The 57,671-nt window shown below is 44.0% G+C and carries 48 protein-coding genes, 1 other RNA gene and 2 pseudogenes (1 of these 51 running past the window's edge); 1 reads left to right on the forward strand and 50 read right to left on the reverse strand.

Going from position 1 to position 57,671, the window contains the following annotated elements; translation table 11 throughout:
- Window positions 1-58: 58 nt before the first annotated feature.
- The 20 genes from rpoC to ezrA all read right to left on the reverse strand — a co-directional run bounded on the left by rpoC (window position 59) and on the right by ezrA (window position 30,004).
- Window positions 59-3,730 (reverse strand): DNA-directed RNA polymerase subunit beta', encoded by a 3,672-nt coding sequence (gene rpoC, locus ABF487_RS00005; RefSeq protein ID WP_415634140.1) that lies wholly within the window; start codon window positions 3,728-3,730, stop codon window positions 59-61.
- Between the two features lie 11 nt (window positions 3,731-3,741).
- On the reverse strand, window positions 3,742-7,335 hold the full coding sequence (locus ABF487_RS00010; protein ID WP_415634141.1) for a DNA-directed RNA polymerase subunit beta: 3,594 nt from the start codon (window positions 7,333-7,335) through the stop codon (window positions 3,742-3,744).
- Window positions 7,336-7,551: 216 nt separating this feature from the next.
- On the reverse strand, window positions 7,552-7,755 hold the full coding sequence (locus ABF487_RS00015) for a cold-shock protein (RefSeq protein WP_007747105.1): 204 nt from the start codon (window positions 7,753-7,755) through the stop codon (window positions 7,552-7,554).
- Window positions 7,756-7,905: 150 nt separating this feature from the next.
- Complete coding sequence (locus ABF487_RS00020) at window positions 7,906-8,850, reverse strand: DUF4811 domain-containing protein (protein WP_415634142.1); 945 nt, start codon at window positions 8,848-8,850, stop codon at window positions 7,906-7,908.
- A 2-nt stretch (window positions 8,851-8,852) separates the two neighbouring features.
- On the reverse strand, window positions 8,853-10,385 hold the full coding sequence (locus tag ABF487_RS00025) for an MDR family MFS transporter (protein ID WP_007747116.1): 1,533 nt from the start codon (window positions 10,383-10,385) through the stop codon (window positions 8,853-8,855).
- Window positions 10,386-10,448: 63 nt separating this feature from the next.
- Entirely contained in the window at window positions 10,449-12,296 is a 1,848-nt protein-coding gene (locus ABF487_RS00030; protein WP_415625873.1) for an ABC transporter ATP-binding protein, read from the reverse strand.
- Window positions 12,289-14,040: an ABC transporter ATP-binding protein gene (locus ABF487_RS00035; protein ID WP_415634143.1), complete on the reverse strand. Its 1,752-nt coding sequence runs from the start codon at window positions 14,038-14,040 to the stop codon at window positions 12,289-12,291. Before ABF487_RS00035 ends, ABF487_RS00030 begins: the two co-directional genes overlap by 8 nt.
- Before the next feature lie 40 nt (window positions 14,041-14,080).
- On the reverse strand, window positions 14,081-14,746 hold the full coding sequence (gene trhA / locus ABF487_RS00040) for a PAQR family membrane homeostasis protein TrhA (RefSeq protein WP_007747128.1): 666 nt from the start codon (window positions 14,744-14,746) through the stop codon (window positions 14,081-14,083).
- A gap of 51 nt (window positions 14,747-14,797) precedes the next feature.
- Window positions 14,798-15,928 carry a recombinase RecA gene (recA, locus tag ABF487_RS00045; protein ID WP_007747130.1) on the reverse strand — a complete coding sequence of 377 codons (1,131 nt, stop codon included), beginning with the start codon at window positions 15,926-15,928 and terminating at the stop codon, window positions 14,798-14,800.
- A gap of 116 nt (window positions 15,929-16,044) precedes the next feature.
- Window positions 16,045-16,605, reverse strand: a complete 561-nt coding sequence (gene pgsA, locus ABF487_RS00050; protein WP_263779706.1) for a CDP-diacylglycerol--glycerol-3-phosphate 3-phosphatidyltransferase — start codon at window positions 16,603-16,605, stop codon at window positions 16,045-16,047.
- Window positions 16,602-17,576: a helix-turn-helix domain-containing protein gene (locus ABF487_RS00055; protein ID WP_415634144.1), complete on the reverse strand. Its 975-nt coding sequence runs from the start codon at window positions 17,574-17,576 to the stop codon at window positions 16,602-16,604. Before ABF487_RS00055 ends, pgsA begins: the two co-directional genes overlap by 4 nt.
- A 20-nt stretch (window positions 17,577-17,596) precedes the next feature.
- Entirely contained in the window at window positions 17,597-18,874 is a 1,278-nt protein-coding gene (gene yfmH / locus ABF487_RS00060) for an EF-P 5-aminopentanol modification-associated protein YfmH (protein WP_415634145.1), read from the reverse strand.
- Window positions 18,864-20,174: an EF-P 5-aminopentanol modification-associated protein YfmF gene (gene yfmF / locus ABF487_RS00065; protein WP_415634146.1), complete on the reverse strand. Its 1,311-nt coding sequence runs from the start codon at window positions 20,172-20,174 to the stop codon at window positions 18,864-18,866. Before yfmF ends, yfmH begins: the two co-directional genes overlap by 11 nt.
- On the reverse strand, window positions 20,123-21,556 hold the full coding sequence (gene cls, locus ABF487_RS00070; RefSeq protein ID WP_007747153.1) for a cardiolipin synthase: 1,434 nt from the start codon (window positions 21,554-21,556) through the stop codon (window positions 20,123-20,125). Before cls ends, yfmF begins: the two co-directional genes overlap by 52 nt.
- Window positions 21,557-21,560: 4 nt before the next feature.
- The gene (mreD, locus tag ABF487_RS00075; RefSeq protein WP_415634147.1) at window positions 21,561-22,106 is read right to left on the reverse strand and encodes a rod shape-determining protein MreD; all 546 of its coding nucleotides are present in this window, start codon (window positions 22,104-22,106) and stop codon (window positions 21,561-21,563) included.
- Window positions 22,103-22,951 carry a rod shape-determining protein MreC gene (mreC, locus tag ABF487_RS00080; RefSeq protein ID WP_415634148.1) on the reverse strand — a complete coding sequence of 283 codons (849 nt, stop codon included), beginning with the start codon at window positions 22,949-22,951 and terminating at the stop codon, window positions 22,103-22,105. Before mreC ends, mreD begins: the two co-directional genes overlap by 4 nt.
- 30 nt (window positions 22,952-22,981) lie before the next feature.
- Window positions 22,982-23,986: a rod shape-determining protein gene (locus tag ABF487_RS00085; RefSeq protein ID WP_007747164.1), complete on the reverse strand. Its 1,005-nt coding sequence runs from the start codon at window positions 23,984-23,986 to the stop codon at window positions 22,982-22,984.
- Between the two features lie 47 nt (window positions 23,987-24,033).
- Window positions 24,034-25,245 (reverse strand): bifunctional folylpolyglutamate synthase/dihydrofolate synthase, encoded by a 1,212-nt coding sequence (locus tag ABF487_RS00090; protein ID WP_415634149.1) that lies wholly within the window; start codon window positions 25,243-25,245, stop codon window positions 24,034-24,036.
- A complete protein-coding gene (locus ABF487_RS00095) occupies window positions 25,238-27,949 on the reverse strand; it encodes a valine--tRNA ligase (RefSeq protein WP_415634150.1) in 2,712 nt (903 codons plus the stop codon). Before ABF487_RS00095 ends, ABF487_RS00090 begins: the two co-directional genes overlap by 8 nt.
- Before the next feature lie 354 nt (window positions 27,950-28,303).
- Window positions 28,304-30,004, reverse strand: a complete 1,701-nt coding sequence (gene ezrA / locus ABF487_RS00100; RefSeq protein ID WP_415634151.1) for a septation ring formation regulator EzrA — start codon at window positions 30,002-30,004, stop codon at window positions 28,304-28,306.
- A 270-nt stretch (window positions 30,005-30,274) separates the two neighbouring features.
- Between ezrA and rpsD the strand changes: the two genes are divergently transcribed.
- Window positions 30,275-30,889, forward strand: coding sequence for a 30S ribosomal protein S4 (gene rpsD / locus ABF487_RS00105; protein ID WP_007747173.1), 615 nt, complete (start codon window positions 30,275-30,277; stop codon window positions 30,887-30,889).
- A gap of 89 nt (window positions 30,890-30,978) precedes the next feature.
- Here the strand turns inward: rpsD and pnuC are convergent.
- From pnuC to ABF487_RS00255, 30 genes and pseudogenes are all read right to left on the reverse strand, one after another.
- A pseudogene (gene pnuC, locus ABF487_RS00110) lies at window positions 30,979-31,738 on the reverse strand (nicotinamide riboside transporter PnuC).
- Window positions 31,739-31,833: 95 nt separating this feature from the next.
- Window positions 31,834-33,465, reverse strand: a complete 1,632-nt coding sequence (gene groL / locus ABF487_RS00115) for a chaperonin GroEL (RefSeq protein ID WP_263779699.1) — start codon at window positions 33,463-33,465, stop codon at window positions 31,834-31,836.
- A 3-nt stretch (window positions 33,466-33,468) separates the two neighbouring features.
- Window positions 33,469-33,744 (reverse strand): GroES family chaperonin, encoded by a 276-nt coding sequence (locus ABF487_RS00120; protein WP_007747182.1) that lies wholly within the window; start codon window positions 33,742-33,744, stop codon window positions 33,469-33,471.
- 113 nt (window positions 33,745-33,857) lie between these two features.
- The gene (locus ABF487_RS00125) at window positions 33,858-34,523 is read right to left on the reverse strand and encodes a redox-sensing transcriptional repressor Rex (protein WP_007747184.1); all 666 of its coding nucleotides are present in this window, start codon (window positions 34,521-34,523) and stop codon (window positions 33,858-33,860) included.
- 79 nt (window positions 34,524-34,602) lie between these two features.
- Window positions 34,603-35,628 (reverse strand): tRNA (adenosine(37)-N6)-threonylcarbamoyltransferase complex transferase subunit TsaD, encoded by a 1,026-nt coding sequence (tsaD, locus tag ABF487_RS00130; protein WP_415634152.1) that lies wholly within the window; start codon window positions 35,626-35,628, stop codon window positions 34,603-34,605.
- Entirely contained in the window at window positions 35,625-36,140 is a 516-nt protein-coding gene (gene rimI, locus ABF487_RS00135) for a ribosomal protein S18-alanine N-acetyltransferase (protein ID WP_415634153.1), read from the reverse strand. The genes tsaD and rimI overlap by 4 nt, the downstream gene beginning before the upstream one ends.
- Window positions 36,124-36,846, reverse strand: coding sequence for a tRNA (adenosine(37)-N6)-threonylcarbamoyltransferase complex dimerization subunit type 1 TsaB (gene tsaB / locus ABF487_RS00140; RefSeq protein ID WP_415634154.1), 723 nt, complete (start codon window positions 36,844-36,846; stop codon window positions 36,124-36,126). The genes rimI and tsaB overlap by 17 nt, the downstream gene beginning before the upstream one ends.
- Complete coding sequence (gene galE, locus ABF487_RS00145; RefSeq protein ID WP_415634155.1) at window positions 36,846-37,841, reverse strand: UDP-glucose 4-epimerase GalE; 996 nt, start codon at window positions 37,839-37,841, stop codon at window positions 36,846-36,848. The genes tsaB and galE overlap by 1 nt, the downstream gene beginning before the upstream one ends.
- A 52-nt stretch (window positions 37,842-37,893) precedes the next feature.
- A complete protein-coding gene (locus ABF487_RS00150; protein ID WP_415634156.1) occupies window positions 37,894-38,634 on the reverse strand; it encodes an acyl-[acyl-carrier-protein] thioesterase in 741 nt (246 codons plus the stop codon).
- On the reverse strand, window positions 38,634-39,488 hold the full coding sequence (gene rsmI / locus ABF487_RS00155; RefSeq protein WP_263779690.1) for a 16S rRNA (cytidine(1402)-2'-O)-methyltransferase: 855 nt from the start codon (window positions 39,486-39,488) through the stop codon (window positions 38,634-38,636). The genes ABF487_RS00150 and rsmI overlap by 1 nt, the downstream gene beginning before the upstream one ends.
- Window positions 39,460-40,353, reverse strand: coding sequence for a DNA polymerase III subunit delta' (locus ABF487_RS00160; protein ID WP_415634157.1), 894 nt, complete (start codon window positions 40,351-40,353; stop codon window positions 39,460-39,462). The genes rsmI and ABF487_RS00160 overlap by 29 nt, the downstream gene beginning before the upstream one ends.
- Window positions 40,354-40,361: 8 nt before the next feature.
- Window positions 40,362-40,688, reverse strand: a complete 327-nt coding sequence (locus ABF487_RS00165) for a cyclic-di-AMP receptor (protein ID WP_007747206.1) — start codon at window positions 40,686-40,688, stop codon at window positions 40,362-40,364.
- Window positions 40,685-41,326, reverse strand: a complete 642-nt coding sequence (gene tmk, locus ABF487_RS00170) for a dTMP kinase (protein ID WP_007747207.1) — start codon at window positions 41,324-41,326, stop codon at window positions 40,685-40,687. Before tmk ends, ABF487_RS00165 begins: the two co-directional genes overlap by 4 nt.
- Window positions 41,323-41,550 (reverse strand): hypothetical protein, encoded by a 228-nt coding sequence (locus tag ABF487_RS00175; protein WP_007747208.1) that lies wholly within the window; start codon window positions 41,548-41,550, stop codon window positions 41,323-41,325. The genes tmk and ABF487_RS00175 overlap by 4 nt, the downstream gene beginning before the upstream one ends.
- Window positions 41,547-42,152: a recombination mediator RecR gene (recR, locus tag ABF487_RS00180; protein ID WP_007747210.1), complete on the reverse strand. Its 606-nt coding sequence runs from the start codon at window positions 42,150-42,152 to the stop codon at window positions 41,547-41,549. The genes ABF487_RS00175 and recR overlap by 4 nt, the downstream gene beginning before the upstream one ends.
- A gap of 3 nt (window positions 42,153-42,155) precedes the next feature.
- On the reverse strand, window positions 42,156-43,979 hold the full coding sequence (gene dnaX, locus ABF487_RS00185) for a DNA polymerase III subunit gamma/tau (RefSeq protein WP_415634158.1): 1,824 nt from the start codon (window positions 43,977-43,979) through the stop codon (window positions 42,156-42,158).
- A 15-nt stretch (window positions 43,980-43,994) separates the two neighbouring features.
- Window positions 43,995-44,093, reverse strand: an RNA gene (gene ffs, locus ABF487_RS00190) — signal recognition particle sRNA small type.
- 20 nt (window positions 44,094-44,113) lie between these two features.
- Window positions 44,114-46,504, reverse strand: a complete 2,391-nt coding sequence (locus ABF487_RS00195; RefSeq protein ID WP_415634159.1) for a Xaa-Pro dipeptidyl-peptidase — start codon at window positions 46,502-46,504, stop codon at window positions 44,114-44,116.
- A gap of 78 nt (window positions 46,505-46,582) precedes the next feature.
- Window positions 46,583-49,333: a cation-translocating P-type ATPase gene (locus tag ABF487_RS00200; RefSeq protein WP_415634160.1), complete on the reverse strand. Its 2,751-nt coding sequence runs from the start codon at window positions 49,331-49,333 to the stop codon at window positions 46,583-46,585.
- A gap of 134 nt (window positions 49,334-49,467) precedes the next feature.
- Complete coding sequence (locus tag ABF487_RS00205; RefSeq protein ID WP_263779683.1) at window positions 49,468-49,935, reverse strand: nucleoside deaminase; 468 nt, start codon at window positions 49,933-49,935, stop codon at window positions 49,468-49,470.
- Window positions 49,910-50,524: a class I SAM-dependent methyltransferase gene (locus ABF487_RS00210; RefSeq protein WP_415634161.1), complete on the reverse strand. Its 615-nt coding sequence runs from the start codon at window positions 50,522-50,524 to the stop codon at window positions 49,910-49,912. Before ABF487_RS00210 ends, ABF487_RS00205 begins: the two co-directional genes overlap by 26 nt.
- A 184-nt stretch (window positions 50,525-50,708) precedes the next feature.
- On the reverse strand, window positions 50,709-51,074 hold the full coding sequence (rplL, locus tag ABF487_RS00215) for a 50S ribosomal protein L7/L12 (protein WP_007747220.1): 366 nt from the start codon (window positions 51,072-51,074) through the stop codon (window positions 50,709-50,711).
- 103 nt (window positions 51,075-51,177) lie between these two features.
- The gene (gene rplJ / locus ABF487_RS00220; RefSeq protein ID WP_415634162.1) at window positions 51,178-51,687 is read right to left on the reverse strand and encodes a 50S ribosomal protein L10; all 510 of its coding nucleotides are present in this window, start codon (window positions 51,685-51,687) and stop codon (window positions 51,178-51,180) included.
- Window positions 51,688-51,868: 181 nt separating this feature from the next.
- Window positions 51,869-52,561, reverse strand: coding sequence for a 50S ribosomal protein L1 (gene rplA / locus ABF487_RS00225; RefSeq protein ID WP_007747223.1), 693 nt, complete (start codon window positions 52,559-52,561; stop codon window positions 51,869-51,871).
- 170 nt (window positions 52,562-52,731) lie between these two features.
- Window positions 52,732-53,151: pseudogene (gene rplK / locus ABF487_RS00230) on the reverse strand (50S ribosomal protein L11); the annotation flags it as partial.
- A gap of 118 nt (window positions 53,152-53,269) precedes the next feature.
- Window positions 53,270-54,769: a gluconate:H+ symporter gene (locus ABF487_RS00235; protein WP_415634163.1), complete on the reverse strand. Its 1,500-nt coding sequence runs from the start codon at window positions 54,767-54,769 to the stop codon at window positions 53,270-53,272.
- 41 nt (window positions 54,770-54,810) lie between these two features.
- The gene (gene gntK, locus ABF487_RS00240; RefSeq protein ID WP_415634164.1) at window positions 54,811-56,367 is read right to left on the reverse strand and encodes a gluconokinase; all 1,557 of its coding nucleotides are present in this window, start codon (window positions 56,365-56,367) and stop codon (window positions 54,811-54,813) included.
- A 127-nt stretch (window positions 56,368-56,494) separates the two neighbouring features.
- A complete protein-coding gene (gene nusG / locus ABF487_RS00245; RefSeq protein WP_007747240.1) occupies window positions 56,495-57,052 on the reverse strand; it encodes a transcription termination/antitermination protein NusG in 558 nt (185 codons plus the stop codon).
- A gap of 73 nt (window positions 57,053-57,125) precedes the next feature.
- Window positions 57,126-57,302, reverse strand: coding sequence for a preprotein translocase subunit SecE (secE, locus tag ABF487_RS00250; protein ID WP_007747249.1), 177 nt, complete (start codon window positions 57,300-57,302; stop codon window positions 57,126-57,128).
- Between the two features lie 44 nt (window positions 57,303-57,346).
- On the reverse strand, window positions 57,347-57,671 hold the 3' portion of the coding sequence (locus tag ABF487_RS00255; RefSeq protein WP_007747251.1) for a sigma factor. Its footprint extends 239 nt past the window's final position; only the last 325 of its 564 coding nucleotides appear in the window; its start codon lies off the right edge, out of view; it ends in the stop codon at window positions 57,347-57,349.

The raw sequence follows: 57,671 nt of genomic DNA on the forward strand, positions 1-57,671 counted from the left end.
AAAAAAATAAAAAACCCGCTTCTCAGCGAGTCAAAAGGCTGAAAAACGGGGGAAGAAACTATTTTGTAGGGGCTTTTTTATCAAAATTCTTCTGGAGTTCATCAAGAGTCGGGATTTTCTCTAAAGGTTCCACTGGTGCAGCCACCACTTCGTCTTTAATATGACGATATGCGGCAACACCGGTTCCTGCAGGGATAACCTTACCAATGATGACATTTTCCTTCAAACCTACTAGAGGATCATTTTTGCCACGGATAGCAGCATCTGTCAGGACACGTGTAGTCTCCTGGAATGATGCGGCCGACAAGAAGGAATTAGTTTCCAAAGATGCCTTGGTAATACCAAGCAAAACTGGACGAGAAGTTGCGGCCGTTTGGCCAGATAAGATTGCTTTACTATTGGCACGACGGAAATCGGCAATATCAAGCAATTCTCCTGGGAGCAAATCTGTCTGGCCTGGATCCATGACCCGGACCTTTCTGAGCATCTGCCGAACCATAACCTCGACATGTTTGTCAGCAATACCAACACCTTGCATACGATAAACTTTTTGGACTTCGGCTAACATATAGTTTTCAGTCTTCAAAGCACTAGAAACCTTGATTAATTCCTTAGGATCCAAAGGTCCTTCATTGATCGCTTCAGAACGGTGAATTTCATCACCTTCAGCAACGCGCAGACGAGCAGAGATTGGCAGCACATATTGACGTGTATCAGTCTCTCCTTCAATCGTAATCGTCTTGCTGCGATCAGCAGGGTTCTCTTCAATACTAGTGACTTTTCCAGTTACTTCAGAAATTTCAGCACGTCCTTTTGGATTACGGGCCTCAAAAATTTCTTGGACACGAGGAAGACCTTGCGTAATATCTTCAGACATGGCAACACCACCAGTATGGAATGTACGCATAGTCAATTGAGTACCGGGTTCGCCAATAGATTGAGCAGCAACAGTACCCACAGCTTCACCAACTTCGACGATGTCGCCAGTGGCCATGTTGCGGCCGTAACATTTGACACAGACACCATGTTCGGTACGGCAAGTAAAGATGGAACGAATAGTAACTGTTTGAATGCCAGCATCAATGATTTTGTTGGCAACGGCTTCATCAATGATCTCGTTTTTGTCAACAATGATTTCGCCGGTCTTCTCATTAAGCACAGCCTTCATGGCATAACGACCAAGGATTCGGTCGTACAGCGGCTCAATAACTTCATTGCCATCCATGATCGCCGAGACATCCAAACCGCGGTCGGTGCCGCAATCTTCCTCACGAACAATCACTTCTTGAGCAACGTCGACCAAACGGCGTGTCAGATAACCAGAATTGGCAGTCTTCAAAGCTGTATCGGTCATTCCTTTACGAGCACCATGGGTTGAAATAAACATTTCCAAAACAGAGAGGCCTTCACGGAAGTTAGCAGTAACAGGAAGCTCAATAACTTTACCGTTGGGTGCAGCCATTAAGCCACGCATACCGGCAAGCTGTACGAAGTTAGAAATATTACCACGGGCACCAGAATCACTCATCATAAAGATCGGGTTCTTCTTATCGAAAGATGCAATCAGCATAGCTTTGATCTTATCTTGCGCATCTGACCAAGTTTGTGTCACTTGAATATAACGTTCATCATCAGTTAACAAACCGCGACGGAACTGCTTTGTAATAGTAGCCACTTTTTCATGGGCTTCTTTGATAACTTGAGCTTTTTGAGGCAGTTCTGTAACATCTGACATCGCAACCGTCAGACCAGAACGTGTCGAAATATCATAACCCAAGTCTTTCATATCATCTAGCAGAACAGATGTGCGAGTCACCTGGTAACGAGCGTAGATCTGAGCAATGATATCAGACAAGAAACCAGACTTGAACGGATCATTGAGAGCTTCATTCTTCAACCATTCGTGAATATCGGTACCAGGTTCGAGGAAGAAACGATCATCAATAGCATCAAAGTTTGCAGCTTTTGGTTCATTAACAAACGGAAAATCTTTCGGCAGAATTTCATTAAAAAGGACTTTACCAACAGAGGTTACCATGATTCTAGAACGTTGCTGATCAGAGAAAGGTTTGTCCGGGCCAAAACTCGAAGTAGCAATGCCTATACGTGTGTGCAATTCAACTTCGTGATTCTGTAAAGCAATCTTTACTTCATCAGATGAAGTAAAGACCATGCCTTCACCCTTGATACCGGCTTCTTCAGTCGTCAAGTAATAATTACCAATCGTCATATCTTGAGACGGAGCCACAATTGGTTTTCCATCCTTAGGTGCCAAGATATGTGAAGCAGCCAGCATCAGCAAACGTGCTTCAGCTTGTGCTTCATCGGACAAAGGCACATGAATCGCCATTTGATCGCCATCGAAATCGGCGTTATAAGCAGTTGTTACCAAAGGATGCAAACGCATCGCTTTACCAGAAACCAGGACTGGCTCAAAAGCTTGAATGCCAAGACGATGCAAAGTTGGTGCACGGTTCAGCAAAACTGGATGTTCCTTAACAACTTGTTCCAAAACATCTTGAACAACATCTTCGTGCCGCTCAACCAAACGACGTGCAGAACGCAAGTTGTTTGCGCCACCATTGTCAGTGCCTAATTCAATCAAGCGATTATAGATAAAGGGCTTGAATAATTCAACAGCCATCTGGCGAGGAAGACCCATCTGGTTCATCTTCAAGAAGGGACCAACATCGATAACAGAACGGCCGGAATAATCAACACGCTTTCCTAACAAGTTCTGGCGGAAACGTCCCTGCTTGCCCTTCAGCAAATGAGAAAGCGACTTTAGAGGACGGTTTCCGGGACCAGCGACTGGGCGGCCGCGGCGGCCATTATCAATCAAGGCATCAACAGCCTCTTGCAGCATACGTTTTTCGTTTTGCACAATAATACCAGGTGCATTCAAATCGAGCAGCCGCTTCAAACGATTGTTACGGTTAATGACACGACGGTAGAGATCATTCAAGTCAGAAGTGGCAAAGCGGCCGCCTTCCAACTGAACCATTGGGCGCAAATCTGGTGGAATAACTGGAATAACATCCAAAACCATCCATTCAGGTTTGTTGCCAGACTGCAAGAAGGCTTCAACAATGTCCAAACGACGTACTGCACGAGTCCGTTTTTGACCGGTTGCTTCCTTTAGTTCGGCCTTCAATTCTTTAGCCTGTTTGGCCAAATCTACTTCAGCTAACAATTCCTTGATAGCCTCGGCGCCCATCTTAGCATCAAAAGCATCTGCACCGTATTGGTCGACATACTGACGATATTCAGCCTCGGTAATTAGCTGTTTCTTTTCCAACGGCGTACTGCCAGGATTAATGACAACGTAGCTGGCAAAATAGATAATCTCTTCCAGAGAACGCGGGCTCATATCGAGGATCAAGCCCATACGGCTTGGAATACCTTTAAAGTACCAGATATGTGTCACAGGTGCAGCAAGTTCGATATGCCCCATACGCTCACGACGTACTTTGGAACTTGTCACTTCAACACCACAACGATCACAAACGATTCCCTTATAACGGATTCGCTTGTATTTACCACAGGCACATTCATAGTCTTTGATCGGTCCGAAAATTCTTTCGTCAAAAAGACCATCACGTTCAGCTTTTAACGTACGATAGTTAATCGTTTCCGGCTTTTTCACTTCACCATAAGACCATTCACGGATCTTAGCAGGTGAAGCGAGACCGATTTGCATAGATTCAAATTTATTAACGTCTATTGCCAAGTCATTTCTCCTTATATATTTTCTTCATCGAGATTTTTTGCTGCAATGCGAGGTTTGTCATCGTCATCGCCTTTAAACAAGTCAGGTTTTTCTTTAGCGATTTGTTCAAGAGCATCAACCGTGGCAACATTATCGTCCTCGTCCATCTGCGCCATACGAACTTCTTGACCCTTGCCGTCCAGCACTTTGGTATCAAGACCTAAGGCTTGTAATTCTTTAACAAGGACACGGAAAGATTCGGGAACGCCGGGCTTTGGAATAGCTTGTCCTTTAACAATGGACTCAAATACCTTATTACGACCGCGCACATCATCAGACTTATAGGTCATGATTTCCTGCAAAGTATAGGCAGCACCATAAGCTTCAAGTGCCCAAACTTCCATTTCGCCGAAACGCTGGCCGCCAAACTGAGCTTTACCACCCAAAGGCTGTTGTGTAACCAACGAATAAGGTCCGATTGAACGTGCATGGATTTTATCGTCAACCATGTGGGCCAGCTTCATATAGTGCATGACACCGACGGAAATACGATTATCAAAAGCTTCGCCAGTCTGACCGTCATAAAGAACGGTCTTACCGTCTTCATCTAGACCAGCCTCTTTTAAGGCATCAATAATTTCATCATCAGAGGCACCATCAAAGACCGGTGTCATAACTTTAATACCCAATTTTCTGGCTGCCATGCCAAGATGCAGTTCCAAAATTTGTCCAATGTTCATACGAGATGGCACACCCATTGGTGAAAGCAGAATATCAATCGGCGTACCGTCAGGCATGAACGGCATGTCTTCTTCAGGAACAACAACTGAAACAGTTCCCTTATTTCCATGACGTCCGGCCATCTTATCACCAACTTGAATCTTGCGTTTCTGGGCAATAAAGACACGAACCATCATGTTAACACCGGGTGCTAATTCATCACCATTATCACGTGTGAAGATTTCAACATCTTGGACAATTCCGCCGCCGCCATGAGGAACACGCAAAGAAGTATCACGAACTTCGCGGGCTTTTTCACCAAAGATAGCATGCAGCAGGCGCTCTTCAGCCGATAATTCGGTCACACCCTTTGGTGTAATTTTACCAACCAGAATATCGCCGTCTTCGACTTCGGCACCAATACGAATGATTCCGGAATCATCAAGATCTTTAAGCTGATCTTCACCAACGTTAGGAATCTCGCGAGTAATCTCTTCAGGTCCTAACTTTGTATCACGTGCCTCTGATTCATGTTCTTCAATATGGATAGAAGTATAAACATCATCACGAACGAGGCGTTCATTTAAGACGATCGCATCTTCGAAGTTGTAGCCATGCCAAGTCATAAAGGCAATGATAGGGTTCTGGCCAAGAGCTAGTTCGCCGTTTTCCATGGAAGGCCCATCAGCTAAGACATCACCTTTTTCAACAGTCTCGCCGACTTTGACAATAGGCGTCTGGTTATAATTTTTGCCGCCATTAGAGCGCTGGAACTTCATCAATGGATATTCGTGCAGATTGCCATCATCCTCACGAACTTTGATATCACGGCCATCGACATATTCAACAGTTCCTTTGGCTTCATTGATCTGAGCTAATCCTGAATCGACAGCGGCACGGTATTCAATACCAGTACCGACGATTGGCGAATGCGGTGCAACCAACGGAACAGCCTGACGCTGCATATTGGCACCCATCAAAGCACGATTGGAATCATCGTTTTCCAAGAAAGGAATCGCAGCAGTCGAAACGGCCACAACCTGTTTAGGAGAAACATCCATATAATCAACATCTTCGATTGGCGTTTCAATGTTGTTGTCACCATGACGTGCAGTAACGGTCGCATTAACGAAAGAACCATCATCATTTAATTCCGAGTTCGCTTGTGCAATCGTGTAATTATCTTCGACATCGGCCGTCAAATAATCGATCTTGTCTGTGACTTTATGTGTATCCCAGTCAACACGACGGTAAGGTGTCTCAATAAAACCGTATTCATTAATCCGGCCATAGACAGCCAGTGACGTAATCAAACCGATGTTCGGACCTTCTGGCGTTTCAATCGGGTCAATTCGGCCATAGTGTGAATAATGAACATCACGGACTTCATAACCAGCACGATCACGTGTCAATCCACCAGGTCCCAAGGCTGACAAACGACGCTTATGGTTCAACTCACCAAGTGGGTTGGTCTGATCCATAAATTGTGAAAGCTGAGAAGAACCAAAGAATTCTTTGACAGCCGCCACAACAGGGCGGATGTTGATTAACTGCTGAGGTGTTACGGTATCAGAATCCTGGATAGACATACGCTCGCGAACCACACGCTCCATACGTGTCAAGCCAATTCTAAATTGGTTCTCCAATAACTCGCCAACAGAACGGATACGGCGATTGCCCAAATGGTCAATATCATCGGTCGCACCGATACCTTCTTGCAAGTTAAAGAAATAATTCATACCAGCCAAAATATCGGCAGGCAGAATGTGATGAATTGATTCGTCAATATGGCCGTTTCCGATTAATTTAACTGCTTTAGTTGGATCATTCTTACTAAAAATCTTAATAACCTGCAATTTGATCGGATCAGGCAGAACACCTTCTTCGTCAGGCTGCAAAACAGTCATCTTAAAATCGTCTTTATCTAATAACGGCGAAAGCAGTTTCATGGCTTTTTTATCGATCTCTGTATTCTTGGCAACCAAGACATTGCCTTGTTCATCAAGAATATCTTCAGCCAAGGTCTGACCTAAAAGACGAGATTTCAACGAAAGCTTTTTATTAACCTTGTAGCGGCCCACGTTGCCAAGATCATAACGCTTTGGATCAAAGAAACGTGCTGCCAATAGAGAACGAGAGGAATCGATCGTCTTTGGCTCACCAGGACGCAAACGCTCATAAATATCTTCCAAGGCCTCGCCAACACGTGACATCGAAGCATCCTTATGAACATCTTTTTCAATAGCCAAATTCAAAGATTCAACATCATCACCAAAGATATCCTGAATTTCTGAATCAGAACCAAAGCCAAATGAACGGACCAATTCTGTGATTGGCAGTTTACGGGTACGGTCGATACGAATATTGGCAATCCCTTTGGCATCAGTATCCAATTCCAACCAAGCACCACGATTAGGAATCACAGTTGTGCCAAAAACAGTCTTGCCAGTCTTATCGGTATCTTCGTTGTAATAAATCCCGGGGGAACGAACAAGCTGTGAAACAACGACACGCTCAGCGCCGTTAATCACAAAAGAACCATATTCGGTCATCAGCGGAAATTCACCAAAGTAAACATCCTGCGATTTGATTTCGCCAGTCTCTTTGTTCGTCAAACGCAAAGTCACATGAAGCGGTGCAGCGTAATTAACTCCCTGCTCACGCGATTCTTTTAACGTATACTTTGGTTCTCCTAATGAATAGTCAACATATTCAAGTGACAGTTTGCCGGCAAAATCTTCAATCGGCATGATATCGTTAAACATTTCCCGAATGCCCTTATCCAAAAACCACTTGTAAGACGCAGTCTGGACTTCGGTCAATGGCGGGATTTCAAGCACTTCTTTAGCAGAAGAGTAACTGCGTCGAGTGACATGCTTGTTTATCTTCACGTTGTGTGCAACCAATGTAATTCCTCCAATTTTTATCTGTGTTAGTCGACTGCTCAGCTTCAATCATAAAAAGATGCGTTTTATGTGAAATTATGAGCGTAAAAAAGCGCGGATCACATTGGATCTGCGCTTTGAAGCAGTTACGGGACAATATTGCCATAACCGCATTTTAAAAATCGACCTCACTGTGCATAAATTATACACAAGAAGCCGATTAATTACAAGCTTTACTTAGTTAACTTTGTTAACGTTGATAGCTTGTGGTCCACGCTGTCCGTCTTCAACTTCAAATGTAACCTTTTGGCCTTCATCCAATGACTTGAAGCCATCAGTCTGAATAGCAGAGAAATGTACGAAGACATCTCCACCATTATCACGAGTGATAAAACCATAGCCTTTATCGGCATTAAACCATTTAACTGTACCTGTTTCCATGAAAAAATTCTTTCTGCACCTAGTGCATCTTATTTGTAAATAATTGGTGCAGAGCTTTGAAACATTTGATTCTTGGAACCATACCGATTAATACTCCTTTAGTATAACAGATAATTGAAAATATGTTTGGAACTAAGCGCATTGATCTCATTAAGGTGTATTCGTTGTGCCACTACTTGAGTTCCCTGCTGAGCTCGATGCTGATACTTGCGTTTGAGCCGATGCTGCAGAATCAGCTGCAGCCTGAGACTGAGCAGCAGACGCGGCTTGAGCTTGGGCATCCGCAGCCAATGATGCAGAAACTGATGCAGCTTGCGAAGCGGCGATGCTAGAGGACAGCGCTTGAGCTCGGCTTGAGGCAGCGGCAGACGAGGATAGCTGTTTGGCTAATTTTTTATCAGCTGCACTTGGGGCGATTGACAATAATTCTCGAATGGTCGCAACTTGCATGCGCGCAGCTTGATTACTCCGGCCGTTTAGCAATGCTTGAGAGGAGGCCGATAATAGCATCGATACTTTTGCATCAGTTATCTTGGCTGGATTTGCCAACAGATTCTGTAGCCGTCGAAGCTGATCGCTTGTGAGCTGAATCCATTGCTGAGATGGAATTTGGAAAACAACCTCCTGCCGGCTAATAACCCGATCCAAATGACCAATTCCAAACAAAATCCGTGATAGAGCACCGTTATAGTGCCAACGATAAGTATGTGTGACTTTATATGCGCGATTCGAATCAACGCCTTTCATCGAGACTGAACGGTAAGCATTCGGCACGCTTGTTTTGGTCTTTTCAGCTCCCGCTTGATCTTTGTACAAATAAATATCCAGATCGCTCCCAATATTCTTATTTTTCGTCGTAGCTAAGATCCCGGCGGCGAGTCTCCTGCCGGCCATAGAATAAATTTCCTGCCTTTGTGTGCTGACACTTCGTCTCATACCAAAATGCCTGCTCATATTCAAGGTCATCAAGATCACGCTGGCTAATAGCAGGCCAGTGAAGATCAGTCCAAAGAACCAGCGGGGAAACGCATGTTTAATCAGCATCCAACTAACGAAGGCCGCAGCAGTGAAAAAAATGACTAATAGAAAAATCATGCCTAATTGCCTCCCTTCTCATCCAGTAAATCAGGATCTTGCTCAATGACTTTGCCAGAATGCAGCATGCCTGCCAGAATTAATCCTAAGAGTGCAAAAAATAAGGAAATCGCAAACGAAACATGGAAACCCTTTAAAGAAGCATCCAATGTTCGCTGACCGAATTCAAAAATATTCTGCTGTTTTAGAGAAGCCACAGGTGCATTGGTATTGGCAATGTTTTGTGTCACGGAAGATAGCAAAGAAACAACCATCGCGGTCAATACCTGCCTGACTGTATTATTTGAGGCCGTACCATCTGCCGCTTTTTCTTTTGGCAGTGCAGACATCGCCGAGGCTGTCAACGGCATCATCACCATAGCAATACCAAACATTCTCAGACTATAGAAAACCGTAATGAAATCCCTTGGTGTATTCAGGCCAAAAAACAAGAAAGGAATCGTGGCAATCAGGAGGATCAAAAATCCAACTCGTGCCAAGCGCTTTGCCCCGCTTCGATCATAAACAGCCCCAGCAATCGGTGACATAATACCGATTAAAAGCGCACCAGGCAGTAAAGTAAGCCCCGATGATAGAGGTGAAAGCCCGCGGAGCTGCTGAAGATAGGTCGGCAGCATCATCTCAATGCCAATCATGGCCATCATAGAAAGCGAAATCAAAACCGTTGTTACCGAAAATTGTTTGACAGCAAAAACACGTATATCCAGGAAGGGATGCCGCATTTCTAACTGATGCCACAAGAAAATAATGATGAAAAAAATGCCTACTGCGCCAGGAATAATCACATGCGTCATATCTGTCCAGCCGCCATAATTTGCGTTAGCGACATTAGTCAAACCCCACAAAAATAGGCCAAAACCAAGCGTCGATTGAACCAAAGAACGAAAATCAAGGTGAACTGGCTGGTTTGGAATGACATCGCGCAAAAAAATAAAACTTAAAAGAAAAGTTAATGCAATCACGGCCATCGGCAGCAGAAAAATGGATCGCCAGGAGTTGGATAGCGTGAAAGAGGCAAAACTGTGGCTGCTGTCCAAAATCCAACCGGACAGTGTTGGCCCAATTGCTGGAGCCATACCAATTACAAGTCCGCTGAGGCCCATTGCCGCGCCGCGCTTTTCAGCTGGAAAAATATAGACGAGAACGACCTGCATCAAAGGCATCGTGATACCGACAGAAATCGCTTGAATGATTCGGCCAATTAAAAACCAAGTCCAATTTGTGACTGGTGCGCTGTAGGAAATAAATTGGCCAACTAAAAGCAGTCCAAAAGCAAAGATGTAGAGTTTTTTTGTCGGAAATTTGGTTGATAAATACGCAGAAACAGGAATCATAATCCCGTTTGCCAACAAAAACCAGGTCGTGGCTTCCTGAGCCGTGGCTAAATTAATATGGAAATCATCCATCAAAGTCGGCAATGCCGTCCCTAAAGATGTTTGCATCAGCATACCTGCAAAAGTAGCAAACAAGATGACCAAGACAAACATAAATCGACTGTAACGCTTATTATGAATATCAACGGATTTAGCTGACATAAATTACCCCCTGTAAATTACAAATCACAATTATACTCGTTCCCGGCTCGGACAAAAAACTCATTAATCGCCGGAAGCAAATTGTGCGTTAAAGAGATCCGCATAAAATCCCTTAGCATCAAGCAGTTGCTGATGCGTACCAGTCTCAACGATTGAACCATGATTCATCACGACGATGTTATCCGCCTGCTGAATCGTGGATAGACGATGGGCAACAACAAAACTGGTACGTGAACGCTGAAGTTTAGCCATGGCGTTTTGAATCAAAAGTTCGGTTCGCGTATCCACCGAGCTAGTTGCCTCATCCAGGATTAAAATCTCAGGATCAGAGAGGAAGGCTCGTGCAATCGTCAACAGCTGGCGTTGGCCTTGAGAAATATTTGAGGCTGCCTCATTTAACTGAGTTTGATAACCCTGAGGCAGCTGCTGGATGAAAGTATCTGCATAAGCTTCCTTTGCCGCTGCAATCACCTGATCTTTTGTAGCCCACTCATTGCCATACTTAATGTTTTCGAAAACAGAGCCCGTAAATAACCAAGTTTCTTGCAGAACCATTGCGAAATGCGAACGCAATTCAGGGCGTGTCATGTGCCTGATATCCCTGCCCCGATACTGAATCACGCCAGCATCAACATCATAAAAGCGTTCTAACAAATTGATAACAGTCGTTTTACCAGCGCCCGTCGGGCCCACGATAGCAATCGTTTGGCCCGCATGAACATCTAAAGAATAATTTCGAATCAAAGGCGCGTGACTATCATAACTAAATGCCACATGATGAAAACTAATTAAAGGCAGTGATGACTCTCTAGGAAAGGTGGAGGCCGCCGAAATTTCTTTAGGCATTTCTTCAGCATCTAGGACCTGAAAAATCCGTTCGGCACTTGCAATCGTCGATTGAATCGTGTTGCTAAGATTAGCAATTTGGGTGACAGGCTGGGAAAACTGATTTGTATACTGCAAAAATGCCTGAATATCTCCGAGTGGCAGCTGGCCGTTAGCAACTTGAATCCCGCCGAAAACAGCAATTACCAAGTAATCTAAATTATTTAGAAACTGCATAGCCGGAAAAATCAGAACAGAAATGAATTGTGCTTTCCAAGCGGCGTGGTAATATCGCCTGCTCTGCTCTTCAAACTTGTCAGTGACAGCTTGTTCACGATCAAAAGTTTTAATAATTAAATGACCAGAAAAAGTTTCTTCCACCTGGCCGTTCATCGAACCAAGAACCTCCTGCTGTCTACTAAACAGTTTCTGAGCGTGTGGTGCAATCCAGCGTACAAGAAGAATGCTGATTGGAATCGTCGTAAAAGCCAGCAATGACAGAATCCAGCTAATCGACAGCATAAAAATAATCACGGCAACAAATGTGATCGATGAGACCGCAATTTGAATTAAAGCCTGCTGCAAAGTCCCAGAAATGTTATCCATGTCATTAACAACGCGGCTCATCATATCGCCATTTTGGTGCTGATCGTAATAACTCACGGGAAGGCGGGCCATCTTGGCTTTAAATTCTGCACGTAGACGAAAAACGGTACGTTGTGATATATGAGTCATTATCACTTGCTGCAAAAAACTCATCAGAGCAGACAGAACATATAAAACAGATGCAAGCACTAGAATTGAAATAATTGCATGATAATCAATCCGGTAACGTCCCGACTGCAAGCCGGCACGAACACCACGATAGATGATCGTCGTAGCTTCGCCTAAAATTTTCGGTACGCTGACAGATAACAGCACCGAAATAATTGCCAAGGCAATCGAAAAGATGACACCGAAGCGATTTTTCCCCAAATATCTGAATAATCTAAAGGTTGTCCCCCAAAAATTATGAGCGTGTTCGGCAATCCGTGCCATTGGTCTTGGCCCGCTGCCGCCTCGCATTCTCGAAGCCGGATTACGCATGTTCGTCTCCGGATAACGCAGCAGCTGCGTCAACCCGATGCAGCTGAGAATTAACGATCTCACGATAGACAGTACTAGTTTTTAACAATTCGGTATGCGTTCCAAAGGCTGAAATCCTACCTTGCTCTAATAAGAGAATCCTGTCTGCATCAGCAATCGTTGAAATACGCTGTGCCACAATAATTTTAATTGCCCGATTGATCTTGCTGTCTTTATGCAGTGCTGCCCTGAGTAATGCATCGGTCTTAAAATCCAGAGCAGAAAATGTATCATCAAAAATGTAGACATCCGCATCTTTCAAAATAGCCCTTGCAATCGACAGGCGTTGTACTTGGCCTCCTGAAAAGTTCTGGCCATTCTGCTCAACAGGTGCATCCAGTCCGCCTTGTTTTTTGACAAAGGCGTCAGCCTGAGCAGTGTGAAGCGCCTGCCACATCTCTTCTTCACTGGCTTTTGGATTGCCATAATGCAGATTGCTGCGAATAGTGCCTTGGAATAAAAAAGATTTCTGACTAGCAAAGGCAATTTTTTCATGCAAATCACTTTGGCGGAATTGGCGAATATCAATGTCGTTGATTGATACACTACCCTTTGTCGGATCGAATAATCTGGGAATTAAATTAATTAAACTACTTTTCCCAGATCCTGTACCACCGATAATTGCTAGTGTTTGTCCACGCCCAACTTGCAGATTAATATCCTTTAATACCCTCGCGGCTGAATGCGAGAAGGCAAAATCAACATGTGCAAAACGAATACTTGTAATATTCGGCACGGTTTGAGCGTTATTTGAATCAAGAATGGTATCAGAAATAGCCAGAACTTCCTGAATGCGCTGGGCGGATGCCTGAGCTCTGGGTACAATAACAAAAATCATCGACAACTGCATAAATGCAAACAGCATCTGTGTGGCATAAGTAATAAAAGATAACAAGTTTCCAATCGGCATCTGGCTGCCGGCAATCAGATGTGCACCGAACCAAACAATGGCAATATTCGAAGCGCTGATAATAAAAGTCATGGTTGGACTCATCAGGCTCGTTGTCACATAGGCATTAATCGCATTATCAGTCAAATTCCCATTAGCTCGAGCAAAGCGTCTTTGTTCAAAGGCATCCTGATTAAAAGCGCGTATCACCCGAACACCGGTCAGCCCTTCTCGGAACACAAGATTAATGCGATCAGTTAACCCTTGTATCTTTCTAAAAAGCGGCACAGACTTTCTCATAATCAGTAAAACGACAATCGCCAAAATCGGGATGGCAGCTACAAAGACGAGCATTAATTGAGGACTTTGAAAATAGGCCATCAGGCTCGCACCAGCCAACATCATCGGTGCCCTCACCATCATCCGAAGCATCGAGTAGGTCACATTCTGCATCTGGACAACATCGTTCGTTGTTCTAGTAATCAAAGAGGCTTCACCAATCTTAGTGAAATCGGCCGTTGCCATTGCCGTAATTTTGGCAAACAAAAAATGCCGCAGTTTAACACCCAATTTCTGTGACGACGTCGCAGCTATCAGCTGGTTACATACAGCACCGATAATGACTAACAAACTCACGGCTAGCATAATCAAGCCCGTGTGCCAGATATACGGAATGTTTTTCCTCACAACACCGATATTGACAATATCGGCAGTAATTGAAGGCAGAATCAAATCCGCCGCTACTTGAAAAAACAGGCAAAAAAAGGCGAAAGAGACAAGCAATTTATTGAGATTTTTAAAGGCAAGTTTGAACATGTACTTTAAAATCTATCTTACGCTTATTTGCAGTATACAATTACATGGAAAGATAGATGGCAAAATACATGGCAGCTGTACCTAAGAGCACAAATAAATGCCACCAAACATGATTCCACCAGATTTTAGTATTCAAATAGAAAAAAGTACCTGCTGAATAAGCAATTCCACCAAAAAATAACAGCCAAAGCGAATATACTGGTACGCTGTGATGAATGATTGGGAACATCACGGCAATTAACCAACCCATAGCTAAATAAATCAAAACAGTGATCCAGCGATAGCGCCCAATAAACAAGAAATCATAAACGATACCAGCAAGTGCCAAAATGAGATTGGCAACCCAAATCCAAATCGCAACGGGATCCTTGATAAAGACCCAGCAAAAGGGCGTGTAGGTGGCTAGAATGATCAAAAAAATACCCAGATGATCAAAATGTTGAAAGACCCAAGCGGCTCTTGTGAAAATTAGTGCATGAAACAAAGTAGAATTGAGCAGAAAAATGATCAAACAGACAGCATAGATAATGAATGCCGTTAAGGCAACAGCCGACGTGTAGCCCTTGTCGATGACTTTGATGAAAAGAAATATAATTCCGACAATCGCGGCTATTAAACCTAAACCGTGTGTAATCGAATTAAAGATCTCTTCAACCAAACCAAATGTTTTAACGCGGTGTTTGAAATTGTTTTTTGTAGTCTGCATTGGTTCAAGTTTACTCTATAAAAAAATCCGACAACATCGGATTTTTAAAAATTAATAAATATCATCATCAGTCAATGCATCGTCAGATTCACTGGCCTTTGGATTGTAATTAGGGTCAGCAAAAGGATCGCTGCTGCTATCTTCTATTGGTACAGCCTTGCCAGTATCAGTTGTCACTTTTTTTTTGGCGCCAATACCATAAGCATCACGTACCGCCTGAAAGATCGTATCATGTTCTTTTTGATGTTCAGGGTCTTCCAACCAAGCAATTGCATTAACGCGTCCCTGACCAATTTTTTCACCTTTATAGGCATACCAAGCGCCCGACTTGTCGATAATATCTTTATCAACGGCCAAATCAATTAATTCACCTGTCTGACTGATGCCTTTGCCATACATAATATCCACTTCGGCTACTTTGAAAGGTGGTGCAACTTTGTTTTTGACAACCTTGATTTTCGTATTATTACCAATAATATTCGTACCATCTTTAATCTGTGTTGACCGGCGTACCTCTAAACGTACCGTTGAATAAAACTTCAAAGCGCGACCGCCAGGTGTTGTCTCGGGATTGCCAAACATAACCCCGATTTTTTCACGAATCTGATTGATGAAAATGGCAATTGTGCCTGTTCGGTTCAGAGTACCGGCCAATTTCCTCAAAGCTTGGCTCATCAGACGCGCTTGCAGGCCCACATGGGCATCTCCCATCTCCCCCTCAATTTCAGCCCTTGGGACAAGAGCTGCAACCGAATCAACGACCAGCATATCGATCGCACCTGAATTAACCAAATCATCAGCGATTTCCAAACCTTGCTCGCCTGTATCCGGCTGGCTCAGAAGCAGATCATCGACATTAACACCTAAAGCAGCTGCATATTTCGCGTCCAGTGCATTTTCAGCATCAATATAAGCAGCCGTGCCGCCCTTTTTTTGAATCTCGGCAACAGCATGAAGCGCGACAGTCGTCTTGCCAGAAGACTCAGGGCCAAACACCTCGATGATTCTTCCCTTTGGATAACCGCCAACACCTAAAGCAATATCTAATTTTAAAGAACCGGTTGAAACCACGTCGACCTTTGTGTGCGCATTTTCGCCTAAACGCATAATCGATCCCTTGCCGAAATCCTTTTCAATTTTTTTTAATGCCGCATTTAATGCGGCCTTTCTTCCATCAGACATAAAACCTCACCAATCTATTATGCTACGAAAGTCAAGAAAATGCGAACGCTTGTTCGTATTTAAAAAATACTTAACTTTCTACAGTGGTTATACGAAACCATGGGCATTTTTTTAAATCACATGCCATCCGAGAATACTGAACGGTTCTGAACGAAATAATCGATCCCTGAATAAATTGTAAAAATCACAGCAAGATAAATTAAGATCTGCCCAATCGGAATAGGACTGCCGAAGTTGCTGCAATACAGGAAAATAATGGCAAACATCTGTGTGAATGTTTTGATTTTGCCAGGCATCTGTGCAGCCATAACCGTACCGTTATTTTCAACAATTAAGGTCCTTAACCCTGTGATGGCTAGTTCGCGGATAACAATAATAGCGGTCATCCAAGCCGGAACAGCGCCAAATTGAGTCAGAAAGATCAAAGCGGTCATCACCAGCAGTTTATCAGCCAAAGGATCAGCAAACTTGCCAAAATTAGTCACCAAATGACGTGACCTGGCAATTCTGCCATCGAGTAAATCGGTCAACGAAGCCAAGGCGAAAATAGCAGCAGCCAGCAGCCAGCCACTTGGCCGGCCGAATGTCGTCGACCAATTGATAGGCAGCGATAAGATTAAAATAAATAAAGGAATCATTAAAATTCGAAAGGTTGTTAATTTATTAGGCAAATTCATTGCGGTGTTTTCTCCCGTCTAATAATTATATTCGTAATCAGAATCGATGAGCCAGACATAAACTGCGTATCTTGATTATCAAACAGGATTCTCGTGTTGTATGGATTGCCTAAATGAATCACAATTTGATTCTGGTCACCACTTAGCGTTGTATCGTGCTCGGCACCTGCTGCAATTGTACTGGCAAACTGACGGACATTATCCACTGTCACTGTCGTCCATCCGGCATTGGCCGCCTGGATCTGAATCGTATGGTCCGCCGTATCGTAGAAGGTCATGGTCGCCGTGTTATTTTGAAACTGCGGTTTCGATAAAGGCTGCGTCTGGCTATTGGACGAAGACGAGGCAGATGAACTACTGGACTGCGGCCGGCTGCTGCTAGATTGTGAAATACTCGTTGAACTTGAATTAACCGGATTCTGGCTAAATAAACTTGGCCGAATTCTACCAAATGCCAGCCATAAGGCAAAGGCCAGAATAATTAACGCAACAATTAGAAAAATAACGGGCAGGCGGCTGAGCAGGCGGCGGGTAACTGGTGTGGAGAGATTCATGCCGGCACGCGGAATCCTGTCAGACCCTACTCGAATAGAATTATTAGACAGAGAATCATTCGCATCTTTGTCTCGCTCTTCCTGCTTGTTTTCCGAAAGGCCATCAAATAAGTGCGCAGAAACACCTCTGTTCTGGCCGGCTTTAATCTCGCCGTCATCTTTAGGCTGGCGAGCACGATCTGCAGCTGGCATGGTATCCAAAATCGTATTTGGATCAAGGTCCACTGTATTAGCGTATTGACGTATAAATGCCTTCACATAAAAAGGGCCAGGCAGCCTATTCACTTGGCCATTTTCGATTGCTTGCAGATAACGAACTTGAATTTTAGTCGACGAGGAGATATCTTCTAAGGTCAAACCATGCTGTTCACGTGCATCTTGCAGCCGTTTTCCAATTGATTGGTAATCAGTATCCATTCATTAAGATTATAACAATCTTAATCTAACGGTTCGATCGAAAAACGACTAAATGAATTTATATCGTAATATTTTTCAAATAAAGCCACTGCTCGCTTATAAGTGAGGCTTTTGAGATTATCTGTAATTTGAAAAACATTGCTATCCGTATCATATTCATCTAAAACTGTGAAAACGTTGTTTTCCAACTGATCCAAAGACATCGACAGCTCACCAAAAGTAGCTGATTTTTGGACCTCGAATTCATTTGCTAAACGGCTATCGAAAGATATGCGCTTTAACTGAGACAAAATCTCTTGGAAGGCTTTCTGTTGTTTGCCATGGCCGCTAAAACTAATGAACTGATAATTGCGGCCAATTTCTGCTTGTGCCATAAAATCGTCATTCAAAATACCTGCATCGTAATTTTTCATGTACCAGTCAGATGAATCAGAAAAATAAAGATCCAGCAGTAAATCACTTGCAAAAGCCAAATCAATAGCTTCATCCCGGCTCGATGGCATGTTTATGCCTTTAATACCGGCTGTAATTAAAGTTTGAGAAATCGGCATCTTTCTGCTGCCTGACGCAAGGATCGGGATTTGATTATCAAACAAACTCATCGACGTAAACGCTATTTTCGGGCGCGACAATTCCCTTTGCGTGTCTCTGATTAAAGCCATGGTCGCCTGTGGATCAATGTTTCCTGAAATTTTGAGGTGCAGATTGCTTGGCTGATAAAAGTATTTGTGAAACTGGTAAAGCATGTCGCTGGTTAATTGGCTGATCGTCGATACTTTGCCGGCAATATCTTGAGCCAAGGGCTGTTGAGCGTATAAATTACCCATCAATCCAAAAGAAAGTGCCCAATCCGGCATATCCTGGTACATGACCAGCTCTTGGCCAATGATCCCCTGCTCCTTGTTAATAGAACTCTGCGTATAATAAGGTTCCTGAACAAAATGCAGCAGCAGCCGGATCGATGCGGCAATCTCCTCTGTTCCCTGAAAGTAGTAAACAGTGCGGGATTGGCTCGTATAAGCATTTGAAAATGCACCATAGCGGCTAAATATTTGGTCCACATCTCCCTGCTCTTTTTCAAACATCTTGTGTTCAGCAAAATGCGCAATGCCCGAAGGAAAAGTGACCACTTTGCCATTTTCATCGATGATTTTCTGGTCAACAGCACCCGCATCAACAAACAATGCGGCAAAAACTGAATGAAAATCTTTCTTAGGCATCAAAGTCACTTTCAAACCATCTGTCAGTGTTTCACTGTAAACAGTCTGTTTAAATTGCGAATATTCGTCAATCTTCATTAATCAAAACCGCCTCTGCTTGCTTTACCGACTTTTTTGCAAAATCTGCTACCTGCTGAGGCGTCACAGATTGGATCACGGCTATAATTTGGCTGCTGGAAAAAGCGTAACCAGTCAAAAAAGCATTGATCGATTTCTCAATGGCAGTCTCTTCGTAGTCCTCGCCCGCCTGAATAGCTGCAACTAGCTCCTCTTTGATCGTGGTAAACAAATCATTGGAAAAATCCTGCTTTTTAACTCGTTCCAGCTGCAGATCAATCTCATTTTTAACAAGTTCGACATTATCCTTATCCAATCCTGCCTGAACGGTCATCCAACCATCAACGGCGAAAAAAGTTGAATTTGCGTAATAAGCCAGATGTAATTTTTCACGGATATTCAAAAAAAGCAAAGATTGACTCGAACCACCAAAAAGGCGGGAAAAAACCATCGCCGTATATCTCTGTTGAGTCAGATAATCATAATCCAGAAAATTATAGGCTCGTTCCAGGAGCGCCTGATCACCCTTTTCGTGCAGTTCAGCAAATTGGTCAGGTTTTACTGCTTGTGTATAGACTGGGTTGGGAATCGGCCGGCTGTTTTGCGAAACGTTTGGCCAAGAAGCGACCAACTTTTCAACTTCAAGTTCACTCGGGAGGCCAGCTACTTCCAATGACATTTCATCGTTAGCCAGCATAGCATGGTAAGCCGAAACGACGGTTTCATTTGTTAACTGCCTGATTGACAAAGGACTCCCTTCGGGTTGAATTCTAAAATCAGGATTGACAAAATATTTTTTGAGAATCAGATCATGGAGCTTATAGCTTTTATTATCAAAATTTGCTAAAAATTCAGAAAGAAAATTCTGCTTTTCATTTTCAAACAAATGCTCAGGAAATAAGCCATCAACAATCAACGGATTAAAAATCTGGCCGGACAAAAAATTGAAACTTTTTGCCAATAATTGCTGGTCTCCCGCAGCTTGCGGGCTGGGTATCTTCAGTGCAAAACGCAGTTTGGAAAGCCGCCCAAAACGACTTGTCGACACAGAAAAATGTGCGCCGTAAAGTGTATTAAGTTTCTTAGTCATCAACTGTCGGTTCGGAAAAAAGGCCGAACTATCTTCCAGTATTTGAGCCAGCAACGCACGATTGGCTGCCGTGCCTTTTTCAAAGGGAGCGTAAAATTCCGCAACAATTTTAACTGACTGAAATTTATCAGTCTTTAAGACATTTAAATTGATACCATTGGCTAATTTTTTCATATTTTTCACAGGATCGGTGACAGTAAACGCGAAAACTTTTGCAGTACCGTCATCCAAACCCCCTGTCCATCGAAATCTTCCTGACTCAGAAGTTTTGACTGTGACACATCTTTAGTGATTTGATTCTTGATTTTGTTGGCAAACTTGGCACTGTAAATAAAAGCATTTGCTTCAAAACTCAATTCAAAGGACCGAATATCCATATTAGCAGAACCAATGCTGATAATTTCATCATCGATCATTAATAATTTGCTGTGCAGAAAACCATTATCATAACGATAAACATGTGCGCCAGCCTGTATCAACTCTTGTGCATAATACTGTGTTGCGCGATAAACAAAGGGATGGTCTGGTCGATTGGGAATAAAAACATCTACTTTAACACCGGCAGCCAGAGCAATCAGCAGGTTTTCAAAAATCGGTTGATCGGGAATTAAATATGGCGTCTGAATCGTAATCGTTTTTGTAGCAAGACTAATCATTTTCAAATAGCCTTGTTTAATCTGATCAACAAGCGATTCCGGGCCGGACGAAACAATTTGAATCGGATGAATACCGTTGACTTGTGTTGCTGGAAAGTAATCCGCCAGAAAAGATAATTTGTCATCTTCCTTAGCCGTGGCATTCCAATCAATAAAGAAACGTGATTGTAATGACAGAACGGCATCTCCAACAATTTTCAACTGTGAATCACGCCAATTACCGAATTTTTTTGATTTCCCCAGATACTGGTCACCAACATTAAAGCCGCCGATATAGCCAACTTTTCCGTCGATGACGACAACCTTGCGGTGAAAACGAAAATTGATTCTCAACGCAAGCAGCTGAAAACGCCGCGTTAAAAAAGGATAAATGATACCACCAGCCTGCTGTAAGCGGCGGTACATACGGCGATGAGTACCGTGAGAACCATAAGCATCATAAATCACACGAACTTCAACACCTGCTTGGGCTTTTTTGGTCAGCAGATCAATTAGCTTGTTACCGGTTGGATCGTCAAAAATAGAAAAAAAAGCCAAATGAATATGGTCCTGTGCCTTCTCGATTTCAAGAAATAAATCATCAAAAAAATCTTGACCATCAAAAAAGGTATCAAGATCATTGCCATAGGTCAGAATCGCTCCGCTGTTACTGGCAAACAGTTTAGAAAGCATTGTGGCATTTTCATCCAGCTTCAAATGATGATTGTAATATTTTTGATTATCCCGAATCTGTTCTCGGCCAACAATTTCCTGACTGGTAAAATCAAAAATTTTTTTATCAGAGATTCGGCGTCCTGTAAACCAATAAATAACAAAGCCAAAAACAGGTACAAATAACAGGACAACTAGCCATGCCCAAATTCTGCTAACCTCTCTTTTGCTCCAGAAAACCGTTACAACCGCAAAGAAAGCATTCAGCAATAATATAACCGAAATTATGTAGAAAAATAAATTCATGGGATTAGCTATTAATTATATAAGTCAAAGACTCAACCGGACGATAAAATATCATCTCAATAAGACTATTTATGAAAATCGTTGGAAATACAGTGAAAATCAGGTAATTAACCAGACTAATATTAACTTCCCCGGTTAAGATACCGGTGATATAAATGAGGCTGTAAAAAACAAGCAAACCGGTTGCCACTGTCCAAAACGAAGAGAGAATTCGATAGGGAATATGTGGATCCAGCAAGAAGACAGTATAAGCGGATAAAAGATAAGCGGTTAGATAGCTGCCAATAGACTGTGTGTAATAAAGGTCGAAGAGCAACCCAAGTAATACCAGCCACCACCAAAAATGAAAATGGCGATCGGACCGAAAATGAATCGTGTAAAAAATGCCAATAAAAGTCAGATTGGGCAGAATTGTCCAGTTTGCAAAAGACAACAAACCGGAAAAAGCCGCCATTAATGAGCCATCAACGAATATTAACACAATTAAAATAACTGGATAAACAATAGCGGGACGGAAAAAACGATGCGTCGAAACATGGCGATTATTCATTCCCCACCTACCTGAGTGACCGCGAGAACGCTGGAAATATCGGATAGATCGGCGGCGGGACGAATATAAATTTGTTTGGCAACGCCATAAGCATCATCACGTACGCTCGCAACTCGGCCAACGTATAGACCCTTAGGCAGGATGCCGCCAAGTCCCGATGTCTGCACCAAACTACCTTTTTTTATCGTTGATTGCGTGCTGAGCTCATCTAAAATCAGTTGATCGCTACTGCGGTTATAGCCAGAAATGACACCGTTAATCGTTGTGCTGCCGCTGTTGACCTGTACTGGAAAACGATCAGCATCAGCCGTCATATTCGAAATAAGCGTCACTTTACTGCTTGTATTCGACACTTGACTCACTTTGCCGATCAATCCCCGAGAATCCAGGATAGGCGCATTCTTTTTAATGCCGGCATTAATACCTTGATTAATAATCAACTGTGAATTCCAGCTGCTGGGTGTGCGGCTGATAACAACGGCGCTCACAGTCTGATAATCAGTCAGTGAATTTTTCAGTTTTAAATTGGCCTTCAGTTCCTTATTTTCTTTTTCCAAGGTCTGAATCCGAATTTGATCAGCCGCAATGCGGTCAACTCTTTTAACCAAATGCTGGTTTTCTTCATAAGTCTTAAATAGTTGTGTTAATGAATTTGTTGATCGGTTCAAGACACTGGTTGGTGCTGAAACACCGCGACCAAAAAAAGCCGCCATATCCGAGGCGAAACGCTGTATCACCGGAATACCGCTAGCTCTGCCGTAAAAGACACTTGAGCCCACAATAAGACCCACAGCTACGATAATCGAAGCTATCGTAATTAAAATTTTCTTTCCATTAAATCGCAAGACTCATCCAGACCCAACTACTTATTATTTTTACTTAAATTGCATCTGCGAAGAACGCAGCATTTCACCCAGCCCGTTAGCAACTGCTTCTTGCGGATTAGGCGCAATAAAAACAGGCACGTGAACAGTATCTGCAATCACGCGGTCAAGAAACCTTAAATTAGCACCGCCGCCTGTCAGTGTAATACCGCGGTCAATGATATCAGATACAAGTTCCGGTAGAGATTCCTCTAGCGTTGTCTGAATTTCAACCAGAATATGGCTGACTGGACTGGCAATGGCAAGTGCAACATCTTCTGCTGTCACATCGCGTTGAGCGGGCAGCCCGGAAATTAGGTCAATGCCCTTAACTGTAGCCGAACCCAGCTGCTTAGCAGCTTTAACATCAGCGGAACCAATCTCTTCTTTTAAAATCTGAGCATCACCTTCAGAAATGCGGAAATTGTAGCGTTGCAGAACCATGTCTTTAATGGCTTCGTTCATCGCATCCCCAGCAAAAGTCGTTGAACGAGAAGCATTGGCTTTGCCCAAGCTGATCGTGGCGATGTCCACTGTACCACCGCCTAAATCGACCACCATTGTGCCAGGTGCGTCATAGACGGGTAAACCAGCTCCAACAGCCGCCGCAATTGGTTCATCGATCACGTAAGCATCGCGGACACCGGCAGATTGGGCAGCGTCTTTAACAGCTCGGCGTTCAACTTCAGTGACACCACTAGGAACGCCGATAATCGCTAAGGGTTTTCCGGGACGATTATTATAGGCCACATTCAAAAAGTACTTTAAAAGACCCACTGTCGCGTCCAAATCAGAAATGACGCCTTTACGCAAAGGGCGGATGACTGAAATCGTAGGCGGATTCTTTTCAAACATTTTATGCGCTGCTGACCCAACAGCCATCAATTCACCAGTCGCAGTATCTTTTGCAACGAAACTCGGTTCGTTGATGATAATACCCGAGCCTTCTAAAAAGACCAGAGTATTGCTTGTGCCGAGATCAATCCCGACATTTTTTTGTCCAAATCCTAATGCCATATATGTCCTATCCTTACAAGTATAACACGCAGTTTTTCAGCGCCTTTTCACTTTTTTTGCAATTTATTTTTCAGATAAATCCGCGCCTGGCTGACGAAATAGAGGGATCCAGTCACCACGATCATCTGCTTTTCATTGTCTATTTTTTCAAGCAGTTCGTCCAACTGTTTATGCCATTCTTCATAATGATCCGATTCAGCTGTCTGACGGTATGATTCCCAATTAACTGGAAAAACCTTGGCAAAAGGTAGATTATCAAAGTTTCTAACTGAAATTTTTTTCTTTTCCAAATGACCGAACACAATTAATTGCTCCCGATCACCATATTCACGCAGCAGCGAATCAGTCAATATGGCAAGCCCTTGTGGATTATGTGCGCCATCAACGATAATCAGAGGATTTTTAGAAATAATTTCCATGCGGGCCGGCCAGGAAACGTGGTTAATAAATTTGATCAATTTATCAGTTGTCCAAAAATCGATTATCTCCAAGAAGCGTTCATTTGGCAGAATATTATGCAGATAAATTTTGACCACAGCCCAAGCCAAGGCCGCATTATATCTTTGATAGTAGCCGCGTGAAACTTTCAGCTTGCTATCAATCTCACCGTAGGGTACCTGCAGATGCTGAGCCTGTTTTTCCACAACCTCTTTAGCTTCACTGGGCAAACGGCCGTAAAGCAGCGCTTTCGTGGTTTTTTTAACGATACCGACCTTTTGGTAAGCAATTTTCGCTAATGTGTCGCCAAGAATGTCCATGTGATCCATGCCAACACTAGTAATAACTGCCACCGTGGCATCTATCACATTGGTTGAGTCCCAAAGGCCGCCGATACCAACTTCAATCACCAAGGCGTCCAGGTGGGATTCGGAAAAATACAGGAGCGCAATGGCAGTAATCACTTCAAATTCAGTCTGGTTTGTATAATAATCAGCGATCCGCTGTGTGTAGACGGTCAAATCGCTATCAGAAATATATTGGCCGTCAATTTCAATCCGCTCATTAAATTTAATAATAAAAGGAGAAATATAGAGGCCAGTCTTAAAGCCGCTGGCAGTCAAAATAGCCTGCGAAAAGCGCGAAACAGATCCCTTGCCATTGGTGCCGGTCACATGAATGACCGGCGGTAGTTTTTTCTCTGGGTGACCCAAACTCTCTAGTAAAGCCAGCATTCTTTTTTGGGTATCGTGTTCCACTCGAAGACCAGGGCGGGTCAGAGAATGAATCCAGGAAATAGCTTGTTCTGCGTTTTCAATCATGGCTGCTTTCTTTTAATGTCTGAATCCGTTCCTGTGTAGCTGATAATTTAGCCTGCCAGTCATCCAGCTTTTCTCTTTCTGCTGCGACAACTTTTTCTGGTGCTGACGATGTAAATTTCTCGTTGGCCAGTTTGCCGCTAGACCGTTTGACTTCGGCTTGGAATTTTGCCGCTTGTTTTTCCAAACGCTGAACTTCTTCGCCCAAATCAACCAACTCAGCCAAAGGCACATACACCACTGCACCATTGATTACCTGAGACATCGCCAAAGCTGGAGCTTGAATATCCGGCGCAATCACTAACGACTTAGGGTGGCCGAATCGCTGAATATAATCTGTATTCTCCTGGAAGACAGTTCTCAAATCGTTGTCTTCTGTCTGAATCAGAATATCAACAGGCGTTGAAATGGCTGCTTTGGCTTCAGACCGGATATTTCTAATGGCTGTTATCAGATCCTGCAAGGCAGAAAATGATGTCTCAGCTTGTTTATCGGATAAAGCCGGATTAACAGTTGGATAGTCAGCGATCACAAGGCTTTCTTGTGCTTTCCGGCCGGGCAGCTGCTGCCAAATAGCCTCTGTGACAAAAGGCATAATCGGATGCAGCAGTCGTAATGTCTGGTCGAGGGCATAAGCTAAAATCTGCTGAACCGGCGTCTTGCCTTTATTGCCACCAGCGCCTAGCGTCTCTTTAGTCATCTCGATATACCAATCGGCGAAATCGTCCCAAATGAAGTTATACAGCTGACGTCCAGCTTCACCAAATTCGAATTTATCAAAATTGCTTGTTACTTTGTCGATCGTGGCAGTCAAACGCGACAAAATCCAACGATCGGCCAACGTCATTTGATCAGCTGACGGCAGCTGTACCAGTGTATTATCATCGAGGTTCATTAACACATAACGGGAGACATTCCAAATTTTATTAATGAAATTCCAAGCCGAATCCATCTTGTCATAAGAGAAATTCAAATCTTGGCCCGGCGTTGAACCCGTTGACAAAAACCAACGCAAGGCATCAGCGCCATACTTAGCAATCACATCCATGGGATCGATGCCGTTTCCTAATGACTTAGACATCTTGCGTCCCTGGGCATCACGAATTAAGCCGTGGATCAGGACATTTTTAAAGGGCCTCTGGCCAGTAAATTGCCGGCCTTGAAAAATCATACGGCTAATCCAGAAGAAAATAATGTCATAGCCTGTCACCATTGTCGTAGTCGGGTAAAAACGTTTGTAATCAGGACTTTTCGTATCCGGCCAGCCCATCGTTGAAAAAGGCCATAAAGCGCTGGAAAACCAAGTATCCAAAACATCTGGATCCTGTACCCAATCATCGCCTTTGGGTGCTGTCAAACCAACATAAGTCTCGGTTTTTCCGCTTGCGTCTTTTCGATACCAGGCCGGAATGCGATGACCCCACCAAAGTTGACGGGAGATGACCCAATCATGGACATTCTCCATCCACTTTGTATAGGTATCTTCAAAACGAGTCGGCCAAAAATCGACATGTTCATCAGTAATTCCCTGCATCTTTAAGGCTTGCTGTGCTAAAGGCTGCATTTTAACAAACCACTGCGTCGACAAACGTGATTCGATTTGGACGTCAGTTCTTTCTGAGTGGCCAACAGAGTGGACAATCGGATCAATTTTCAGCATGTAACCGCCGCTTTTTAGGTCCGCGACCATAGCTTTGCGCGCTTGGAAACGATCCATTCCCTTGTATGGCCCGGCATTTTCATTCATTGAAGCATCTTCATTCATCGTGTTGATGCGAGGCAGGTTATGACGATTGCCCACTTGAAAATCATTGGGATCATGTGCTGGCGTGATCTTGACCATACCAGTTCCAAAATCCTTATCAACATACTGGTCAGCAATGATTTCAACTTCACGGTTCACCAAAGGTACACGAATTTTTCTGCCGACTAAGTCTTTATAGCGCTCATCAGAAGGATTAACAGCCACGGCCGTGTCGCCGAACATTGTTTCTGGGCGCGTGGTCGCGATTTCGATATAATGCTGGCCGTTAAACACATAATCTGGATCAACAAAAGGATATTTAACGTGATAAAAAGCGCCCTGATCGTCTTTATGGATGACTTCAATATCAGACAGAGCTGTACGCGCTTGAGGATCCCAGTTGATGATGTACTCGCCGCGGTAAATTAATTTTTTCTTGTACATATCAACAAAAACTTTACGAACGGCATCATTCAGCCCTTGATCCAAAGTGAAGCGTTCCCGCGTAAAATCTAACGAAAGACCTAATTTTTCCCACTGAGATTTAATAATACTGGCATACTCGTCTTTCCACTGCCAGACCTGATCAACGAATTTTTTCCGACCTAAATCATAACGGCTGATCCCTTGTTCGCGCAAGCGTGCTTCGACTTTAGCTTGAGTGGCAATACCAGCGTGATCCATGCCTGGCAGCCACAAAGTGTCATAACCCTGCATGCGTTTTTGACGGATCAGCATGTCTTGTAAAGTCGTGTCCCAGGCATGGCCCAGATGCAGTTTGCCAGTCACATTTGGCGGTGGAATGACAATTGAATATGCCTCAGGCTGTGCATCGGCATATTTTTGTTTATTTAGTTTTTTGTCAACGTCTGGATTGAACAGTTCGGCTTTTTGCCAACGGTCGTACATCCCTTTTTCGACCTCGGTCGGATTATATTTGGTCGACATTTTAATCTCGCGCATCTCACTTGCCCTTTCTTCTTAAGCGGAAAAAGATCACCAAAGCAGCTATCAAAAATAAAACAGCTGCTAAATGCCATTTATCGTGAATTGTCAGCTCTAAAATTTTTCTTATTAACAATAATCTAGCTTGCATCATCAAATTAAAAGCGCCCTAGGAAAAATCCCGGGACGCTTCTGCGTGGTACCACCCAAGTTGCCTGTTGCCAAGCCGCTTAATATTTATTTTCCGCAATCTCTTAGCAACCTTCGGCCGGCTTGTGTCTGACTCGCAGCAAACGTCAGATCTCTGAACACAATAAAGCTTACTCCTCTAAGTTGTCTTTAAGTATATCTAAATGCCGCCTGCCTTTCAAGCTAGAAAGGTGTCTGATTGCGATTGACATAGCCATCTCGCAAACGCCTGTAGCTGCCGGCTTCCACTTGATTTAAGGCGCGTCCGACAATATCGACTGTCCGGCTATAATCCAGATCACGTTCATAATATAATCTAGCCTGCTGCAAGGCACTGATAATTTCCTGGCGGTCAACATAGCGATTAGCGTAATGAATTAATTCAACCGCCAAATTTGCATTGACATACAATTCCGACGAGCTGGATTTCAAATCTGCCAGATCGGTTGTCACTTCATGCGCCTGGCGCTGTGCATCGTCCAAATTCACTCGGGCTGAAGCCACCATTTCGTTAAGCGATTTGATTTCATCCTGCACGGAGATAAACTGCAGGCGATAATCAGCTGGCAATCCCGGCATATCAACCTGTTCCAACACACGACGAATATTAGAAAGTTCGCCAGCATATTGAAGTGAAATTCGTTTTAAATCATCAAAAACCTGCGGATAGGAACTGATTGTGACATACAGATCACGCTGATTTTTAGAAATTTGGTCCAATTGTTTGAATAGGCCTAGCTGCGTTTGGCGCAAAGCTGTAAAAGGCGCCTTCTTTTCCCGCCAGCGTTTCACATTGCCGTCGTTTTGCGCAGCAACTGATTTAATCTGTTCTGCCCAACCGCGGGTGTCTTCGACCTCTGAGTGCGACAAGATAAAACGCTGGTTTAAACGATCAATTTCCAGAGTCAGCTCCTGATTTTGCGCACGAACATGGGCCAGTTCACCACTTAGTTTGCGATCATTTTTCTTAACATCGTATTCGGCACCAAACTCATTATCAATCGTGTCGTACAAAGTTTTGATCTGAACCTCCAAAACAGCCTGTGCTTCAGTCGTTTTTTTAAGATTCAATGCCTTTAAACTATCAGAAATCCGTTGATAGCTTTTCTTCATATCGGAGATAACGACGTTAGGATCTGCGTCAAACACAAAGCCGCGTTTTGTTAAGGTATCGGCCCCGCTTTGCAATTCTTTAAAATTAGCTGGATAACGATTGACTAATTTGTCATAAAGCGGCGGAATATCAATCATCTTTTTTTCCAGATCATTGGTCTCAACACGCAAACGTTCATAAACATCAGTAGCCGCACTATGGTCACCGGATTCGGTTAATTTGACAAATTTCGCAAAATTGTCTTCCAAGCCGGACAGAACATTTTCCAAAGGTTCTGCGGCTGGGCCGTATTTAAACGACTCGGCCAGTATTTTTTTGCGCAGGCGGTCATAACGAACCCGTAATTCATCAACTGCTTTACGATGTTCTTGATCAACTTCGTTGAGTTTTTCAAGGCCGTCTTGGATATCTTTAATCTTGGCCTGCGTTTCTTGCAATGTTGCATCCAAAGTATTAAATTCTTCTCGTGTCTTAAAGACGTTTAATCCGCGTGCATCAAAAACAACCGAGTTGGCTAGCTGCTCAATATGAAGGAACTTGGAATTCTCAATGTCATTGTAATCTGCTTCCAAACGCTGATAATCATGCAGCGATTTACCTGTCAAACTCAGTTTGCGAGCATCCAGCAAAGCCTGGCGGACATTGATCTGTGCCAATTTGTCCTTTGCATCCACGATTTCGTTGGATCTCCGTGCAAAGGACCGCTGAAAAAGAATTGCTGCCAGATATGTCAGAAATAGAATTATAGAAATTATTAATACCCAAACCATAGCTGTCATTATTTTATGACTTGTTTGCCTGATTCTTGAAGAACATCAGCTTTTCTTAAAATCTAGTTCGCCTTCACACGAACGTGGGAAGCGGCTCAGCTTGCTTAAAAACCAAAATCCGTGTAGTATATAAGGGTTGTTTGCAGCAGTTAAACGAGAAGCTCGTCAACAAGTCAGTTTCAAAGCAAATCTTTGAGTAGGCAAGCTGTAGAACCGAAGCTGTTTTGCACGAATCTTGGTTTAGCCCATTTACAACAGAATGGAGAAAATATGTCACGTTATACCGGACCAAAGTGGCGTTTAAGCCGTCGTCTTGGCATTTCCCTTTCGGGAACTGGCAAGGAATTGGCAAAACGCCCTTATGCACCTGGCGACCACGGTAATACCGGCCGCCGCCCTAAGTTTTCTGAATATGCAACGCAATTGCGTGAAAAGCAGAAGCTTCGTTTCACCTATGGATTGACTGAGCGTCAATTCCATAATTTGTTCTTAAAAGCCGGCAAGATCCGTCAGGGCTTGCACGGTACTAATTTCTTAATTTTATTGGAGACACGTTTGGATTCAGTTGTCTACCGTCTTGGTTTAGCAACTACACGTGCTCAGTCACGCCAGCTTGTCAATCATGGCCATATCCTGGTTGACGGCAAGCGTGTGACGATCCCTTCTTTTGAAGTCAAGCCCGGAGAAATGATTTCCGTTCGCGACCGTTCCAAGAAGATCACTCCAATTATTAACGCAGTTGAGTCATCTCTGCATAACACACCTTTCGTTGAATTCGATGCTGATAAGCTGGAAGGCAAATTAGTTCGATTCCCAGAGCGCGAAGAACTCGGTGCTGATATTAACGAATCTCTGATCGTTGAATATTACAACCGTCTTGGTTAATTGAAAAGACCAGCAATCAGATTGCTGGTCTTTTTTGTATTCAATTGCCTTATGTCGTGACACAAAAAAAGACCGCATATTCGGTCTTTTTAGTTTGCATGGTGAAACCAAGCAATTCGTTTGTCCAATAAAGCAACTGCATCATTAGCCAAGTAAAGCATATAAGTGAAGAATAGGACTAGAGAAGCATCCCCTTGTGCTGCTGTAATTCCCCACAAAATCACTTGTGCCAATCCTTGGATAATCCAAAAATAATAAGATTCTGAGAAACGCAAAGTTGTTAACAAAGCACCCGTGATACCAATAGCAGCCGTGAAAGAATCAATCATTGGACGAGGTGTTTTAGTGATATAAATTTCAAATAAATAAAGCAGAATCCAGGCTGCAATAAAAGAAAATGCAAATAAACGATACCAATAGGCAGCTGAATGTTTTTCGCCACGCTGATCAACTTCAGCAATCCGCCGAACTTTCTTTTCCACGTCGATCGCCCAATTAGGCGAAATCAATACTGGAATATCCAGCAAGACGATGTAAACGGCCTGCAGAATGGCCATCCGATGGATTGTGTGCCGCTACAGCCACCACGATATAAATCAGGGCCGAAATTAAGCCGAAGACGCCGTTTAGCGGACGAGTATTCGTAATTGCCAAGGTGGTTGTAAAACCAAGGATGGCCGCAATAAATGTCCAAATTGCAATCGTACTGAGCGGACTTGTAAAAGTCTGCCAGGCAATAAATAGATAGCCAAAAATCAAAAGAATATATGAAGACCTTGACCAACCGGACATTTGGTGAATGTACCAGGATGGTTTGAATAGATCAAAAAAAGTGTGCTGCGTCATAATTTTTTTCCTCCTCCATCAAGCATTTTTGTGAACACAAGATATAAGAATAACAAAAAAATCCCGGAACAATCCGGGATTTTATGTGAAAAATAAGTTTACATCATACCTGGCATGCCTGCACCGGCTCCAGCTGGTGCAGCAGGTTCATCTTTTTTAGGAAGCTCGGAAACAACAGCTTCGGTAGTCAGAATCATAGCCGAAACAGAAGCAGCATTCTGCAAAGCTGAGCGAGTAACTTTAGTTGGATCAACAATGCCGGCCTGAATCATGTTTACCCATTCGCCAGTTGCAGCGTTATAGCCGACTTCTGGATCTTCAGTCTTAGCACGCTGAGCAATGACAGAACCTTCAAGGCCAGCATTCTCAACGATCTGACGAAGTGGTTCCTCCAAAGCACGCAGAACAATGCGGGCACCAGTAGCTTCATCGCCCGACAAACCATCAGTCACTTTTTTGACTTCTGGGATAGCATCGATCAAAGCAGTACCGCCACCAGCAACAAAGCCTTCTTCAACAGCGGCACGAGTTGCATTCAAAGCATCTTCAATACGATATTTCTTCTCTTTTAATTCAGTTTCGGTTGCAGCACCGACTCTGACAACAGCAACACCGCCAGCCAGTTTGGCCAAACGTTCCTGCAGCTTTTCTTTATCAAAATCAGAAGTCGTATTTTCAATCTCTTGACGAATACCCTTGATGCGGTCAGCCAAGGCAGATTTATCACCTTTGCCTTCAACAATCGTGGTCTTGTCTTTTGTGATATTGACACGGTTTGCCTGGCCTAATTGGTCAATGGCGACATCCTTCAATTGAAGGCCCAAGTCTTCAGTAATCACAGTACCGCCAGTCAAAATGGCCAGATCCTGTAATTGTGCCTTACGGCGATCGCCAAATCCAGGCGCTTTGACAGCAGCAACATTAAAGGTACCGCGCAGTTTGTTCAAAACAAGTGTTGGCAATGCTTCGCCTGTAATATCATCAGCGATGATCAAAAGCGAACGGCCTTGTTCAACAACGCTTTGCAAAACAGGCAGAATATCTTGGATATTGCCGATCTTCTGGTCGGTAATCAGCAAATAAGGATTATCCAGGTTAGTCTCCATTTTGTCGTTATCTGTGACAAAATATTGACTCATGTATCCACGATCGAACTGCATACCTTCAACGACGTCTAATTCGGTCTCGATACCCTTGGACTCTTCGATCGTGATGACGCCATCATGACCAACTTTTTCCATAGCATCAGCAATCAACTTGCCCGTCTCTTCATTTGCAGCCGAAATCGAAGCAATTTGCTGAATAGAAGAAGAGTCTTTAACTTCATGAGATTCCTTTTTCAAAGCAGATACAGCGGCGGCAGTGGCTTTTTCAATACCGGCACGAATGCCGACAGGATTAGCACCAGCTGTCACGTTCTTCAAGCCTTCGTTAACGATTGCTTGTGTCAGAACAGTCGCAGTTGTCGTACCATCACCGGCAACATCATTAGTTTTAGAAGCGGCTTCAGTCACGAGCTTGGCACCCATATTTTCGTAATGGTCGTCTAATTCGATGGCTTTGGCAATTGTGACACCATCATTTGTAATCGTTGGTGTACCGTAATTCTGCTCCAAAACAACATTGCGTCCCTTAGGACCAATCGTTGTCTTAACAGCATTTGCCAACTTGTCGATTCCTGCCTGCATACGTGTGCGGGCATCTTCAGAAAAACGTACTTCTTTAGCCATGAATTACAAAACCCCCAGAATATCTTTTTCGTGAACGATGAGATAATCTTCTCCATCGATCGTAACTTGTGAACCGGCGTATTTATCAAACATTACTTTGTCGCCGACTTTGACAGACTTAGGAGCTTCAGTATCCCCAATTCCCGTTTCAGAAACTGCCACAACAGAACCTGTAACTGGTTTTTCTTTGGCGTTGTTTGCAATTAAAATCCCACCAACCTTTTCTTCTTCGGGCTGGTCAATACTAAGAACAATTCGATCACCTAATGGTTTAATCATGAATTTAAAAACCTCCTTTAATTTGTTCCGCGTAAAATTATAACGCAATTGGTCAAAAAAGGTCAAACTTTTTGACAAATCCTGACTATTTTAGAAAATAATAAAAAAACGCTTTATTTAGCGCTTTTAATGTTCTTAAAATTATCCACAAAATAGATCAAAGTCTGCATACCGGTCGTCAAATCGACATTCTGAACACGGACACTGGATGGTACCGTGATCCGAATCGGTGAGAAGTTCAAAATTCCCTTGATACCAGCTGCAACTAATTGATCGGTCACTTCTTGAGCTGCTTTTTCCGGCACTGTCAGAATAGCGATCGTAATATTGTTGGCATGCAGCCGTTCTGCCAATTCTTTAACATGATAAACTGGAACCGATTTTCCCATTTCGTTTACCAGCTTGATCGAGCGCTTATCATCGTCAGCATCAAAGCCCATGACGATTTCAATATTGCTGGTATGACTGAAATTATTTTTCATCAAAGCCTGGCCTAGATTTCCAACACCAACCACGGCCACTTTGTTCAGCTTATCTTGCGACAATACCTTACTAAAGAAGCTTAAGAGCGCGCTGACATCGTAACCGAATCCGCGTTTGCCCAAAGCGCCAAAGTAAGAGAAGTCGCGGCGAACTGTAGCTGCATCGAACTTAATCGCCTCAGAAATTTCGCTGGAATTGATCCGCTTGATACCAGCATCATTCAATGTGGATAAATAATAATAATAAATCGGCAAACGTTGTGCAGTCGCCCGCGGTATTTGATTTTCAGAAGTCATATCCTTTAAAGTCCCCCAGAACCATTTCTATTACATTGTAAACGAACTAGATAAAAAAATCACAAAAAATGTGAAATAATCACATTCTCGAAAAATTCAGAGATGGATCCGTATTCAAATCCAGCCCTGAAAAACGGCCGGCTTTAAAATTCAGATACGCGGCTGCACCAATCATCGCCGCATTATCACCTGCCAGTGAAATCGGCGCCTCTGTCAGTTTCAAATGATAGGTCTGGGCCAGATGCTCAATCGCTGTGCGCAAAGCTAGATTTGCCGCAACACCACCACCTAGAAGAAGCTGCACGGGTTGAAACACTTGAATTGCGGCTTCGGTTTTTTCAATAATCGCTTCCACAACCGCTTTTTGAAAACTCGCCGCAACATCATTTTTATTAATCTGCTCGGAAAGCTGATCAGCATGATGCACATAATTTAAAACAGACGACTTCAAGCCGGAAAAAGAAAAATCAAAGGTGTTTTCCGTGTGTGCGATCGGAAAATGAATGTTGGCTTGCCCCTTTGCTGCCATTTCCTGCATTTCTTTGCCGGCAGGATAATTCAGCCCGAGAATGCGGCCCACTTTATCAAAAGCCTCGCCGGCGGCATCATCTAGAGTTGTGCCGATAATTTGAAAAGAGTTTTCCTTTGCCATCCAAAGTAATTCGGTATGTCCGCCAGAAACCATCACAGCCATGGCTGGATAACTGGTCGGCTGGACAAAATTAGCTGCGCTGATATGCCCTGCTAAGTGATTAACAGCAATAAAGGGCAGGTCGTGAACCATCGCAAACGTTTTACCGGCCATTAAGCCAATCAATAAAGAACCAACCAGCCCAGGGCCGTATGTCGCAGCCACTGCCGATAGTTGTGCAGCCGGATCAGTTACGGATGCCTCCTGCAGGGCTTCTTTTGTCACACGGTTGATCCACTCCAAATGGTGCCTGCTGGCGACCTCGGGGACAATCCCGCCAAAGCGTTGATGACTGGCAATTTGCGTTGCCACAATATTACTGAGAATTTCGTGACCGTTTTTTACAACTGCTGCACTGGTCTCATCCGCCGAAGACTCAAAGGCCAAAATTAAATTATCTTGTTTTGCTGTCAAAACAGCCACTCCATTTCTATTGCATCTTCGTGATCATCATTATAGTAACCAATCAATTCCGATTTTTTCTTAAAACCAATTTTTTCATATAAACGGCGTGCATGTGCGTTAGACCGGCGTACTTCCAGCGTGAGGCGCTGCAAATGATTTAGTTGGGCGATTTTCCCAGCATAGTTCAGCAAGTAACTGCCTAACCCTTTGCTTTGCCATATTGGCAGCACAGCAATATTTGTAATATGCAAGTCCTTGCTGTTGCGGCGATATGTCAATCCAATAAATGCAATCGCCTGTCTCTCGACACTGGCCGAAAGATATAAATTGTGCCGGCCGTAAGCAATCTCAGTCACAAAAGCCAATTGATTCCAGGGAGCTAGTCCAGTATAAACAGCTTCCTCAATAGCAACAAGTTTTTTGCTGTCCTCTAGGTCCGCCTGTCGAATCAACACTTTTTTCCCGGCAATCGAAATCTCATGCTCAGTAAATCCTTCGATTTTTTTAGACTTCAGAAACATATTTGGCGTAGTCTCCATCACCGGCGTCCGGATGTTTTTTCAGCCAAGCCATTTCAGCAGCCGTCTTGCGCAAATAACGCGGCGCAAAACTATCAGCATCAGCCCTTGCGGCTGATAAGCCTTGCTGTGCTAATAATTTGGCATCAATGAGTTTTTCTGATGGCTGTTCGATAAACTTCAATCCTGCTGTTTGGATTTCCGCTTTAAAATCATCACCTGTCCCCTGTTCGAAGACAAAAATACTGTTTTTCGGAGCTTTGGACAAAAAATCTGCAAATGGCCAATGCCCTTCATCATCCAAAGGCTTCCCTGGGCGGCAAATAGCAGCAAAAACATTGTGGTTGCGGGCATTGATCATCGGCAGATAGCTAGTTGCAGCTGATGAACGCGCACTAAGGGCAATCATTTCCAGCGTTGATACAGGAACTAATTCAGCTGATGTCTGGCCAGCGATCATTTTGGCCACAGCCGCGCCTATTCGAAGACCGGTAAAAGACCCAGGCCCAGCCGTCAATGCAATCCTTTCCAATTGGTCAAAGGACCATCCGGCTTTTGTCATCAATGCCTGAATGGCCGGCAGAATTTTCATTGAATGCGTGCGCGCTTCGTCTGTTGTGTGTTCGTGTGCAAAAAAAAGGCCGGTCGAAGAATCTAACAGGCCAACATTTAAACTTGATCCACTTGTATCAATCGATAAAATCTTCATTATTTTTGATCATCGTAGCCGTTAGGATGCTTTGTCATCCAATTCCAGGCCGTTTTCATTTCGTCTTCCACATTACTGAGTTTAGGATCCCAACCCAGCACTTCCTTGGCCTTTTTAGGACTGGCAACAAGAGCATCCGGATCACCAGCGCGGCGAGGGCCGACTTCGACTTTAAAATCAACACCAGTAATTTTTTTAGCAGCATCAATCAGCTGCTTGTTTGACATCCCCTGCTCAGTACCCAGGTTGAAACGATTAGATTTGTTTTCCCGCTGCAGATAGCCTAAAGCCAGGACGTGGGCATCTGCTAGATCAACGACATGGACATAATCGCGCACGTTGGTGCCGTCAGGCGTATTATAATCATCCCCAAAGATGACCATTTTATCTTTTTTGCCTTGAGCTGTCTTTAAAATATTAGGAATCATGTGGCTTTCGGGATTATGGTCTTCTCCGATCGAACCATCTGGTTTGGCACCGGCAACATTGAAATAACGCAGTGCAACCCCCTTGATACCGTAGGCTTGATCGCACCAACCCATGATTTCTTCCATCTGCAGTTTTGTCAGACCATAAGGGTTAATCGGTTTTTGCGGTTCCTCTTCAGTGATTGGATTATGCTCAGGCACGCCATAAGTAGCAGCAGAGGACGAGAAAACGATTTTTTTAACATCATGGTCACGCATTGCTTCCAGCAAAGAAATCACACCATATGTATTATTGTCAAAGTAAAAAAGTGGTTTTGCCATTGATTCGCCAACTTGTGTCAAAGCGGCGAAGTGTACAACAGCATCGAAATTATTCTCATCAAAAATCTTTTTCATGGCCGCTTTGTCCCCCACATCAGCCTCATAAAAGGGTACTTGCGCAGGCACAGCAGCGCGGTGGCCAGTCCAAAGATTGTCGACAACCGTCACCTGATCGCCGTGAGCCAGCAATCTATCGACTGTATGCGATCCAATATAACCAGCACCACCCGTTACTAAAACATTCATGTGAACCTCCTATTATCTTCCAAATCTCTCCTTGACAATATTATCACTTGCATTACCGCCACTCAATTTCTGCAGTTGCATTAATGACAGAATCATCAGAAATTTCGTGAATACTTGCCAAAGGGTTAACAAATTGCGTTTTAGAAGCCACGGTCTGACCCTCTAAAATCTCCCTCGTGTATTTAACAATAATGCGTTTGGCCTCGTGATGCAGCAAAAAATCCTCTTTAATCGGCAGCAAAAAATACTTCAGATAATTTGAATTGTTCACATGCTGATTCGTATCGATATCAAAGTAAGTGCTCTTGACCTCTTCAACGGCAATAGCACTGCCGGTAAAAGTGCGATCCAGCAAATTCGGGCTCGGCAGTTTTTCCAGATGCTCGACACTCTGCCCATTCAGCGGATCGACAAATTCATTTAGCAGCGAAACAAGACGCCGGCGTTTTAAATTAATCATGGCCCACAAGGAATCAATATGAATTAAAAGATTGCCATCGGCATCATAAAAATCAAAAACACGCAGTGCAAAGAATTGATTGCGTTTTTTTGGATCAGTCGTCAAACGAATTTTTTCGCCAGAATCCGGCCGGCGGTTAATTTGAATATCATACTGCAGCAAGACCCAACCGCGGTCAATTGCATGCAGCTCTTTCATACCAATCCCCATTTCAGCCGTCTGTTGGATGCTGCTAGCTATAGCCAATTCGGCAATCATAGGGATGGACAATTTAGCCGTTCGGTCGCAATAGAAATCTTTAATATATAAATCTTCGGAATAAATTTTAGACATTAGTTCTCCTTATGATAAATATCGTAAACCTGTGCACGATGCAGGCCGCTAGCCTTAGCCAAAGCTTTGATTGCGTCGATGGCCTTTTCACCATGGTCAATACGCCGCTGGACAGCTTCTTTGATACTAGCCTCAGATAACGTATTTTCCTGAGGGACGGGGTGCAGTAAGATCACAAATTCCCCGCGTGGCTCATTTTCTGCCACAAAATCCAAGGCCTGAGCAAGGCTGCCGCGAAAATAAGATTCGAATTTCTTGGTAAGTTCGCGGGCCAGAACAACTTGTGCCTGCTCGGAAAATTGTTCCTGCATCGCCGATAATGTCTTTTGAATACGATAAGGCGATTCGTAGAAAATCAATGTCGCATCCACATTCTGCCAAGCTGATAATAATTGCTGCTGTTCACTGCTCTTTTTGGGCAAAAAACCAATAAAGGCAAAACGTTCAGCCGGCAAACCGCTGGCAATTAAAGCTGTCATACCTGCAGTTGGGCCAGGCAGGCTGATCACGTCAATGCCGGCCTTAATTGCTGCTAGAACCAATTCGTGGCCAGGATCCGAAATAGACGGCATGCCGGCATCGGAAATTTGTGCAATAGTCGTGCCTGCTTTTAATTTTTCAATCAGTTCCGGTACCCGTTGAGCATAATTATGTTCATGGAGGCTGATGAGAGGCTTTTTGATCTGAAAATGCTGCAGCAAAATCCCGGAATGCCGTGTATCTTCAGCCGCGATCAAATCGACTTCTTTTAAAACAGATAATGCCCTGAGCGTAATATCTGTCAAATTGCCGATTGGCGTCGGGACAAGATAAAGTTTGCCATATTTACTTGTCTGAAAACTTTTTTGTTCCATCACTTATCCTTAATGCTTCAAGTGCAAAAGTCTCTAAAATCACCTGCCAGGCAACATTGAATCGCTGCCGGGACGAGATGTCCAGCCAGCAAGCCAATATATCAGCGGTTTTCGTATCCTTTTGCTGTTTTAAAACATGGCTGAGACCGTAACTGACCCCAGCAGCAAACAAACGCTGATGATCAATCGTGTCGGCAAAGGTGATTAAATCCGTTTGAACAAAAGCAAAAACCCGGTAATCACCCGTCAGTATCATTGACAACCATTTATCGATCGCATTTTTAAGGTTAATCGCAAAGCCAGCCAATAAAAAGGTCTGTGCTTCTTCTAAAGAAGTGCTGACAGCGCTGACAAAAGCGGCATCTTCTTGCGATAACCCATCGGCCACGAGCCGTGATTGCACTTCTCGACCGAAAGTTTTCGGCATCTGGATCAGCTGTACACGCGATAAAATAGTCGGCAGAATCTGATTAAAAACAGCTGCCTGAAAAAAGAAATATTGATTGTCAAAAGGCTCTTCAATCAATTTTAAAATTGAATTTGCAGCGGCATCGGTCATTTGATCCGCGTGATCAATCACTGCAATTCGAGCTTGTGATGATTTTTCGGAGAAGAAAATCTGCAACTCGCGCATCTGATCAACTGAAAGTGTTTTTTTGCCCGTCAAAAGATCTACCTGCATCAATTGGCCATTCTCAAAAACGTTCTCTGAGGAGTTTTCGTGAAGGATTTCAGCAGCAAGGGCTGCGATGAAATTATGTATTTGGTCTTGGCTTTGACCAAGAAAAAGGTAAGCATGCGAGAGCTTACCGGCATCGATTAATTGAAGAAAATGATCTTGCAACGAATTCACTTTTAAGGTCATGGCCGACATTAAAAGTGTTGAAAATCCTCGACGGCTTGTACGATAATAGTCGCACCGCCAATCTCTACCTCAATAGGCTCGCCGATTGTGTCCAAACTCATATCCAAGCCAACTGGTGGTGTGACAAACTGTTTTCGCGTCTTGGAATGTTCTTTGATCACATCAATTGTCTTATTGACATCTTCGTCACTGACAGCAATCAAAAAAGTCGAGTTGCCAGACCGCAAAAATCCCCCGGCTGAGGCCAAACGCGTTGCTCGAATATTATTTTCCACTAAGGCATTGGCAACTGAAGAAGCGTCTTTGTCCTGTACAATTGCAGTAATAAGTTTCATATTTTACCTTTCAAACTTTCTTGAATTAATTGTAAAGCATTATCCGCAATTTTTTCAGCCCTTTCACAAGCATCGATGACTTTTATACGCCCAGGATCAGCTTGTGCGAGCTGCAGATAAGTCTGACGGACTTTTTGATGAAAAGCCAAGGGATCCTGGTCCATACGATCAACATCATTTTTGCGGTGTTTCATAATTCTTGCGAGGCCGACTTCGCTAGGCAAGTCGAGCAACAGTGTCAAGTCCGGCTGCAGTCCGGCAGTAGCGAAGAGGTTGATTTGGCGAACTTCTTGAACCCCTAAGCCGCGGCCGCCGCCCTGATAAGCAATCGATGAATCGAGAAAACGATCCGAAAGAATAATTTTGCCGGCTGCTAAGGCAGGCCGAATCTTCTCAGTAACGTGCTGGGCTCTGGCAGCGGCAAACAGCAAAGCCTCGGTACGGGCATCCATTTCCGAGTAATCATTATTTAAAATGATTTTTCTGATTGCCTCAGAGATACGCACACCGCCCGGTTCGCGCGTTTGAAAAAACCGGTCGCCCAGCAAGGCATACAGTTTAGGCGTTAAGCGGTCAATTAAGCTGGACTTGCCAGCGCCATCAGGCCCCTCGATTGAAATAAAATAGCCACGACTCATTTACGGACTCCAATATCTTTTAGGCGAATCTGGCGCATCAAATAGGCTTGTTTGTCTTTGGCCAGCATCGTTTTAGCATGAATAATACGCTGATTGACATGCCCGGATTGCAAATTTCTTTCTGTCTGAAGAGCAGCGTCGTAAGCATCCTGGAGACGCCCGACAGCAGCAATCAGATTTTCGTGGAAAAATTCGCTATAAGAAATTTTTTTACCCCAGATCATATTTCTGTCCTCCCATTAACAGCTTGCGTCAATGTCAGCTGGTCTGCGTAGTTAACATTGGTTCCCATTGATAATCCTAACGCCAGACGCGTTACTTTGATCCCAGCCGGCTTGATAAGACGACCCAGGTACAAAGTCGTCGCCTCTCCTTCTGTGGATGCGTTCAATCCGATAATCACCTCTTTGACCTCTGGGTGATCGGACAGGCGGGTGATCAAACTGCTCACATTAATGTCCTCTGGTCCGCGCCCTGCCATTGGCGACAAAACGCCGTTCAGTACGTGATAAAGACCGTGATAATCGTGTGTGCTTTCAATAGCCATCTCATCTTGGCTGTCTTCAACAACAAAAATTTTACTTTGATCGCGAGAAGGGTCGCTGCAAATCACACAAGGATTATCACTTTTTGACGTGATAAAGCCGCATACTTGACAAAAAGTCAGATCTGATTTGCTGGCTTTTAAACTTTCTGAAAAATTGCTCACATCTTCTTCTGACATGCCTAAGGTATAAAAAGCCAGCCGAGTGGCTGTCTTTCTGCCGATACCCGGCAACTTGCTATATGATTCAATCAATTTTGCAATCGCATCAGGATACTGCATAAATTATTTCTCACCCTTCACTTTGACAATATTTCCAAATAACTTTTCTGCCTTTTCAACCACATCGGCATTGTCACCAGCTTCTTCAGGCACAGCTTCACTAGATTTTTCAGGAATATCCGGTTGCAGTTGTGGGCTTTGGCTTAAAGCGGCTTGGCTATCTGCTTCGTTTTTTTTTAACTCAGGTACCGGCATCGGCGGATCAATATCAGCACCATGCAGTTTGGCAATATAATTCTTTTTTAAAGTCATCCAAGCGGTATCGCTGATAAAAACGAGCTGGTAATCGACTCCTAATAAATCTGATAGGCTTTCTGCTAGTTTGCCAACAAAATCAGCTGTCTCAGCTGCCGCATCAGCCAATTCAGGATGGTTAAAGGCAAAAATCAAGGCGGTTCGGCTGGCCGCGACCGGTTCAGCATTTTCGGCCAGCATCAGGACTGCCGGATCAAAATCGGCTTGAATATCAGGCCAAGCGTCTTGAACTGCACGCAGCTCTTCTTTAACAGCTTCGGCCATCACGTGCCAAGCCGCTGCACTATCGGTACTAACCGGCGTTGAACTTGTTAGTACTTTTTTTGTCGGAATCTGTTGTTCGACAGTTCGCGGCTTATCTACAGGCCGCGCGGGCTGACTATCTTTGTCAGCTTCGCTGCTTGAATTGCCATGAGCATTGTCTAATTGTTGGGCCACTGGAGTATTATCTGCTGCTTGTTCACTTGGTTCAGCGGCATCAGCAACCGAGTCAGCTGGAACCTGATCAACGATGGCGGCCTGTTTAGGCTGCAACTCGCTTTGCTGTGAAACAATTTTGACAGCCAAAATCTCTAAGTAGAGTTCCGGCCGGGTTGTTTGTTTCATTTTGGTCAGACTATCAGCAACCAAATCAATGGCTTGTTGAAAAACGGCATTATGATAACCGGCCGAAAATGCCCGAATCTTCTGGCTATCGGTTTCCTTGACCAACTCAGGCGCAATTTTGACCAGCATGAGATTTTTTAATAGAACCAGCAGATCTTCAGCAAAACGAACAGGGTCTTTGCCGTCAAGCAGCAAACGGTGCAGGTCTTCAAAAGCCTGGTCAGTCTGTTTATTGAGCAGGTGACTAAGGAAAGCCAGCTGATCATCGATTCGGCTGCTCCCTGTAATTTCAAAAGCATCTGACAATTCGATTCGGCCGGTCGTCGAAACAGCAACAGCCTGATCAAGAATTGACAAAGCATCCCGCAGCCCGCCGTCAGAAGCGTTTGCAATTACAGTCAACGCCTCAGGATCGTAGGCAATTTTTTGATCCTCCAAGACGTACTGCAAACGGGCAACGATATCTTCAACACTGATACGCCGAAAATCAAAACGCTGTACACGGCTGAGAATCGTTGCTGGTATTTTCTGAGGCTCGGTTGTTGCCAAAATAAATTTAACTTGCGCCGGCGGCTCCTCGATTGTCTTCAAGAGTGCATTAAAAGCGCCGGTCGACAGCATATGTACTTCATCAATGATATAAATCTTAAAAGGATATTCAATCGGTGCGTAATTGGCAGCATCGCGAAGATTGCGGATCTCGTCAACACCATTATTGGAAGCCGCGTCGATTTCGATAATATCTGTAAAAGTATCCTGGTCGCTATCAGAAGGAATTCCTTCAATTTCGCGCGCAAAAATCTTGGCCACTGATGTCTTGCCAGTGCCGCGAGGACCGGCAAACAGATAAGCATGCCCGACTTTATTCTCTTTCAGCGCATTTTCTAGCGTCTGTGCGATTACTTTTTGGCCGACCAAATCACTAAAAGTGCGCGGCCGGTATTGTCGATAAAGTGCTTTATACATTAATAAAATTCTAACATTGCAGAAATAAAAACGAGCACAGCGCCTGACTAGTTTAAGGCTGCTACATTCCTGTCCTGACCTGATTCACTAGCGGCGTTTGCCCGCTATTCCATTATACCGGATTTTTACCGGAACTACGAATTCAAGGGCAGAATCACATGACTTTTTTCCAAATCAAGCTGATAGTGCTGAACTGTCCTGGGGTGAAGCGTGTATTGCATATCGCTGCCAAAAATATATAAACGCAGCTTGGTTTGGTCAGTCAGACGATAAATGGTCGGCTGCAAATAGAAAACGGCCTGGACATATTGATCGGGCTTTAGTTGGTTGATTTTCCCAGGCCCTTTCAGATTCTGCAGATTCAGATGACCGTTTGCGATCAAGTGAGCCGTCACTGATTGCTTGAAGAAATCACGCAAAGGGACTTGCCTGTCGCCAAGGCTCAATTGAAAACCACGGTTTAAAATCGCCTTGGTTGTTTGGCTAGCATGTTCTTTAGCATCTAATTCGACTAAAGCTGCTGTGACCAGGCCAACGGTCCGATCTGTCTGAATGCGCAAATCAACCTGCACGCGGCCATTAATCGTTGCCTCGCCAAATGATGGCAGATCAAAAACAGCAGTAGATTTGGCAAAACGCGCATCACCTGCATAAAAATCTTTTTCGTAGCTTGTGTAATCGTGATAGTTTTCCCGATAAATCTGGCCCAGATCATCATCATAGCCAGCTGTCTTGGCACTCGACAATGCAGCCAAAACAGTAGATTGATGGCGTTCACTTTTAGCCCAATCCTGCTGGCTGTGCCAAATTTCCGGATCCAGATTATCTTCTACCATGACATCCGGCAAGCTTTTTTCAACCTGATTATCTTGGCCATAAAGCTCATGGCTGAGCCATAGATTACAGATATCTAGGTAATCCAAAGAACGAATATCATGCGGGCTGATGTGCCGGCCCTGGTGAAGAATCACTTTAGCTGCTGCGTCTCCTGTTCCTTTCAGACTTTTTAGGATATTGAAAACATTGATCGGTTTAACATTCCAATCGTTCAATCCATGAGTATATAAACAATCAATTTTAATGTTGCCTGCGTCTTTTAGATAATTGCGCTTGTCCCAAAAAGCTGTGTAATTACCCGTTGTACGGTCTTCTTCAACCTTCATTTCTGCTAAGCTGTCCTGAAAAATCTGCTTGCTTTTTGCCATTTCAGCAGCATCAAACCAGCGCGAAAATGTGTCTAATGCTAAAACATCAGCGTCTTCGCCCTGAAAACCGCCAGGTGCGACCACCAGACCGTTCTCACGGTAGTAGTCATACCAAGAAGAGATAGCGGATTCGGAGATAATGGTCTTCAGCCCAGCTGGATTGCGTGTCGCACAAGCTGTTGCCAAAGTTCCAAGATAGCTGCGGCCAGTCATGGCTACCGAACCATTAGACCAGTCGGCATGGAGACTATGGCTAGCTGTTTTATCTGTAAAAGCTAGACGGTGTCCACTTAAATACTCGATGGCTGCACAACAAGCAATCGTCTCATCGGGCCCGCCGGAAGAACGCAGGCCGTCTGACCCGCGTGTGCCAGGGCCGGCATAATAAGCCACCGCATAACCGCGGGCCAAAAAATAATCATTCAATGGAAAAGAGGCAGCGCCACTTTTCAAAGTCTGTTGAAAAGCAACTGACTGGCTTTGTTGATCAGCGGTCAAGGCTGGTAAAAGCACTTGGTCATCAGCAATTGGTTGATCAGCAAAATCAAAATTGTCTTTAACTGCTAAGTCACCATCCGGGTTATGAACATCCTCGGCCATATCGTTCGTGCCGTAATAATAGGGACTGGCCGTTAAAATAACCGGTACCTTTAAATCGGGACCGGACTGTTTGGGCCGCGTCAAAACCAACTGAATTAAATCATTTTTGCCGTCATGGTCGCCATCTAATTGGGAATCCACATAAACAGCTTCACTAATCAAATCAGATTTTGGGACAACGGCCAGTGTTTTACCGGCGAAAAACAAAGGCAAAGGCAGATCCTGCGGCCAAGCTTTTCGCAAATAACCGTCATTGACCAGGTTGTCAATCAGGCTTAAACCGTTCGCTGAACGCAAATTCAAAGCATTGAACATAAACTGCACCAAATTAGCTGTATCGACTGTCTCATCTGGCAGAATTTTCTGACCGCTCTTTGTTAAAAAGTCTCTGCTGGCTGTCAATTCAAAATCAAGCCCGGCATTAAAATCCAGTATTTGGCAAATAGCCGCATAGAATTGTTCAGCAGGGAGTTCGGTCAGCGTATTTTGCCATAATTGGTCCAGCGGCACAGTATCGACAATCAAGATATTGGCCTGGGCTTCTATCAAGCTCTGTTTTGACTGGCAATTAGGAAACAGATGGTCAAAAAAATGCTTCAGATTGACCGAAAACGACTGTTTGACAAATTGGTCGTCAATCATATGAATCTTTTTAAGCTCCTCGGCCGGATTAAAAGATGAATAATCGCTAAATGCGTTATATCGGAATTGCTCAGTCAAAATAAAACCCCTTCATCGTAGATAATTTATCTCTAAGTATAGTAAAAAAACCGCATGAGGCGGTCAATATTATCTCAATCAGCTTGGGTGCCGGTACTTTCTCACCAAAGCCTTGCGAGCTTCTTCTAACAGAACCATTGGAACCGGGATACATGCTAACAGCAGCCATTCATTGCTGTTTAGCGGACCTGTCTGAAACAGGTTCTGTAAGAAAGGCACATACATCAGCAACAACAGCAGCAGGATTTCAAATAAAATCCCAAAATCAATGTGATAATTTGAGAAAACGCCGATTTTAAAGACTGACGTTCGCTGTGTTCTGGCATTCAATGCTGCAGCAATTTGGAAGAAAACGATCCCAGCCAGCGTCATTGTGGTGGCTTTTCGATAATCGCCTCCCGACGATACCAAAGCTTGGCCAGGCCAGCCAAAAGTCCAGTTGGCGAAGAAGTAAGCAGCCGTTGAGATGATTGAGCCCCAAAGCCCATACCAGGCAAACGCCTTTAGCAAAAGATTTTTTGTCAGCAAATGAGCATGCCGATCACGGGGAGGCTGATCCATCACACCAGCTTCGATTTTTTCAGCGCCAAGTCCCAAGGCCGGCAGCATATCAGTTCCTAAATCAACCGTTAAAATCTGCATGACAGTCAAAGAGAGCGGAATCGTCCCTCCCGAAAGCAAAAACAGCATGGATGGAACAGCTTCCGGCAAATTGGAATTTAAAATATACAATAAAAACTTTTGGATATCTGCGTAAACAACCCGCCCTTCTTCAATGGCAGCCACGATCGACGCAAAATTATCGTCGGTCAGAATCATATCGGCGGCGTCCTTGGCCACATCAGTGCCTGTGACACCCATTGCCACACCGATATTAGCCTTCTTTAGGGCTGGCGCATCGTTGACGCCATCACCAGTGGACGCCACAATATGCCCCATGGATTGCAGGGCTGTGACAATTTGATATTTTTGTTCCGGTGCTACTCGAGCGAAAATAATCTCGCCCGCCAACGCATCCGTGAGCTGATCGGTCGTCATTTTGGAAAGTTCTGCGCCTGTCACAACACGAGCTGATTCAGAGACAAGGCCAATCCTTGTTGCGATCGATTTGGCGGTTAATTCAGAATCACCAGTCACCATGATGATTTTGATACCGGCTGCATGTGCCTTGCGGATGGCTTCATATATTTCCGGTCTCGGCGGGTCGGACATAGCGGCCAGGCCAACAAAGATCAGATGCTGCTCGCAATTGCTGACATGATAAGTCTTAGGGTCGCTATCGTCTTCAAAACTACGGTAGGCAAAAGCCAGAGAACGCAGGCCATCACCAGCATAACGCCGGTTAGCCGCGAGAATTTCCGCCTTGTCTTCATCGTTGATGGCACGCTCAACACCGTGATCCAAAATACGGTCTGTCACTGACAAAACAAAATCCAAAGCACCTTTAGTCAGAATAAGGCGTTTGCCGTCGCCGGCTTGATGAATGGTTGACATACGCTGGCGTCTGGAATCAAAGGTCAGTTCATGAATTCGCGGTAAAGTTTGTTTCAAAGCGGCTAAATCGATACCTGATTTTTGCGCCAGGATAACCAGAGACGCCTCAGTTGGTGTGCCAATGATTTTCGGGCGGTCCTTTAAGGATTTGGCCGGCTGTACCTCAGTGTCGTTATCGAGGCTGGTAATCGTGATCAATTGTTTTAGGGCCGGATGCCTGTCTAAATGAATTGGTTTGTTTTTTTCGCGAATCTGGCCATTTTTCACATAGCCTTCCCCAGTCACCTCATACTCGGATTCTTTAGTCCAAACATGGTTAATCGTCATTTGGTTCTGCGTCAGCGTACCCGTCTTATCGGTGGCAATCACAGTCGTTTCGCCTAAAGTCTCGACAGAATTGAGATTTTTAACCAACGCATTTTTGCGTGCCATACGTTGGACGGCTTGTGCTAAAGACAAGGTCACAGTCGGCAAAAGTCCTTCCGGAATAAATGCGACGATCATGCCTAGAGCAAAAATGAAGGATTTGGCGATTGGATTTTTCACAAAGAAAACAGCGGCAAGAAAAAACAGGATCCCAATTGAGACCGCAATAATTGATAATTGTCGAGTCAGGCGATTGAGTTCCAAATGAAGCGGTGAATCGACTTGTTTAGTGGATTGGGTCAAACGGGCAATCTGGCCAAACTCCGTCTTCATACCGGTCGCTAAAGCAATTGCCAGCCCGCTGCCGCTGGCAACAGTCGTACCAGCATAAACCAGATTACTATATGCAAATTTACCGGCTCCCTTTGCAAAGGCAGAAGATTTGCTGACAAGCAGGGATTCGCCAGTTAAGGCTGATTCATCAACCTCCAGTTCGTCTGATTCAATGATCCGTGCATCAGCAGAAACAGAATTGCCGGCCTGAACCGAAAAAATATCGCCAGGAACCAGTTGTGTGGCATCAATCTGCTGCAGTTTGCCATCCCGATAAACATGTGCATACGTTGGCAGCAGTTTCATCAAAGAATCGGTCGCTTTTTTTGCAGCAAACTCCTGCCAAAAAGAGAAGAGGCCGTTAATCACATTGACAGTCCAGATCGCGACGCCCAGTTCGCTCATGCCGGCAAAGATTGCAATCACACCAGACACCCAAAGCAAAACAGCCATCATGCTTGAAAATGATTTAAAAAAAGCCTTCAATTGAGACTCGCCGCGAGCTTTGCTGATAATATTCGGACCGGATAACTTTAACTGCGAAGCTGCCTGTGCAGTCGACAACCCTTGGCTGCTTGAAGAAAATTTGCGGTAAAGCTCGTCTAATTCAGTCCGGGCTAATTGCTCATCGTCCATATATTTGCCTCGATAACATCCAACACCAGCCTGTTTGCATTAATTATCATTTGACGGCCAAAACAGGCTTGCGCTTTTCTGTGATCATTGTATATCTATCCAAGAGTTAGTTAGATGCGATATTTGTAAAAAAATCAGTTTTCACGAAGTTTTCTAAAAAAATCCTGCATTAAAGAAGCCGCCTCATCAGCCATCAGACCGCCTTGGACACTGACAAAATGATTAGCTCGGCTATCCTCTAAGACGCGATACAAAGAGGCCACGGCACCAAATTTAGGGTCTTTGGCGCCGTAAAAAAGTTCCGGCAAACGGCTTTGAATAATGGCACCGCAACACATCACACAAGGTTCAATCGTGACAAACAGCTGACAGCCGGTCAACCGCCAATTACCAACCAGCTTATTTGCACGCTCGATCACAAGTTTTTCTGCGTGAGCCGTCGCACTGCCTAACTGTTCTTTGCGATTATGATCAGAAACAAGCAGTTGGCCATCCTTAACTAGGACTGCACCGATTGGCACCTCGCCTTCCAAAAAAGCCTGTTTGGCTTCGTTTAAAGCCTGCTGCATGAAATATTCATTGCTTGGTTGATCGTAAGACATAGTATCCCTTATCGCGTTTTAAGATTTCAACATTGCCAAAGGCGGCCATCAAATTTTTTTCAGCTGAAGGCGCGCCCTGCTTTTTTTGCAAAACAGCAAAAATCATACCGCCGGAAGACAAATGTTCCCTAGCCTCTGTCAGCATTTTCGTGACGACTTGTTTGCCGGCACGAATAGGCGGATTGACGACGATGGCTGCAAACTCGCCATTCAGGCCATCATAAATATTTGATTGCAGCACTTCAGCATCCAACTGATTTCGCTGTAAATTCTCTTTTGCCAGCGCCAATGAGCGCAGATTAATATCTGTCATGGTCAACTCGCGCCTTGGATCCAGCGATTTCAGCGCAACACCAACAACGCCGTAACCGCAGCCCAAATCTAAGATAGACCCCGATCGTATTTCCGAATAATGATCGGCTACACAATCCAGCAGTACCCGCGTACCGTAATCAATGCGATTTTTCGAAAAAACACCGGCATCTGTTTTGAAAAAAAGGGTCTTGCCTGAGAAATCAAAGGAAATTTCCTGATAATCATGCTGGGAACTAGGTTCAGCTGTAAAATATTGTTCGTTTTTATCTGTCATATTTAAATTTAAAAATCTTTCGGCCGCCTGTTCATAAGGTCTGATGCAACGCCGGCTTGACTGTCTCTATTATATCCTGAAAAGAAAAGTGAATAAATGCAGCCATATCTTTTAGGACAAAATAAAAAACGATCCGAACTCCAAACAGGAAATTTCGAATCGTTTTGAATCAAACTTCAGCTGATTACTTAAGAGTAACAGTTGCGCCAGCAGCTTCCAACTTAGCTTTCAAGTCGTTAGCATCGCTTTCGCTCAATGCTGACTTGATAACTGATGGTGCACCATCAACTAAGTCTTTAGACTCTTTCAAACCAAGGCCAGTAGCATCACGAACGGCCTTGATAACACCAATCTTAGCTTGGCCAGGTTCGGTTAATTCAACGTCAAACGAATCCTTAGCTGCGGCTTCTTCGCCAGCACCTGCACCAGCTGCAACTGGAGCAGCAGCTGAAACACCAAATTCATCTTCGATAGCCTTAACTAAGTCGGCCAAATCGAGGATTGAAGCTTCTTTCAAAGAAGCGATAATTGCATCTTTATCAAATGCCATGTTTTTCCTCCAACGTGCAGATACAAATCTGCGTCTTATTTATTTTCGATCGTTAAAAAAGTTAATAGTCTAATAACTATTAATTTGCTGCGTTATCGCCAGCTTAGGCAGTCTCGCCATCAGCTTCACGCTTTTCAGCAACCGCTTTAACCGCATACATAAAGCTGCGGAGTGGTGACTGGAATTCAGCAAGCAATTGCTGAAGCAAAGTCTCTTTGGAAGGCAATGCTGCGTAACGATTAATTGTGTCGAGATCTGCGACTTTACCGCCGATCACACCACCTTTTAATTCCAAAGCATCAGCAGTCTTGCTGAACTTTTTCAAAATACGGGCAGGTGCGACAACGTCTTCTTTAGAAAAGGCAACCGCCGAAGGGCCATTAAAGACATCACTCAACTCTTTATAGCCGGCTTTTTCAGCAGCACGAGTCAAAATTTTGTTCTTGATAACCTTCAGGGAGACACCTTCATCACGAAGCTGAGAACGCAAATCATCAGCCTGTGCGACAGTCAGGCCACGAACGTTGGCAACGACAGCTGAAACTGAATTTGCAAACAGATCAGCGACTTCGTCAACTTTTTGGGCTTTAATCGCAATCGCTTTTTCGCTCATGAGATATCCTTTCCGTAAATAGTTCTATACATAAGAAAACCGCGTACTAGACGCGGCCATGGAAAAATTAGCTTTCCTCGGCAGGAATTACGCTTTGCAGCAACCGACGTCTTAGGTAAAAACGATATTTACTTATATGAGTATATACAAAACGACCTGATTTCTCAAGTCGTTTTATTCGTTATAGTGATGCAACATCAAGGGCAATACCAGGGCCCATTGTAGAAGCCAAGTGTGCACTCAGGACATAAGTGCCTTTAACTGTACTTGGACGAGCCGAGAGAACAGTGGAAGAAACAGTCTTAACGTTCTGTGCCAATTTTTCAGCATCAAATGAAACTTTACCAACTGGTACGGCAACGTTACCATTTTTGTCGGTCCGGTATGTGACTTGGCCGCCCTTGGCATCTTTAACTGCCTTAGCAACGTCCAGCGTCACAGTTCCTTCTTTAGGATTAGGCATCAAGCCTTTTGGTCCTAAAGCACGGCCGACACGGCCGACTTTAGCCATTTGATCCGGTGTTGCAATCGCAACATCGAAGTCAGTCCAGCCAGCCTTGACCTTCTCGACCAATTCGTCTGTGCCAACGAAATCAGCACCGGCATCAGAAGCTTCCTTAGCCTTATCGCCTTCAGCAAAGACAGCAACTTTTTTATCATTGCCAGAACCGTTAGGCAGCACAATGGCACCACGCAGCTGCTGATCAGCTTTAGTCGTATCAACATTCAAGTCAAAGACAACTTCAACATTGGAATCGAACTTTGTAAAAGCAATCTCTTTAACGAGTGCTGTGGCATCAGCCAAAGAATATTTCTTGCTTGCGTCAACTTTTTCGACGGCGGCTAAATACTTTTTACTGTGTTTTTTAGTCATTATTCGGCACTCCCTTCTGCAGGCGCGTCAGTAGCGTCAGCGTCATCATCATCTTTCTTAGGTACGATACCAGCTTCAGCAGCAGCACCTTCAGCTTCGGCTTCGGCTTCGGCTTCGGCAATTTCAGCACCGGTAGCCAAGCGTGCAGCACCATCATCCAATGACTTGCCATCAATCAAAAAGCCCATAGAACGAGCAGTTCCACTAACAACTTTCACAGCAGCTTCGACACTGGCTGCGTTCAAATCAGGCAGCTTAATCTTTGCAATTTCTTCGATCTGAGCTGAGGTCACATTAGCAACCTTTAACGTATTTGGTTGTCCAGAACCCTTATCAACTTTTGCTGCCTTACGGAGCAAGTCCGATGCAGGAGGTGTCTTCAAAACAAAGGTGAAAGAACGATCGTCATAAACAGAAATGACAACTGGGATGATTGAACCCGCTTGATCCTTAGTCTGAGCGTTGAAGTCCTTAGTGAACTGCCCGATATTTACACCGGCCTGGCCTAGAGCTGGTCCAACAGGTGGTGCTGGGGTTGCTTTGGCGGCTGGAATTTGTAATTTAACAATTTTTACGACATTTTTTGCCACGATAATGTCTCCTCTCGTAATCTAGCGGTGATACGTAGCCGTGACGCCACTCCCGCACATGATTGCCTACAAACATGCAGTTATGACTATACGCTCTTCCGCTGATTTTATCAATCATTTAATGGAAAATTGCTGCCAGCAATAAGACCATCAGCAGCCCGACCACTGAAATCAGTGTTTCCAAAACGGTCCAAGTCTTCAATGTCTCTTTGACATCCAAGTCAAAGAACTCTTTAAACATCCAAAAACCCGCATCATTGACATGACTTGCAGCCAAAGAACCGGCACCGATAGCCAGAACCACAAAAGCTGGATTGATCGCTGTCTGTGCAGCCACGATCGGAGCCACAATACCAGCAGATGTCATCCCCGCAACTGTCGCTGAGCCCACCGAAACACGGATGATCACAGCTACCAGCCAAGCAAACAGAATTGGCGACATTGATGAATGGGCAAATGCCTGAGCAATCGCCGTCGAAATACCGCCGGAAGTCAAGACGCCCTTAAAAGCTGCGCCGCCGCCAATAACCATTAATAAATTAGCGATTGACTTGATCGCATCAGATAGCGTTGCGTTAACTTCCTTAATAGAACGCTTTTGGTGACGGCCCATTGACCACATGGCAAACAGCAGCGCAATGACCATCGCAATCAGAGGATTACCAAGAAAAGCGACGATTTTCTGAAAATCAGTCGGATGAAGCAGATAACCATTTTGTGCAGCACTAGTCATGGCTTTCCAAGCTGTATCGCCGATCACGCCACCGTATACTTGCTTGCCGCCATTGACAATCATCGTAATAATAGTTGTCACAACCATAAAGATAACAGCCATCAAAGAAGTCAGAATTGAAAGCCCAAAAGAAGGTGTTTCTTCTAATTTAAACTCTTTGACAGTTCCTAAGGCATCCAAATGTTTCGTAATTTTGAAGGCTTTGGGCAAATACTTTTGTGCGACATGTGTAAATAATGGGCCGGCCACAATCATTGCCGGAATAGCAACTAAGATACCGTAGATTAAGACCATCCCCATGTTGGCACCAAGCACATTCGTCACCGCTGTTGGTGCAGGCTGCGGTGGCAAGAATCCTTGAGCAGCCGACAAAGCTGTCGCCATTGGAATGCCTAAATAAAGCAAAGGCACGCCAGCTTCCAAAGCAATTGTAAAGACAATCGGAATCAAAACAACCAAGCCGACTTCAAATAGCAAAGAAATACCAATAATGAAGGAGGCAAAGGCAACCGCCCACTGCAGGCGTTTTCTGCCAAACATGGCAATCAGTGTTTTGGCAATTCGATAAGAACCACCTGAATCAGATACCAAACGGCCGATCATCGATCCAAAGCCGAAGACGACAACCAGTTCTCCTAATGTGCCGCCAATACCATTTTTAATCGCATCGGCAATACCAGCTGGATTCATGCCTAAAGCGAATGCAACAACAATCGAGACAACAATCAAAGTGACAAATGTGTTGATTTTAAACTTCAAAATCAAAGTTAACAATAAAATAATGCCCAAAACCAAGATTAAAAATGGCCAAACATTCAACCCGCCCATCTGCCAATCATAAAAGCCGGTTTTCGGGTCAACTGTAATAGCTGCCAGTGATAACATAAACTTCCTCCGTCAAATCCTTTTTATGCTCAAATACTTTTTTATTCTTCAGTCATCTTAATGTGAACATGCTCACGCTGAAAATTAGCGATGTTCTCATATTCAGTCTGCAATTGCCGGCTCAAACGGATAAAGATCGGCGTCAATTCACGATAGACCTGATAATTATCCGGATTCGGCTCATAGGTTTTTGCTTCGCCAACCATGCCGGCGATGTTTTCAATCTTATCAGTCAGGCCTAAAGCTTTCTGACCAATAACCGTGGCAGCCAAAGCGCCGGATTCAAAGGCTTGCGGTACAGTGACAGACTGTTCGAAAATATCTGCCAGCATCTGACGCCACAAAGCTGAACGGGCAAAGCCGCCAGTCGCCTGAACCGATTTCAAATCGCCGACGACTTCTTCCAGCGCCAAAGCTACCATATAAATATTGAAAATAATCCCTTCCAGAACGGCACGCACCATATGTGCACGCGTGTGGTAATGTGTCAGGCCGAAGAAAGAGCCTCTCGCGTTAGCATCCCAAATCGGTGCACGTTCACCACTCAAATAAGGATGAAAGAGCAGACCGTCAGCACCAGCCGGCACTTTAGAAGCAATCTTTGTCAACAAGTCATAAGAGTCAATGCCCAGTAAGGCAGCTGTTGATTTTTCAGCATCAAACAAATTATCTCTTGCCCAGCGAAACACATCTCCGCCATTGTTGACAGGCCCGCCGACAACCCAATGATCACGATCCAAAGCATAAGTGAATGTCCGCCCTTTTGGATCAATTTTCGGTTTATCTGTCACAACACGAATCGCACCGGAAGTCCCAATGGTCACGGCTGCCACACCTGGTTGAATAGCATTAACACCCAAATTAGACAAAGGCCCATCACCGGCACCATATATAAAAGGCATCTGCACCGGAATACCGATCACTTTTGCATATTCAGAAATCATGCCGCGTTCAATTTCGTAGGGTTCAACTGGTTTTGGCAATTGATCGACCGACAAGCCGGTTAATGCCAAGGCCTGCTGATCCCACTGCAGTTTGAAAATGTTAAACAATCCAGTACCTGACGCGATGGAAATATCCATTTTATTCGCGTTGAATAAACGGTGAAAAATATATTCCTTAATGCCTAAATAATGAGCAGCTTTTTTATAAATATCAGGCCGCTCGTTTTTCAGCCATAGCAATTTGCTTAAAGGTGCCATGGGATGAATCGGCGTACCGGTCTTGCTGTAAATTTCCTGCCCAGTACCATCTTTTTTCAGCTGTTCGGCATATTTAACCGCTCGGCCATCGGCCCAAGTAATCACACGCGTCAAGGGCTGCCAATCTTTATCAAAAGCAATTAAAGAATGCATCGCAGAGCTAAAGGAAACGCCCAACACTTGATCACCTTGTTTTAATTCGGCCTTGCGCACAACATCGGTCAAAGAATCAATCAAAGCTTCGAAAATCTCGACTGGATCTTCTTCAGCCATATCAGGCTCGTCTCTGTAAAGGGGATACCCATTATTAGCAGAGGCGATCACATGCCCTTTGAGATCAAAAAGGACTGATTTTGTACTAGTTGTTCCAAGGTCCACACCAATCATGTAGTCCATATCTATCCTCCAATGTAAGAAGCTGCCCGAATTATGCTCAATAAAAAAAGCCGAAAAATGAGTTGCGAAACCATTTCTCAGCTTGGAAATCTATTTCAGGCAAACGGTTACCTGATAAATTATACACTCAATAAATCTTATCAATATCGTTGAAAGGAACTTCAGTTTCAGTTTCTCGGCCAAACATGTCAACCAATACTTTGACCTCTTGTTTTTCGCGGTCAATCGCTGTTACTTTGCCTTCCATACCATTCATGGCACCACCAACAATTGAAACCGTCTCGCCGACTTCAACATTCAGATCATCAACTTTGCGTTCGATCAGGCCCATGCGGTGCATGATCCGGTCAATCTCATCTTTCGTTACAGGGTTTGGCTTTGATCCTTGTCCATGAGAACCCAAGAATCCAGTCACACCAGGCGTGTTACGGACAACATACCAAGATTGGTCTGTCATCACCATTTCAACCAGCACATAACCAGGGAAATCGTTTTCGACAACCTTTTTCAATTCACCATTAGGCCCAGTCTTAATCGTTTCGTTTTCCGGCACAATGACCTGAAAAATGAAATCAGTCATGCCCATTGATTCACGACGCTGCTCTAAGTTTAGTTTGACACGATTTTCGTAACCAGAATAGGTATGAACCACGTACCAATCCTTTTGTAATTCTTGTTCAACCATTATTGCCTCTTTTTAATCAAAATAAAAAACCTCGGTCGCCCTTGGTCTCTTTAATAACAATTTTAACTGATTTTTATCGATTCATCAACAAGCGAACGCCAAGTCCGACTAAATAATCAACAATTCCAAGAAAGCCGGCAAAAAAAATCGCACTGAAGATCACATAGCTTGTGTCCCGACTGGTCTCACTGCCATTCAGCCAAGTCACTTTTTTCATTTCTGCAATTGTACCTTTAATATAGCGAATCATAGTTAAGTTCATTCTAACAGATTTTTTCCATCTGCTTATGTCCATTATTCGCCTAAACCATAAAAATGTGCGTAAATATCTCTGGTCACACGCTTTTTCCGATAATCCAGCGAGTGTGCTTTGACCTGCTTTTGAACAATTTGCGCCTGTTTTAAATCACCAAACAGTTCTTTAATGGCAAGCGATTCTTTGTCGCCAGCCCGAAAATCAGTTTGACTGATCGCATCCTCAAAATCCATTTTTGTCTGCGCCTGATTCCAACCGTGATCTACCGGATCATATCCGTTAAAGGCCAGTTCTTCTAAGGACACATTCTGGCGACGGTTCTGTTCCTTTTTAGAATAACTTTTACGCAGCAGATCCATAGCT

It is taken from the genome of Oenococcus sp., from assembly GCF_047725585.1.
Lineage (GTDB): Bacteria > Bacillota > Bacilli > Lactobacillales > Lactobacillaceae > Oenococcus > Oenococcus kitaharae_A.

What these genes read in the sequence shown, in the direction of transcription:
- rpsD (WP_007747173.1), top strand. Translation starts at nt 30,275, where the DNA reads ATGTCACGTTATACCGGACCAAAGTGGCGTTTAAGCCGTCGTCTTGGC.
- ABF487_RS00175 (WP_007747208.1), bottom strand. Translation starts at nt 41,550, where the DNA reads ATGATCTGGGGTAAAAAAATTTCTTATAGCGAATTTTTCCACGAAAAT.
- galE (WP_415634155.1), bottom strand. Translation starts at nt 37,841, where the DNA reads ATGAATGTTTTAGTAACGGGTGGTGCTGGTTATATTGGATCGCATACA.
- ABF487_RS00165 (WP_007747206.1), bottom strand. Translation starts at nt 40,688, where the DNA reads ATGAAACTTATTACTGCAATTGTACAGGACAAAGACGCTTCTTCAGTT.
- mreD (WP_415634147.1), bottom strand. Translation starts at nt 22,106, where the DNA reads ATGAATAATCGCCATGTTTCGACGCATCGTTTTTTCCGTCCCGCTATT.
- ABF487_RS00085 (WP_007747164.1), bottom strand. Translation starts at nt 23,986, where the DNA reads ATGGCATTAGGATTTGGACAAAAAAATGTCGGGATTGATCTCGGCACA.
- nusG (WP_007747240.1), bottom strand. Translation starts at nt 57,052, where the DNA reads ATGGTTGAACAAGAATTACAAAAGGATTGGTACGTGGTTCATACCTAT.
- tsaB (WP_415634154.1), bottom strand. Translation starts at nt 36,846, where the DNA reads ATGAAGATTTTATCGATTGATACAAGTGGATCAAGTTTAAATGTTGGC.
- dnaX (WP_415634158.1), bottom strand. Translation starts at nt 43,979, where the DNA reads ATGTATAAAGCACTTTATCGACAATACCGGCCGCGCACTTTTAGTGAT.
- ABF487_RS00030 (WP_415625873.1), bottom strand. Translation starts at nt 12,296, where the DNA reads ATGCGTAATCCGGCTTCGAGAATGCGAGGCGGCAGCGGGCCAAGACCA.
- ezrA (WP_415634151.1), bottom strand. Translation starts at nt 30,004, where the DNA reads ATGGTTTGGGTATTAATAATTTCTATAATTCTATTTCTGACATATCTG.
- ABF487_RS00205 (WP_263779683.1), bottom strand. Translation starts at nt 49,935, where the DNA reads ATGTCTTACGATCAACCAAGCAATGAATATTTCATGCAGCAGGCTTTA.
- rplL (WP_007747220.1), bottom strand. Translation starts at nt 51,074, where the DNA reads ATGGCATTTGATAAAGATGCAATTATCGCTTCTTTGAAAGAAGCTTCA.
- secE (WP_007747249.1), bottom strand. Translation starts at nt 57,302, where the DNA reads ATGATTCGCTATATTAAAGGTACAATTGCAGAAATGAAAAAAGTGACT.
- trhA (WP_007747128.1), bottom strand. Translation starts at nt 14,746, where the DNA reads ATGCAGACTACAAAAAACAATTTCAAACACCGCGTTAAAACATTTGGT.
- rimI (WP_415634153.1), bottom strand. Translation starts at nt 36,140, where the DNA reads ATGTTTCTGAAGTCTAAAAAAATCGAAGGATTTACTGAGCATGAGATT.
- gntK (WP_415634164.1), bottom strand. Translation starts at nt 56,367, where the DNA reads ATGGACTACATGATTGGTGTGGACCTTGGAACAACTAGTACAAAATCA.
- ABF487_RS00235 (WP_415634163.1), bottom strand. Translation starts at nt 54,769, where the DNA reads ATGTTATCACTGGCAGCTATTACAGTTGACCCGAAAACCGGCTTTTAT.
- ABF487_RS00025 (WP_007747116.1), bottom strand. Translation starts at nt 10,385, where the DNA reads ATGTCAGCTAAATCCGTTGATATTCATAATAAGCGTTACAGTCGATTT.
- cls (WP_007747153.1), bottom strand. Translation starts at nt 21,556, where the DNA reads ATGAATTTATTTTTCTACATAATTTCGGTTATATTATTGCTGAATGCT.
- groL (WP_263779699.1), bottom strand. Translation starts at nt 33,465, where the DNA reads ATGGCTAAAGAAGTACGTTTTTCTGAAGATGCCCGCACACGTATGCAG.
- ABF487_RS00095 (WP_415634150.1), bottom strand. Translation starts at nt 27,949, where the DNA reads ATGCGCGAGATTAAAATGTCGACCAAATATAATCCGACCGAGGTCGAA.
- ABF487_RS00015 (WP_007747105.1), bottom strand. Translation starts at nt 7,755, where the DNA reads ATGGAAACAGGTACAGTTAAATGGTTTAATGCCGATAAAGGCTATGGT.
- ABF487_RS00160 (WP_415634157.1), bottom strand. Translation starts at nt 40,353, where the DNA reads ATGACCTTAAAAGTGAATTCGTTGCAAGATCATTTTCTTCAATTAATC.
- rsmI (WP_263779690.1), bottom strand. Translation starts at nt 39,488, where the DNA reads ATGGAACAAAAAAGTTTTCAGACAAGTAAATATGGCAAACTTTATCTT.
- ABF487_RS00120 (WP_007747182.1), bottom strand. Translation starts at nt 33,744, where the DNA reads ATGATTAAACCATTAGGTGATCGAATTGTTCTTAGTATTGACCAGCCC.
- ABF487_RS00090 (WP_415634149.1), bottom strand. Translation starts at nt 25,245, where the DNA reads ATGATTGAAAACGCAGAACAAGCTATTTCCTGGATTCATTCTCTGACC.
- ABF487_RS00055 (WP_415634144.1), bottom strand. Translation starts at nt 17,576, where the DNA reads ATGGATACTGATTACCAATCAATTGGAAAACGGCTGCAAGATGCACGT.
- ABF487_RS00150 (WP_415634156.1), bottom strand. Translation starts at nt 38,634, where the DNA reads ATGTCTAAAATTTATTCCGAAGATTTATATATTAAAGATTTCTATTGC.
- tmk (WP_007747207.1), bottom strand. Translation starts at nt 41,326, where the DNA reads ATGAGTCGTGGCTATTTTATTTCAATCGAGGGGCCTGATGGCGCTGGC.
- ABF487_RS00035 (WP_415634143.1), bottom strand. Translation starts at nt 14,040, where the DNA reads ATGTTCAAACTTGCCTTTAAAAATCTCAATAAATTGCTTGTCTCTTTC.
- yfmH (WP_415634145.1), bottom strand. Translation starts at nt 18,874, where the DNA reads ATGAAGATTGACGAATATTCGCAATTTAAACAGACTGTTTACAGTGAA.
- rplA (WP_007747223.1), bottom strand. Translation starts at nt 52,561, where the DNA reads ATGACTAAAAAACACAGTAAAAAGTATTTAGCCGCCGTCGAAAAAGTT.
- ABF487_RS00210 (WP_415634161.1), bottom strand. Translation starts at nt 50,524, where the DNA reads ATGACAGATAAAAACGAACAATATTTTACAGCTGAACCTAGTTCCCAG.
- rplJ (WP_415634162.1), bottom strand. Translation starts at nt 51,687, where the DNA reads ATGAGCGAAAAAGCGATTGCGATTAAAGCCCAAAAAGTTGACGAAGTC.
- pgsA (WP_263779706.1), bottom strand. Translation starts at nt 16,605, where the DNA reads ATGAATTTGCCTAATAAATTAACAACCTTTCGAATTTTAATGATTCCT.
- recR (WP_007747210.1), bottom strand. Translation starts at nt 42,152, where the DNA reads ATGCAGTATCCTGATGCGATTGCAAAATTGATTGAATCATATAGCAAG.
- ABF487_RS00125 (WP_007747184.1), bottom strand. Translation starts at nt 34,523, where the DNA reads ATGACTTCTGAAAATCAAATACCGCGGGCGACTGCACAACGTTTGCCG.
- recA (WP_007747130.1), bottom strand. Translation starts at nt 15,928, where the DNA reads ATGTCTGATGGAAGAAAGGCCGCATTAAATGCGGCATTAAAAAAAATT.
- ABF487_RS00200 (WP_415634160.1), bottom strand. Translation starts at nt 49,333, where the DNA reads ATGGACGATGAGCAATTAGCCCGGACTGAATTAGACGAGCTTTACCGC.
- ABF487_RS00020 (WP_415634142.1), bottom strand. Translation starts at nt 8,850, where the DNA reads ATGATTTTTCTATTAGTCATTTTTTTCACTGCTGCGGCCTTCGTTAGT.